Raw genomic sequence first — 47,165 nt, 5'->3', positions numbered from 1 at the left:
TATAACGGTCCTAAGGTAGCGAAATTCCTTGTCGGGTAAGTTCCGACCCGCACGAAAGGTGTAACGATTTGGGCACTGTCTCAACCAGAGACTCGGTGAAATTATAGTACCTGTGAAGATGCAGGTTACCCGCGACAGGACGGAAAGACCCCGTGGAGCTTTACTGTAGCCTGATATTGAATTTTGGTACAGTTTGTACAGGATAGGCGGGAGCCATTGAAACCGGAGCGCTAGCTTCGGTGGAGGCGCTGGTGGGATACCGCCCTGACTGTATTGAAATTCTAACCTACGGGTCTTATCGACCCGGGAGACAGTGTCAGGTGGGCAGTTTGACTGGGGCGGTCGCCTCCTAAAGTGTAACGGAGGCGCCCAAAGGTTCCCTCAGAATGGTTGGAAATCATTCGTAGAGTGCAAAGGCATAAGGGAGCTTGACTGCGAGACCTACAAGTCGAGCAGGGACGAAAGTCGGGCTTAGTGATCCGGTGGTTCCGCATGGAAGGGCCATCGCTCAACGGATAAAAGCTACCCCGGGGATAACAGGCTTATCTCCCCCAAGAGTCCACATCGACGGGGAGGTTTGGCACCTCGATGTCGGCTCATCGCATCCTGGGGCTGTAGTCGGTCCCAAGGGTTGGGCTGTTCGCCCATTAAAGCGGTACGCGAGCTGGGTTCAGAACGTCGTGAGACAGTTCGGTCCCTATCCGTCGTGGGCGTAGGAAATTTGAGAGGAGCTGTCCTTAGTACGAGAGGACCGGGATGGACGCACCGCTGGTGTACCAGTTGTTCTGCCAAGGGCATAGCTGGGTAGCTATGTGCGGAAGGGATAAGTGCTGAAAGCATCTAAGCATGAAGCCCCCTCAAGATGAGATTTCCCATAGCGTAAGCTAGTAAGATCCCTGAAAGATGATCAGGTTGATAGGTTCGAGGTGGAAGCATGGTGACATGTGGAGCTGACGAATACTAATAGATCGAGGACTTAACCATATAATATGAAGCAATGTTATCTAGTTTTGAAAGAATATAAAAAACTTGTTGACTTTCAAAAGTAAATGAGTTACAATAATTCTTGTCTTAAATGAATACAGTCTGGTAATGATGGCAGAGAGGTCACACCCGTTCCCATACCGAACACGGAAGTTAAGCTCTCTAGCGCCGATGGTAGTTGGGACCTTGTCCCTGTGAGAGTAGGACGTTGCCAGGCAAATGGAGGATTAGCTCAGCTGGGAGAGCACCTGCCTTACAAGCAGGGGGTCGGCGGTTCGATCCCGTCATCCTCCACCATTTAGCCGACTTAGCTCAATTGGTAGAGCAACTGACTTGTAATCAGTAGGTTGGGGGTTCAAGTCCTCTAGTCGGCACCAGAAATCATGGCGGTTGTGGCGAAGTGGTTAACGCACCGGATTGTGGCTCCGGCATTCGTGGGTTCGATTCCCATCAGTCGCCCCATTTTTCTTAAATAAATTAATATGCGGGTGTGGCGGAATTGGCAGACGCACCAGACTTAGGATCTGGCGCCTTTGGCGTGGGGGTTCGACTCCCTTCACCCGCACTTTTAATTAAATAACTCATACATGTCTTGCGGAAGTAGTTCAGTGGTAGAATACAACCTTGCCAAGGTTGGGGTCGCGGGTTCGAATCCCGTCTTCCGCTCCAATTTTCAATATGACATGCCGGGGTGGCGGAACAGGCAGACGCACAGGACTTAAAATCCTGCGGTGGGTGACCACCGTGCGGGTTCGACCCCCGCCCTCGGCACCATATGCGCCCGTAGCTCAATTGGATAGAGCGTTTGACTACGGATCAAGAGGTTAGGGGTTCGACTCCTCTCGGGCGCGCTTTTATTAACGGGAAGTGGCTCAGCTTGGTAGAGCACCTGGTTTGGGACCAGGGGGTCGCAGGTTCAAATCCTGTCTTCCCGATATTCATAAAAAACATGGGGCCTTAGCTCAGCTGGGAGAGCGCCTGCCTTGCACGCAGGAGGTCAGCGGTTCGATCCCGCTAGGCTCCACTTATATTAATATCATTTATGGCGGTGTAGCTCAGCTGGCTAGAGCGTACGGTTCATACCCGTGAGGTCGGGGGTTCGATCCCCTCCGCCGCTACCATAAAGGACCTTTAGCTCAGCTGGTTAGAGCAGACGGCTCATAACCGTCCGGTCGTAGGTTCGAGTCCTACAAGGTCCACCATTAGACGTATATATCTCGGAGGTATACCCAAGTTCGGCTGAAGGGATCGGTCTTGAAAACCGACAGGCGGCGAGAGTCGCGCGGGGGTTCGAATCCCTCTACCTCCTCCATTTTTTCTAAAGTAAATATTTTATCATCGCGGGGTGGAGCAGCACGGTAGCTCGTCGGGCTCATAACCCGAAGGTCGCAGGTTCAAATCCTGTCCCCGCAACCAAATGGTCCCGTGGTGTAGTGGTTAACATGCCTGCCTGTCACGCAGGAGATCGCCGGTTCGACCCCGGTCGGGACCGCCATTTTTACATAAAGGCTCGGTAGCTCAGTCGGTAGAGCAGAGGACTGAAAATCCTCGTGTCGGCGGTTCGATTCCGTCCCGAGCCACCATTTTGAAGTCGCAAGCCGACTTAGCTCAATTGGTAGAGCAACTGACTTGTAATCAGTAGGTTGGGGGTTCAAGTCCTCTAGTCGGCACCACTTTCAAAATGAGCCATTAGCTCAGTTGGTAGAGCATCTGACTTTTAATCAGAGGGTCGAAGGTTCGAGTCCTTCATGGCTCACCATTTACAATTTAATGCGGGTGTAGTTTAGTGGTAAAACAAGAGCCTTCCAAGCTCTGGTCGAGAGTTCGATTCTCTTCACCCGCTTTTCAATTATGGGCCTATAGCTCAGCTGGTTAGAGCGCACGCCTGATAAGCGTGAGGTCGATGGTTCGAGTCCATTTAGGCCCACCATAATTGTTCCGCAGTAGCTCAGTGGTAGAGCTATCGGCTGTTAACCGATCGGTCGTAGGTTCGAGTCCTACCTGCGGAGCCATATTTATAGAGAAGTACCCAAGTGGCTCAAGGGGCTCCCCTGCTAAGGGAGTAGATCGCGAACGCGGTGCGAGGGTTCGAATCCCTTCTTCTCTGCCAGAACTGGCCCGTTGGTCAAGTGGTTAAGACACCGCCCTTTCACGGCGGTAACACGGGTTCGAATCCCGTACGGGTCATACTAAAAGAGATAGCATAATCTGCTATCTCTTTTTTGTTGTGTAAAAGTGGACTTTGAATAGTCTGCTTTTTTATGCAATAGAAGAAATATGAAGTATTCGCTGTTGCAACTTCAACTTGAACTTTTACCCCAGCTGTATGGCTGTAGCCTCCTACACTTGGAGAAAACGATGAAAATACATCCGGGAGCTACTGTGGAAAATAAATAATATATAGAAGAAGCTGCCTCTCAATAGGGTGACCTACTGGAGACAGCTTTTTTATGTTGTCATTATTGTCGAGTTTTGTCGGTAAGTCGATATATTGCAAAAATCGCTGATATAATTTGAGTTACGATCGATAAATTTTAATAATCGCTGATATATTTGGAGTTACGGTCGATATATTCTAAAAATCGCCGATATAATTTCACTTACCGATGAAAACCACAAGAAAAACCCTTTCACAATCTAAAGAAAACGCCTCCATTGAAATGGATTCCACACCTATTCCAATAACTTTACACTCTATGTGAAAAAGTTCACAAATAGGTCATAATTTGTGAAGTAATTCACAATAATACGTGCTACAATATGAATGTAAAGAAGTTAAACAACATTAAATTAGTATTTTAATTAATTACTTAAACAATCATAAAAAAATATATGTGAACAATAGAGAGGGGAAATTACCATGAAAAAAGGTATCAATCGTGTAGTATTAGTAGGAACAGGAGCTGTAGGTTGTAGTTACGCTTACTCAATGATCAACCAAGGTGTAGCTGAAGAATTCGTATTAGTAGATGTTAATGAAGCAAAAGCAGAAGGGGAAGCAATGGACTTAAGCCATGCGGTACCATTCTCTCCATCACCAACAAAAGTTTGGAGCGGTAGCTATGCAGATTGTAAAGATGCAGATTTAGTTGTTATCACTGCTGGGTTACCACAAAAGCCAGGTGAAACTCGTTTAGACTTAGTTGAGAAAAATACAAAGATCTTTAAACAAATCGTTCGCGGCATTATGGATAGTGGATTCGATGGAATCTTCTTAATCGCAACTAACCCAGTTGATATTTTAACTTACGTAACTTGGAAAGAATCTGGTTTACCGAAAGAGCGCGTAATCGGTTCTGGTACTACTTTAGACTCTGCTCGTTTCCGTTACATGTTAGGTGACTACTTAGATGTAGATCCACGTAACGTTCATGCTTACATCGTTGGTGAACACGGTGACACTGAACTTCCAGTATGGAGCCACGCTACTATCGGTGTACAAAAACTAGAAACAATCTTAGCTAACAACGAACAGTACAAACAAGAAGACTTAGATAAAATCTTCGAAAATGTACGTGATGCAGCTTACCATATCATCGAGCGTAAAGGTGCAACTTACTACGGAATCGGTATGTCACTACTTCGTGTAACTAAAGCAATCTTAAACAACGAGAACAGCGTATTAACTGTATCTGCATACCTTGAAGGCCAATACGGTGAGAAAGATGCTTACGTAGGTGTTCCAGCTGTAATTAACCGCGAAGGTGTACGTGAAATCGTAGAGCTTGAGTTAAATGAAGAAGAAAAAGCGAAGTTCGCTCATTCTGTAAAAGTATTAAAAGAAACAATGGCACCAGTACTATAATAATTGCTAAATCATTCAGGGGCGGGACACTGCTTCCTACCTCTGAATTCATATAATTTAATATAAATTCCTTTTCCGGTTTCCCTTGTATATCCCCAATATACCCCTTTTGCTGGATAAGGGTCGTTTATAGAAAAAGAGCACTCTATTTTACGTAGAGTGCTCTTTATTATTCCGCTATTTGCCGGGCAGTAAAACCTCAATTGATTAAAGTTTCACTTTATTATTTTTTAGGCGTTAATCCTAATTTCTTTAAAATATCTGCCAGTGTACCGCTTTTGGATTTTTCTACAGGTGTTTGTGATTTAGATGCATCTGGACCTTTTTTCAAGAAGTTCTTTTCGACGAAGCGAATATCTTTTTCATCGACAATCCCATCTTTATTAAGGTCTCCGTCTTTTACAGTTAGTCCTTTTTTGCCATAGTTGCTAGCGATAATTTCAGCATCTCTAATATCGATTACTTTATCAGCATTTACATCGCCGGCAAGGTTTTCGTCAGGTCTTGCATAATAATATTGGCCAAGCAGCTTACCGTCTTTTTCAGTACCAAGTTTCGTTGTTAGGCGGCTTGTTAAATGTCCTGGCACCTCTACATATAAGTTATAGTCGCGTTTATTAACTGGAAGTCCATTTAGTTTGAAGTATCCGTATTTATCTAGTGAGCCTTCAAACTTATGACGATAAGAATCAGTCGCATATACTTTTACGCCAAGCTTTGTATAATCGAACTTTTCATCTAAATATCCACGTTCATTTAAGAATGCACCAGGCTTAATATTTCCTTCTACTAATGAGTTTAAGGACATTACTGAGAATGATTGATCTTGAAGGACACGAATTCTATTTGGCTCTGTTTCTCCTGGTTTCCAGTATACAAACACTGGTAACTCTAATTGAGCATTTGCTTCATAAAACTCATCGTTTTCTACTTTGAACGTTACATCAATGAACGGGAAATCACCATCTAATCCAGCGAAGTTTTTGTCATCGATAGCACCGCCAACTGTAACAGAGCCTGCTTCTAGCTTCGGTTCATTTACTTTTGCTGTTACCCCTTTTTCAGAAAGGAGTTTTTCAAAAGCAGGATTCAATTTCGCATTTGCAAATTTGAAGTTCTTTTCTAGGAATTTTACGTTAAATTCCCCAGCAACAAACTGTTTCACATGTTTGGCGTTTAGCGTTACAGTGAATTCATCACCTTTATATACTTCTTTTTTATTATAGCTAGCTTTCGCATATTGAGCTCCTTGCGGGATAAACCAATAGTTATTTACACCGCTTGGATAGTCAGCTCCTGCAGTTGCATAATCGAAAATATATACCCCTGTGTTCATTGGACCTTCCACTTTAAAGGATTCAGGAGTAATGCCAACTTTAAAGTCACCGTTTGCATTAATAGGTAAAAACTTATGCAAGTATGGAGAATAGTCATAATACATCACTCCGTTTGCTTCTTGCGTAATGTTTAATCCTTTTCCTTTTAAGTAGTCAACATTCGAATCATACACATTTCCTTTAATCCATAATGCCTTTTTACCGTCTTCTACTGTATAGTTTTCTTCATTTAATTCATAAATACCAGGTTTTAATCCAGTTAATTTTACTTCTGGCGGTGTATTATCAATTACGACATAATCACCTTTCACACGTGCTTTCCCAGCCTTATCATAACCAACAAATTCAATTGTGTAATCGCCTTCTGGTAAGTCGATTTTCTCATCACCAATTGGTTTTGCAGGATCATTTGTGAAAGGATATACTCTGCCGTTAAAGAATGAATCTAAGTAGTAATACACATCCGTTTTTAGTCCGCTTGTGTTTAATGTTCCAATGAAGCCAAGCGCTTTATTTGTTTTTGAATCCTTCACGATAAGGTCTAACGTCTCAAGGTCGCTATTTAATTGGAATGCTCCGTGTAAATACGATTCACGATATGGATTGAATTTAGATGTATCAGTTGAAATGGCTTTTCTTGATAAAAAAGCATTTTCAATACCAGGCTCTGATACACGAATAGAGAATGGTATTTGATACGTTTCTTCTTTATTTTTCGTATTTGTAATATGAATATATCCTTCATATCGGCCTTGCTTCACGCCAGCTGGAATATTAATTTTTGCTTCAACCTCATCTGATTTTCCAGCATCAACAGTAATTGTTTCTCGGGTAGAAACTTTTACACCATTTGCGGTAGCGTCGTTAATAGAAGGAGAAGCTGGTGTATAAGAAATTTCTGTTTTAAATTCTTTTTTTTCTTGTTTATTATGGTTTTCCACTTTTATATTTCGTTTTTGTTCAAGAGCTTCACCGTCTTTTTGATAGAACTTCCCGAATGCAATGGATCCGGTTTCTTCTGGTACTTCAATTACTTCATCATTTACAACTGTTTTTGTTGTATCTAGCACTTTAAAACTTGTTTCCGTATGAACGGAGTTGTATGCATCTACTCGTCCAGCTCCAACTTCATATACGGAATACTTTTCTTTTAAATCATCAGCTGTGTTCATAAGAGACGCCTTTACATCGAATGGAGAGTATTCTGGGTGTTCTTGTAAAATAAGAGCAGCAACGCCCGCGATATGAGGAGAAGCCATAGATGTTCCTTGCATACGCTCATAGGAAACGTCATAGTTTTCGCCCTCTTGTGGGTCATTAATATATTCAGGTACTGTTGAAAGTACAGCAACACCAGGCGCTGTAATATCTGGTTTAATATCATCATTTGATGTAACAGGACCGCGTGAGCTAAAGTCTGCAAGATGATCGCCTTCTGTTTGAATATAACTAAGTTCGTCAAAAGTAAAGGATGTATTACCTTGTTCGATTTGAGCTTTTAGTTTTTCACCGTCTTCTTTCGTTAGGCGGAATGCTGGAATGTATTTTGTGCTTTCGCCAACGTAGAAAGGAATTTCTCCGTCCACATTGTTATAAATAATAACGGCCTTTGCGCCAGCTTGTTTTGCGTTAGCAATTTTTTCATCAAATGACAGTGTGCCACGTGCAACGAGAGCGATTTTTCCTTTTACATCTTTTTTACTAAACTCGTCAGACGTACCAATTCCTACAGATTCAATAGATAGAGATTGTCCTTTGAAATCCTCTATTTTATCAGTGAAATTTTTGCCGAATAAAATTAAGTTAGGGAATTGTAATTGTCCAGCATGACCTGATAGTTTCGGTAAGGAAATAGAGCTATCACTGGCTCCAACCGTAATAGCAAATGGCGAAGCACCTGGTGATCCGAGTGTTGATGGATTCGGTCCAGAGTTACCAGCAGCAACGACTGTAACAACACCGGAAAGCATCGCGTTATTAACAGCGATAGATGTTGGATTAAGAGGATTGTTGCTATCATCACCTAACGATAAGTTAATAACGTTCATACCGTCAGAAATGGATTTATCAATTGCAGCGATAATACCTGAACTATCTCCACTTCCGTATGGTCCGAGTACACGATAGTTATACAGTTCAATGCCAGGTGCAACACCTTTTACTGCTGAATCAGATTGGTTCTTCTTTTGTGCAGAAACGATACCTGCTACGTGAGTGCCGTGGGCTGTGTAGAAGGAAGAACCACGGCTATCAAATTCAGGAGCACCAGATTGTTGCCATTCTGAATAAGTAGTTTCCATTGGATCTGCATCGTTATTAATAAAGTCCCAACCCTTTACTGAGTTTGGGTCTACTTTGCTAGAGTCCTCACCAGGTTTCGCGCGATAGCCTTTATATACGTCTTTTAAGTCAGGATGATTGTAATCAATACCTGTATCTAATACACCAACTTTAATTCCTTTTCCGGTAATGCCCTCACTATGTAACTTATCTACTCCAATTTGCGGGATGCTATCTGTTAGTTTTTGAGGCGCTTTTTGCTCAGCTTGTTTTGGTAAATTTAATTTCACTTCGTAATCTTTCCAAATACGTTTTACAACGCCAATTCGTAACAATTCTTCTACTGTATTTGCTGGTAATGTCATCGCAACACCATTTATCGCATGCTTATAAGAACGTTTAATTTGTACAGACTGGAAGTTTCCTGATTTTACTGATGGGCTGAATTGATAAAGACGTTTTAGTCCTTTTTCGAATTCTTCATGTTCTTGATCAATACGTGCTTTTATATTTTCAGGAGCAGACTGTAATCCTTTTTCTTTTTGTTTTAATTCATTAATTTTTACTGGCGCAGTTTGAAATTCTACAATGATATTTACTGGTTCAGAACTACTTGTATTAATATCTGGCGAAATCGTAAAGCCAGGATTGGCATCTAACGTTTGTAATGCCTGACGCTGTTCTTTAGAAAGTTTTGATAGTAAAGACTGGGCGTTTGAAGAGTCAATTTGGTTAATAGGATTTTCAGCAAGTACATTGAACGGAAGGGCAGTTGAAAGCAGAAAGCCAGCCGTTACAATTCCGGTAACAAAATGATTTTTCTTTTTCATGTATAAGCCTCCGATAATTTATATTTTAAAAATTATTTCTCCACGCCTGGTGTTTGCTCAGCATGGAATGTCCAGTTTAGCTGCAGGGAATCACCTTGAAATTTATTTTGATCTTGGTTGTTATCTTCAAATGAGAAGAGGACGTGTAAGTAATCTGTTTCACCAGATTTAATACCATCTATTAAGTTATGACGTTCTAGAGACGTAGCGACATCTTCAGGTTTCATAGTTTTTAATTGTGATAGTTTTGTTTCCCACAAAATCTCATGATCATCGTTTGGATTAGATGGCTGTCCATCATTTACTAGAAACTTGACGATAATGTGATCACCTAAATCTTCACCGTCATTATTTTGCTTTGCATCTGTAACTTCATATGATGTTTCAAGTGCTACTTTTGCGATATCCAATGTACCTTTATTTTCAAGCTTGAAGTTCCTTTCAATAAAATCACCTGGTTTTAAATCTTTCACATTAACGATTACACTTGGATTAATAGAAAGATCTAGTGTTCCAGCTTGAAATGAGTTACTTGATGTTTCTGAATCACTGAAATAGGCGAATACACCGCCGAATGTAAGGGATAAGCCAAGTGAAGCGGTGATAACTCCCATTCCTACTTTTTGCTTTAATGACATAAGAAAGCCTCCTAGTTAAATTTGTATAGCAACCGTTCGCAACAAGGATAAATGAGTAAACATAGTAGTCCGCTATGAATTGTGGTTACGAAAGATCGATGTTCTTTATTGAGAACAAGTATATGCTTATAAATTTCGCATTTCAATAAAATTGTGACAAAAAATATTGAGAAACATTTTTTTATGACAGATTATTTTGTTTTGATTTTAAGTGAAAAATAGCATGAAAAATAGGATAAACATAATAAAATAAAGGTTGAGAAAAAATAATTGGTAAAAATATAGAAGAATAATAAAGCGTTTTCAATGAATATTCGTCAAAATTCGATATTTTACACGGAAATGTGAAGGAAAACTAACATTTTTAAGAAAAAAACGAATGTTTTTTATAAATTAACAAGGATATTGCAGTTTTTCGCAGAAATAGTTAAAGTATAAAAAATTCTGTCATCTAAGTGAGGTGAGCATATTGAGTGTAATAAATTGTGAAGAAGTGAAACGAGATGAGTTTCATACAGAAAAGTACTATGAAAGTTATAATATCTTTGGCGCACATGTTGTGACGGAAGATGAGATTCAAGGAGTACGATTTACAGTGTGGGCTCCTCATGCGAAAGCAATGAGTGTTGTTGGAGATTTTAATGAGTGGGATTATGAGCAACATAAAATGCTACAAGTGACAGAAGAAGGCATTTGGTCCTTGTTTATACCGCATATTGAAGAAGGAGAAATATATAAATATGCGATTGAAACGTTGGCTGGTGACGTCATTTTAAAGGCAGATCCGTATGCTGTATATGCAGAAGTAAGGCCGAATACGGCATCTGTAGTTTTTGATATAAAGGGATATGAATGGAATGATAAAAACTGGACTCGTAAGAAAAAGAAAAAATCGATTTATAAAGAAGCGATGACAGTTTATGAATTGCATTTTGGTTCTTGGAAAAAGAAAGAAGATGGAACACTGTATTCTTACAGGGAAATGGTAGAAGAACTCATTCCATATGTGGTGGAACATCAATTTACACATATTGAAATTATGCCGCTTGTTGAGCATCCATATGATCGTTCTTGGGGATACCAAGGAACGGGATATTATGCAGCGACGAGTAGATTTGGTACGCCGCATGATTTAATGTATTTTGTCGACGAATGTCATAAATATGGAATCGGTGTCATTTTAGATTGGGTGCCGGGGCATTTTTGTAAAGATGCTCACGGTTTATATTTGTTTGATGGCACACCGACCTATGAATATAAAGATAAAGATGTACAAGAAAATCCAGTATGGGGAACTGTCAATTTTGATTTAGGAAAGAGAGAGGTACGTAATTTCTTAATTTCAAATGCGTTATTTTGGATGAGATATTTCCATATTGATGGTTTCAGAGTTGATGCAGTTGCGAACATGTTGTACTGGAATAAAGAAGGACAAGAGCAAAGTAATGAGCATGCTGTTTCATTTTTAAGAGAGTTAAATGAAGCAGTGTTTGCAGAGGATGAAGATTTTCTTATGACGGCAGAAGATTCAACTGCTTGGCCACTTGTAACAACTCCAACGTATGAAGGTGGGCTTGGATTCAATTACAAATGGAACATGGGCTGGATGAATGACGTGCTGAAATATATGGAGTGTGCGCCTGAATATAGGAAACACATTCATGAGAAAATGACGTTTTCTTTGCTATATGCGTACTCTGAAAACTTCATATTACCGCTTTCTCATGATGAAGTCGTTCATGGGAAAAAGTCGTTATTAAATAAAATGCCAGGTGATTACTGGGATAAGTTTGCTCAGCTTCGTTTATTATATGGATATTTCTTTACTCACCCAGGAAAGAAATTACTTTTCATGGGAGGGGAATTCGGACAGTTTGATGAGTGGAAAGACCTTGAAGATTTAGATTGGAATTTACATGATTTTGAAATGCATCGTTATATGCATGATTACTTTAAAGAGCTCATAGCATTGTATAAGCGCTCAAAACCACTTTGGCAGCTTGATCATTCGCCTGAAGGTTTTCAGTGGATTGATGCTAATAATAACGAGCAAAGTATTTTCTCGTTTATCCGCCAAGGGGATAAACAAGAGGATGCGTTAGTTATCGTATGTAATTTTACGAAAGCTACATATGAAAACTATAAAGTAGGTGTACCAGATTTCGAGTATTATAACGAGATTTTAAACAGTGATGCACAGCAATATGGCGGTTCGGGGCAAGTGAATAAGAAACGTCTTAAGACGATTCTAGAACCGTACCATAATCAAGCAGCACATGTAGAGATTACAATTCCACCATTTGGCGTATCCATATTACGACCAGTGAAGACGAGAAAGGGGAGCAAAAAACAAGATGGCTCAAAAACAAAAGTGCGTAGCAATGTTACTAGCAGGGGGAAAAGGTAGTCGATTAAGTGCATTAACAAAAAATTTAGCCAAGCCAGCTGTTCCATTTGGTGGTAAATATCGCATTATTGATTTTACGCTAAGTAACTGCGCGAATTCTGGTATTGAAACGGTTGGGATTTTAACGCAATATCAACCACTAGAACTTCATAATTATATCGGAATCGGCAATGCATGGGATTTAGACCGAGTAAGCGGTGGAGTCACAGTATTACCTCCTTATGCGGAGTCTTCAGGTGTGAAGTGGTACACAGGTACGGCAAGTGCCATTTATCAAAACTTAAACTATTTAAGTCAATATGAACCAGAGTATGTTCTTATTTTATCAGGCGACCATATTTATAAAATGGATTACAGTAAGATGCTAGATTACCATATTGAGAAAGAATCGGACGTATCCATTTCTGTTATTGAAGTACCTTGGGATGAAGCGAGTCGCTTTGGCATTATGAATACAAATGAAGAAATGGAGATTGTTGAGTTTGAAGAGAAACCACAATTTCCAAGAAGTAATCTTGCATCAATGGGAATCTATATTTTTAATTGGTCAATTTTGAAAGAGTATTTAGAGATGGATGCAAGAAACCCTGAATCTAGTAACGATTTCGGAAAAGACGTACTTCCGCTTTTATTGGATGAAGGGAAGAAGTTAATGGCGTATCCGTTTGAAGGATATTGGAAAGATGTTGGAACGGTGAAGAGCTTATGGGAAGCGAATATGGATTTGCTTCGCGATGAAACATCACTGAATTTAAACGATCGTAATTGGCGTATTTACTCTGTCAATCCAAACGAACCGCCTCAATATATTGCTGAAAAGGCGAAAGTAGAAGAATCGCTTATTAACGAAGGATGCGTCATTGAAGGGGACGTGAAGCATTCTGTGTTATTCCAAGGAGTGACGGTGGAAGAAGGAAGTATGGTGATTGATTCTGTCGTTATGCCAGGGGCTAAGATTGGTAAAAATGTTGTGATTGAAAGAGCGATTGTTGGATCAGAAATGGTTATCGAAGATGGAACAATCATTCGTCCAGAAAAGAATGTTGACGATGTAGTATTAATTGCTGAAGGGAAATAGAAAAGGGGGATGAAATGAATGGGAGAAAAAATGTTAGGAATTATTAATGCAACGGGAAGTTTTCCTTCCTTAAAGAAAGTAACAGGGCATCGTTCACTAGCGGCGTTACCGTTTGGGGGCCGTTATCGACTCATTGATTTCATGCTTTCAAATATGGTGAATTCTAGTATTCATAGTGTGGCAGTTTTTACAAGCCATAAAAATCGTTCGTTAATGGACCATGTTGGTTCAGGAAAACAGTGGGATTTAGATAGAAAACGAGACGGACTATTTTTATTCCCGCCAAACTGCCAATGTGACCAAGATGAATTTGGGTCTTTTGCACACTTTAGAAGACATATTGATTATTTTCTAAGAAGCAGAGAAGAGTACGTTGTTATTACGAATAGCCATCTCGTAACAGCATTAAATTTTCAAGCGGTGTTAGAGCGACATATACATACGGCAGCTGATATTACAGAAGTTTGCCATGAAGGGGTTTCGCTTCAAACATACGTGTTAAAGAAACAATTATTGTTAGACTTATTTGAGTCATATAAAGGTGTGGAACAATACAGTTTATTTGATGTAGTGAGAGAAAAGCGCGGGAAATCATTACACATTGCTACATATGAACATACTGGATATGTAGCAATTATTGACTCGATTGAAAGTTACTATAAACATAGCTTAGAAATTTTGCAACCTGCTATTTGGAAGCAATTATTTAAGAAAGAAGCACCGATCTTTACGAAAGTAAAAGATGAGCCACCAACTCGTTATTTAAAGGGTGCAGTCGTGAAAAATACAATGATTGCAAATGGCAGTATTATTGAAGGGGAAGTCGAAAACAGTGTTGTTTCCCGTTCGGTTAAAATTGGAAAAGGTTCAATTATTCGTAACAGTATTATTATGCAAAAGAGCCAAATTGGAGATAACTGTATAATAGACGGTGTTATTATTGATAAAGACGTGAAAATTGGCGACGGGGTCGTATTAAAAGGAAGCGCCGATGAGCCGTATGTTGTAGAAAAAGGAAGCGTACAAAACAGTACGATTAATAGTTATTCCTAAAGAATCAGTGGGGGCTTTTTCCTCCACTGATTAAAGTTTTAATTTAAATGAAAACTCGAAGGGAGGAAGCTGCAAGAGGAGTAATAAAAACTTTTCGCGCAGTGGGACAACAAGTGAATATTTTATTTGCAGTATCAGAATGTGTACCGTTTGTGAAATCGGGAGGATTAGCTGATGTAGCGGGTGCGCTCCCAAAAGAGCTAAAAAAATTAGGAGTGGACGTTCGTATTATACTTCCGAATTATAGTCTCATTCCGCAAAAGTTAAGAGATGGATGTACGTTACATAAAGTAATTAACGTCCCTCTTGGGTGGAGAAATCAATATTGTGGAATTTTAAAAGGTGAGCAAGACGGAATTACGTATTACTTAATAGATAATGAATATTATTTTAAGAGAGATTCTCTGTATGGGCATTACGATGACGGAGAGCGTTTTTCTTATTTCTCAAAAGCAGTGTTAGAGTGTATTCCGCACCTTGATTTTGAAGTGGATGTTCTTCATAGCCATGATTGGCATACGGCTATGGTTAATTTCTTACTTCGTGAAAAGTATCAAGATAACCCGTTATATGAGCGTATTAAAACGGTATATACGATTCATAACTTGCAGTTCCAAGGTGTATTTCCTCCTGAAGTGATGTACGACTTGTTAGAGCTTGGTGATGAATATTTTCATAGTGAGCAGCTAGAGTTTTATGGAAACGTAAACTTTATGAAAGGCGGTATTATCGCTTCGGATCAAATTACAGCGGTGAGCCCGACGTATAAAGAAGAAATTCAATATGAATTTTTCGGTGAGAAGTTAGATGGATTACTGCGAAAATATAATGATAAGCTTAGCGGCATTGTAAATGGTATTGATACGAGCGTATATAATCCAGAAACGGATTCGTATATTAAGGCTCAGTATGATGCAGAGTCATTATATGAAAAGAGTGAAAATAAACGCGCCTTGCAGCGTTATTTTGGTTTGCCAGAAAAAGAGGATACACCAATTATTTCAATGGTAACGAGATTAACGAAACAAAAAGGTCTTGATTTAGTACGTACTGTATTCCGCGAAATAATGGAAGAAGATGTACAATGTATTATTTTAGGTTCAGGTGATTCGGAATATGAGCAATTCTTTGAGTGGATGGCATATGAGTATCCGGAGAAGGTAAAAGTTTATATCGGATTTAATGAAGAATTAGCTCACCAAGTGTATGCGGGAAGCGATTTGTTTTTAATGCCATCGCTGTTTGAACCGTGTGGACTTGGACAACTTATCGCATTAGCATACGGTACAATTCCAATTGTAAGAGAAACAGGTGGGTTAAACGACACGGTACATTCTTATGATGAAGAAACAGGCGAAGGAAATGGTTTCAGTTTCACGAATTTTAATGCACATGACATGCTGCATACGATTCATCGTGCAATTGAATTCTATCACGATAAACCAGTGTGGGAGCAGCTTGTAAAACAAGCGATGAATGAAGATTATGGCTGGGAGCAATCGGCTCTTGCTTATAAGGAATTGTATAAAAGTCTCATGGAATAACATGTAGGTGGTGAAAAAATGTTTACTCATGTTGAAAGTTTTAAATCAACTTTTCTAGAAAAGTTAGAGACGATGTATGGTAAAAGTTTTAAAGATTCTACAACTCGTGATCAATATAATACGCTCGGCCATATGGTACGTGAGTATATGAATAGTCAATGGATTGCAACGAACGAGAGTTATCGATCCGGAGAGCAAAAGCAAATGTATTACTTGTCTATTGAGTTTTTGCTTGGACGTTTGCTTGGAAGTAACATCTTGAATTTAGGTATTCGAGATATATGCGAACAGGGGTTATCTGAACTAGGAATTTCGTTACAAGAGTTAGAAGAAGTGGAAGCAGATGCAGGCCTTGGTAATGGTGGGCTTGGACGCTTAGCAGCCTGTTTTCTCGATTCACTCGCATCTTTAAACTTACCAGGACACGGCTGTGGAATTCGTTATAAACATGGTTTGTTTGATCAGAAAATTGTTGATGGTTATCAAGTTGAATTTCCAGAACAGTGGCTTCTTCATGAAAACGTATGGGAAGTAAGAAGGTATGATCAAGCTGTAGAAGTAAGTTATTTCGGCAGTGTTGAACCGCTAGAAATTGACGGGCGTTTAGAGTTTAGGCATACAAATGCAGAAGTCATTATGGCCGTGCCATATGATGTGCCGGTAGTTGGCTATGAGACGAGTACTGTAAATACACTTAGACTTTGGAATGCTGAACCAGTTCCTTTCCCGCAAAACTGCAAAGATATTTTGAAATATAAGCGTGAAACAGAGGCTGTATCGGAGTTTTTATATCCAGATGATACGCATGATGAGGGAAAAATACTTCGTTTAAAACAACAGTATTTCCTCGTATCAGCAAGTTTGCAAAATATCGTTCGAATGCATAGAGAAAGATATGGTGACCTTCGTCAACTACATGAAAAAATTGCGATCCACATTAACGATACACATCCGGTTTTAGCAATTCCGGAACTGATGCGTATTTTACTAGACGAAGAAAAGTTAGCATGGGAAGAAGCTTGGCACATAACGACGCAGACAATTTCTTATACGAATCATACGACGTTATCAGAAGCGCTCGAAAAGTGGCCAATTCACATTTTTAAACCGCTATTACCGAGAATTTATATGATTATTGAAGAGATTAATGAACGTTTCTGTCATGAACTGTGGGAACAGTATCCGTATGAGTGGGATCGTATTGAAGCAATGGCGATTATTGCACATGACCTTGTGAAAATGGCTCATTTAGCGATTGTCGGTAGCCATAGCGTAAACGGTGTAGCAAAAATTCATACGGAAATATTAAAGCAGCGGGAAATGCGATTGTTTTATGAATTTTATCCAGATAAGTTTAATAATAAGACGAATGGAATTGCTCATAGGCGCTGGCTTATGAAAGCAAATCCACAGTTAACAAATCTCATTTCAGAGGCGATTGGAACGGAGTGGAAGAAAGAACCGATTAAGCTTCAAGAGCTACAATTAGTTCAATATGATGCGAGTTTCCAAGAGAAATTTGCAGAGGTAAAACAAGAGCGTAAAGAGATTTTAGCGGAGCGTATTCATAATACAATGGGGATTACCATTGATCCAAATTCTATTTTTGATGTGCAAGTGAAAAGATTACATGCTTATAAACGACAATTATTAAATGTTCTTCATATTTTATATTTGTATAACCGTTTGAAAGAGGATGCTAGTTTTACATTTTATCCGCGTACTTTTATTTTTGGAGCGAAAGCATCACCTGGCTATTATTACGCGAAAAAAATTATTAAATTAATAAATGAACTCGCAAGAAAAGTAAATAATGACCCGTATGTCAGTCAATATATGAAAGTTATCTTTCTAGAAAACTATCGAGTTTCTTTAGCGGAAGATATATTCCCAGCGGCGGATGTAAGTGAACAAATTTCAACGGCGAGTAAAGAAGCATCGGGAACAGGTAATATGAAATTTATGATGAATGGTGCGATTACACTCGGAACGCTAGACGGTGCTAACGTTGAAATAAAAGACCGGGTCGGTGATGATAACTGTTTTATTTTCGGTTTAACGGCCGAAGAGGTTCTTCATTACTATCAAAATGGTGGCTATCGTGCAAGTGATTATTATCACCACAATAGACACATTAAAAAAGTAGTTGATCAATTAACAAATGGTTTCTTTGCACAATCGGGAGCTGAATTTGAAGCGATTTACGATTCTCTCGTGATTCAAAACGATGAATATTTCGTTCTGCGAGATTTTGGTCCATATGCTGAAAGACAAGAGGCTGTCGGTAGAGCTTATGAGAACCGAACGAAGTGGCTAGAAATGTCGATTTTAAATATTGCACAGTCTGGTCATTTTGCGAGCGATCGAACAATTTTGCAGTACAGTAATGAAATTTGGGGTATTGGTAATGCAGTTAAACAGTTTTAAAGAGGTTGCTATATTGGGAGATATATTATCGATTTACCAACCGAAATGGATATTAATAAATAAAACGGGCTTAATAAAATTAAGCTCGTTTTATTTATTTTGCTTAAGAAAGAAATGGAACAGTGGTATATATGATACCTGCCCCATCATACTCTCCTGTCGCAAAGTATGAAAATGTAAAGAAACCTGTAACCGTAAAAATTACAATAAGAAAAAGTGCGAAGATAAATTTTAACATGTAAGGTCCCCTCATCCAAAAATAACTTCATACATTATTATAGTATACGAATATTTTATTTCCAATTGTTTACTGGTTAAAAATGAGAAGTCAGACATGTTTTGTATGTTGTAATGGAATGATTATTTGTAATGGATTTTGTGTTTTTTGTAAATGTCATGTTGTGATGGACGTGTGCATACTCCCAATCATGATCATTAAAATTTATGTTTCGGGGAGGGAGAAGTGGGACGACATCGAACAAGTTGACGAAACGAAAGCTACTAGCTACTTGTAGTTTATAATAATTTCGAAAAGCGATATCTCCTACTTTTGGAGAAGCGAATGTATAAAGTCCATACTGTGCGAAGGCAGTATTTATACGTGCATCTAATATGTGTAATGTGGCAAGCGCGCCACCTAGACTATGCCCAGTAGCTAGCAGTTTTTTATGTGCTGGCAATGATACGAGCATATCCATAATAGAATCACGACAAGACTCATAAATAGAGAGAAAACCGTTATGGACATTTCCGCCATTTAAAGCATAAGGATAAGGTTTTTGATTGACGAGAGAATCAATAATCCAATCGGGGTCTGTTTGAGTGCCTCTGAAGGCAACAATAATTGTATCCTCAGATTCTAATATAAATCCGAACCATTCTGTTGTTTGAATGGCCTTTCCTTGAAACCCTTGTACATATTGAAAACCATCTGGTATCTCGAAAATGCCATTTTGTTTATATTGTTCATACGTTAACTCACAACAAGAAGCTAACAGTATGGCAGTGTCTTTATCAAAGGATAAAGGAGTACGCATTAAGGTAGCCCTCCTTAAGAAAAGGTATAGTTTAATATATGCGGTGAGGAACTTGATTCATTCTTTTGGAGGTGGGGAATAGCTTGTATCGCTTATCTAAATCGGTGGAGGAAATTATAAGGTCAAAATAAAACAGTGCCTGATAAGGGCACTGTTTACTCTTTTTCATCTCAAGGAATCGACTTTTTTAGTTATTCTTAATGAACTGACGCATGCGTTAGTTGCATAAGTAAGAGGTTTGAAAAAATAGCCTGTATATATTTGAACGATGAATAACTTACCTATTTTCTTGTGTTTGTTTACACTATATACAGAAAAATTTGAAAAACAAAACGTATTATTTATCTGTTTGTTTTTGCTTCTTTTTCAAATATTCCGTACGCAATTTTTCAAGTTGCTGCTTTTTATCAAATTTGGCAGGTTTCTGTTTTTCATGGAACTTTGCCACAGCTACCTGACTTTTGGAATCCAATTGATATTTTCCCACTTTGTTCACCTACTTTTCTTGTCTCTAAAGAGAATCTATTCAACAAATATAATATACCTTATTTTCCTGAAGTAAACCTTATTACTTTATTTTAACTGCTTTTTCTCGTTTGTAGACGTAAATTAAAACACCCTTTCACTACATTACTGCAAGCAAGGGTGTTTTAATTTTATTATTTTATTAGTTGATGGCCATGCCTACATAAGGGCACAGTTTACTCTTTCCCATCTAATAAACGACCAAGTCCACCTATACACTACCTTCGCCAGTACTTTGCGCTGCTGGGCTTGTAAGGCGTGCTGCTAAGCGGCTAAGTGTTAAGGACTGAATCCAAACTGTTCCAGGACCTTCTAATGTTGCGAAGAATAAACCCTCGCCGCCAAATAGAGCTGTTTTTACTTTACCAACGAACTCGACATCATAGTTAATGTCTTTTGTCATAGCAACGAGACAACCTGTATCAATGCGAAGTTTCTCACCAGGTTTTAATTCACGTTTATATACAGTTCCACCTGCGTGCATGAAAGCAAGGCCATCACCTTCAAGTTTCTGCATGATGAAACCTTCACCACCGAAGAAACCAGTTCCTATTTTTTTCGTAAATTCAATTCCGATGGAAACACCTTTTGCGGCACAAAGAAAGGCATCTTTTTGACAAACTACTTTTCCTTGATACTCTGTTAAATCTACAGGAATAATTTTACCAGGATAAGGAGCAGCAAATGAGACGTGGCGCTTGCCGTGACCTGTATTTGTAAATACAGTCATAAACATACTTTCGCCTGTAACGAGACGTTTACCAGCGCCCATTAATTTTCCGAATAAACCTCCAGATGGGCCAGAACCATCACCGAAGATTGTTTCCATTTCTATGTAATCTTCCATCATCATCATTGCGCCAGCTTCTGCGATCACGCTCTCTTCTGGATCTAACTCAATTTCAACAAACTGCATATCATCGCCATATAACTTATACTCGATTTCGTGTGCTCTCATTTTTTTCACCTCGTATGTAATAGATACTTATATTGTACAGAATTTAATAGGATTAGAATACTTTAGTTTTGTTAATTTTCAAATAAAGTGGAACCAGCCAAAACTGATTATCAGCTCCCGCCAATCAAGCTGTCCACAAATGGCGGGATAATATATGAATATGGAAATTCAACATTATATTAAAATTATAAAAAAATGGTGGAATGAAAGTGTTCTCATTTGACGTTTTGGATATAGCGTGATATAGTGAAATCACTATTGAGCTACATAATGTGGTACGGAAATAAAGCACGTTGAATTAAAGGCTGTAAGCTTGTTATACATTCATGTCCTTTATATCCACCTTTTCATGTGGATTCATAGTTTCATTTTTATTTAGGAGGTACATGACATGCAAACAGGTAAAGTTAAATGGTTCAACAGCGAAAAAGGTTTCGGTTTCATCGAAGTTGAAGGTGGAGACGATGTATTCGTTCACTTCTCAGCTATCCAAGGTGACGGATTCAAAACTTTAGAAGAAGGTCAAGAAGTTTCTTTCGAAATCGTTGAAGGTAACCGTGGACCACAAGCTGCTAACGTTACAAAAAACTAATTAGCTAGCGATAAAAAGCATTCCGATTTTCGGAATGCTTTTTTTTATTCTTTGGAACTAGATTCATTTGAAGATAATTCACCTTTGAAGGTACGTTCTTCAAAATCATCAAGCATTTGTTCATATTCTTCATGCTCTTCTGTAGCGAAAACTTGTGGGTTTTTCCCGTACATATCCGTACCGATAAAGTTTTCAAAATCCTCCACGTAGCCTACGTTTTCTTCACTATTTACATACATGCCATTATAGTTTTTTGAATCTTGTCTTTCTAAATCAGACGGCGTTTCAGATGTTCCGTAATTTGCGACATCTTGCCACGCATCTTCCGCATCGTACTCAACAGAATTGTCCTCATCATGCTTGTGGAAAGAAGGAGACAACACTTCTTCTTCAACTGGTCGTGTATTCATATTTAACTTATTTGTCGCGTGCTGGATGCATGTTGTAGCGGTTGGCATTGCTTCCAATCTTTCAAATGGAATCTCTTCGCCAGACACTTCGCAAATGCCGTACGTACCCGCTTCTATTTTTTGCAAGGCATGTTTCGTGTCCTCAAGCTGTTTATGCCAAAGTTCAATAAGCCCGAAGTCTTTTTCCCGTTCATATAGCTCTGTAGCCATATCACCTGGATGGTTGTCATAGCTAGACAGTTCTCCTACTGAGTCACGTTCAGAAGCACGATCTGTATTTTCATGAGTTTGTATCGTTTGCTCTAGTTCTTGTTTTTGTTTTTCTAAAATGGATTTAAATTGACCTACTTGTTGTGGAGTTAACATAGTCGTCCACCTTCCTACAATTCAGTTTCTTTACATAGTATGAGCGTTGAGAGTAGGAATTATGAGATGAATTTTAGATATGAAAAAGGAGCCGCATAAGCAGCTCCTTTTATAGAAAGTATCCAAGTAATAATCCGATTCCCATTAGGAAACCGAATATTGTATTTGTTTTTGCTGTTGCAATCATCGCAGGTACCATTTCCATTGGAATGCTTTTGCCGATAAAGCCTTTCGTCGCTTTAAATGCTTTCGGCGCACTTAAAAATACGATAAGCATCCATGGTGATACGATGCCCACGATAATTAAAGCAATTGTCCAAATGTAGGAAACGATGAACATCGAAGCAAGTACACCAACCGCTCGCTCGCGCCCAACGAGAATTGCTAACGTTTTACGACCGTTTTCTTTATCGCCATCCAAGTCGCGAATATTATTAGCTAGTAAAATGGCGCCAATTAAAATGGAGCTTGGAATAGATAGTAAAATGACTTCTGATGTTACAGTTCCAGTTTGAATAAAGAATGAAATCCCAATAATAATGACACCCATAAATAATCCGGCTGTCAACTCTCCAAATGGTGTATATGCAATTGGAAGTGGGCCACCTGTATAAAGGTAAGCAACGGCCATACAAACAAGACCGATTGCAGCAAGCCACCAGCTAGAATTCATACAAATATAAACACCTAATAGTATTGCGATGCCGAAAAATCCAAATGCTAAGTTAAGCACTGTTTTTGGCTGAATGCCATCGCGAACGATAGCGCCGCCGATACCAACTGAACCTTCGTGATCGAGTCCTCTTTTATAATCAAAGTATTCATTAAACATGTTTGTTGCTGCTTGAATGAGAAGACAAGCAAGAAGCATCATAAGGAAAAGAGGAAGATGTATTTGATTTATACCTCCGACCTGCATCGAATATGCTGTTCCGATGAAAACAGGTACGAAAGCGGCTGTTAATGTATGGGGACGTAGTAAACTCCACCAGATGCGCCAGCCTGTTTGCTTACTTGGCTTTGGCGCCGTAGGAGAGGAATTCGTTTTGACGTTCATTTCCATGTTGAATCCTCCTTTGGTCACATATTGTACACAACTAAGTGTAGAAAAAGCATCATTTAGTGTCAACGTTTATTTTCTAGGAAGAGAAGGTGAATTTCTCAGAAATGCTAAACGTTGACAGGCCTTTCGTTTGAGGTGTATCTTAAAATCAAGCGTAATTATGACTATTTTTCGCCCATAGGGGGGAGACAATTGTGATTCAAACGAAACAAAAAGGCTTGCAAGAAGTTCTTATTGCAGCTATCAAGCGTGCAACTAACGAAAAAACATTGGTTAGTTTTGTAAAACAAATAGACTGGGTGGATCCGCTTCTGTTCTATGCAGCAGGAAAAAGGATTTCATTCGAAAATAGATGTTATTTTGCAGACCCGGCTCAGCATGTAATATTTGCAGGAATTGGCTCTGTTTTCACTATAGCAAATTCTTCTCATAAGCGCTTTCAAACCGCTCGTGACGAGTGGGAGAAAGTAAAAGAGAATGCATTTGTCCAAAGAGATGAATATGAATTTGGAACGGGTCCGCTTTTATTTGGTGGTTTTTCATTTGATCCAGAAAAAGAGAAAACGGACCTATGGAAAGAATTTAAAGATACGACATTTTCACTACCAGCATTTTTATTAACTGTAAAAAATGAAAAAGCATGGTTAACGATGAATACATTTGTTGCAGCAACAGATTGTGCAGAAAATCTTTATAACGAAATGATTTCTTTAGAAGAGAAAATTTTGAGAGAGAGTAAATGTGCGCTAAACGGATCGAAATTGACTGTTATTTCTAAAGTAGAAGTGGATCCGAAAGGCTGGATGAAAGCAATTGAAAAAGTACAAGATGAGATGAAGCAGGGTAACGTGCAGAAGGTTGTATTGGCGAGGGAACTAAAAGTAGAGATGAATCATTCGATTGATTCTGCTCTTGTTTTAGAAGCACTTCGCATTGGTCAACCGGATTGTTACGTATTTTCTTTTGATTATAAAGGAGCATGCTTCTTAGGAGCGACGCCTGAGAGATTAATTCGCAAAGAAGATGAGAAATTTACATCGATGTGTCTTGCGGGTTCAATCGGTCATGGTCATTCTATAGAAGAAAGTAAGCGAAATAGTAATGCGCTTCTTCATGATGAAAAGAATTTAGCTGAACATGGGTATGTTGTTAACATGATCCGCTCGGTACTAAATGAACATTGCGAATACGTTAATATTCCGGAAAGCCCAGGTTTATTAACAACGAAAAACTTAATTCACTTATATACGCCTGTAGAAGCAAAAGGCGATGCGAGTCTTTTAACAATGGTAGAAGAATTACATCCAACACCAGCTCTTGGCGGGACACCTCGTTTGGAAGCGATGAAACTGATCCGTGATGTTGAATTGTTAGACAGAGGGTTGTATGGTGCACCGATTGGCTGGATAGATGATGAAGGAAATGGTGAATTTGCGGTTGCGCTGCGCTGCGGATTATTAAACGGCGAGAAAGCATCCTTATTTGCCGGTTGTGGTATTGTAATTGATTCAATCCCGCAGCTTGAATATGAAGAAACAAGTTTGAAGTTTAGACCGATGCTTGGTGCTTTGGAGGAATTAATGAAATGAACAATCATATAGAAGCATTATCATATTATTTAGGCGCGTTCGTGGATGAACTGACGCGTCTAGATGTATGTGATGTTGTCATTAGTCCAGGCTCACGGTCAACGCCGATTGCTTTACTAATGGAACAACACGAAGGAATGAACACATATTTACATGTGGATGAAAGATCAGCAGGATTTTTCGCGCTCGGTATTGCGAAAGCAAAAAAACGCCCAGTAGCATTATTATGTACGTCAGGAACAGCAGCAGCGAACTATTATCCAGCTGTATGTGAAGCTTTTCATTCAAGGGTCCCACTTATCGTCTTAACAGCGGATAGACCGCATGAATTAAGAGATGTGGGTGCACCACAAGCAATGAATCAATTTAATTTATACGGTACTTTTGTGAAACAATTTACAGAGATGGCACTGCCAGAAGCAAGTGAAGCGATGTATCATTACGCTCGTATGACGACGCAGCGTATAGTAGCAAATGCTTGTTTAGCACCGCAGGGTCCTGTTCATCTTAATTTTCCAGTTCGCGAGCCACTTATCCCTGATTTCTCACTAGAAAGCTTATGGGATAAAGGACGTAGTGAATATACAGGAGTAGTTCAGCAAGGAAACGCGGTGATGCCGAGTGAATATGTAGATTCTCTTGTAGGGCGCCTTTCACATATGGAAAAGGGGCTTATTATTTGTGGAGATGATAGTCATGCAGAAATCGCAATGTTTGCAACGCAACTAGCTGAAAAAACTGGCTATCCTATATTAGCAGACCCACTTTCTAATATTCGTAGCGGACACCACGATAAAACGATGGTAATTGACTGTTATGATACATTTTTACGAAATGAAAAGTTAAAAGAAACATGGAAACCGGACGTTTTAATTCGCTTTGGTGGTATGCCTGTTTCTAAATCATTAACGCAGTTCATAAAAAAACAAACAAAAGCAGTTCATATCGTTGTCGATGAATCAGGACAATGGAGAGATCCAGCTCTTGTTGCGACAGAAGTTGTGCAAGCAAGTGACATTGAATTCTGCAAGGCATTAATAGAAAAAATGCCAGTTATGAAAAAGAATGATTGGTCCCTAATGTGGCAACATATAAACGAAAAAACGAAGGAAACGCTTCGTGAAATGGAAACATATGAAACTGCATTTGAAGGAAAGGTTATTACAGATATTGTGCGCGTATTACCAGAAGACGCAACGTTATTTGCGAGCAATAGTATGCCAATTCGTGATACAGACTCATTCTTCTTCACATCGGATAAAAACATCCATGTGATGGCAAACCGTGGTGTAAATGGTATTGATGGAATCATTTCGACAGCTCTAGGAGCAAGCATTATTTGCGATCCACTTGTATTAGTAATTGGTGATTTATCATTTTATCACGATTTAAACGGGCTGTTAGCAGCGAAATTACATGAATTAAACATAACAATTGTCGTTGTAAATAATGATGGTGGGGGTATTTTCTCATTCTTACCACAGTATGAGAAAAAGGAACATTTTGAATCATTATTTGGAACACCAATTGGACTTGATTATGAGCATGTTGTCAAAATGTACGGCGGTTCATTTAGCCGTGTAAATGGTTGGGAGCAATTCCGAGAAGAAGTTCGAAAAGGAACGACGACAGAAGGTTTACACGTTGTGGAAATTTGTACGAACCGTGATGAAAACTTAACATTGCACCGTACGTTATGGGCAAAAACACAGGACGTAATTACTACATCTTTACAAGGTGAATCAAAATGAAAGTAACGCTGCAAGGTGTATCGTATGAATATGAAGTAGTCGGAAGCGGGGAACCACTTCTACTTCTTCATGGTTTTACGGGAAGCATGGAAACGTGGCGTTCTTTTATCTCTTCATGGAGTGAGCAGTTTCAAGTTATTGTAGTTGATCTTGTTGGGCACGGAAAGACGGAGAGTCCTGAAGATGTTGCGCATTATGATATCCGAAATGTGGCATTGCAAATGAAAGAACTACTAGATTACCTTCATATTGAAAAAGTACATATACTTGGCTACTCAATGGGAGGAAGACTGGCGATTACGATGGCATGTCTATATCCAGATTATGTACACTCTCTTTTATTAGAAAATTGTACAGCTGGGCTCGAAGACGAAGCGGATAGAAAAGAACGTCGTGAAAAAGATGATCGACTTGCCGATAAAATTGAGCGAGAAGGCATAGAAAGTTTTGTATCGATGTGGGAAGATATTCCGCTTTTTGCAACGCAAAAACGTTTAGCAAAAAACGTACAAGAAGCGGTGCGAAAAGAACGACTTGCTAACAATCCGAAAGGACTTGCAAATAGCTTGCGCGGCATGGGAACGGGGGCTCAGCCTTCATGGTGGGATGAGCTGAAAAACTTAAAAATACCTGTTCTTTTAATGAACGGAGAGTATGATGAAAAGTTCTTTCGTATATTAAAAAATATTGAAAAATGCATCTCTGACGCGAAATTTGTCAAAATTGATGGTGCTGGCCATGCAATTCATGTGGAACAACCGGAAAAGTTTGATACAATAGTAAAGGGATTTCTAAAAACTATGCAGTGATGCTTTTTTCAGTTAAGAATGAAGTTACACTTATAGAGGAGATCAGAAATATACAAGGAGGTAGTTGTAATGGCTATTGAATGGGTAAAAGAAGGCAATTACGAAGATATTATTTATTCAACATACAATGGTATCGCAAAGATTTCGATTAACCGCCCTGAAGTACATAACGCATTCCGTCCTAAAACGGTAATGGAGTTAATCGACGCTTTTGCACAAGCTCGTGATGATGCAAATGTTGGCGTTATCATTTTAACAGGTGAAGGTGGACGTGCATTCTGTTCTGGCGGCGACCAAAAAGTTCGCGGTCATGGTGGATATGTAGGTGACGACCAAATCCCTCGTTTAAACGTATTAGACTTACAACGTCTAATTCGCGCAATTCCTAAACCAGTTATCGCAATGGTAGCAGGTTATGCAATCGGTGGTGGACACGTACTTCATATCGTATGTGACTTAACAATCGCTGCAGACAACGCTGTATTCGGACAAACAGGTCCTAAAGTAGGAAGCTTTGACGGTGGATACGGAGCTGGTTACTTAGCTCGTATGGTAGGCCACAAGAAAGCTCGCGAAATTTGGTACCTATGCCGTCAATATAGTGCTCAAGAAGCGCTTGATATGGGCTTAGTAAACACTGTAGTACCATTAGAAGAGCTTGAAGCAGAAACAGTACAATGGGCACAAGAAATTTTAGCAAACAGCCCAATGGCACTTCGTTTCCTAAAAGCTGCATTCAACGCAGACACAGACGGTCTAGCTGGTATTCAACAACTAGCTGGAGATGCAACGTTATTGTACTACACAACTGACGAAGCAAAAGAAGGCCGCGACGCATTCAAAGAAAAACGCAGTCCGGACTTCGGTCAATTCCCTCGTTTCCCGTGATCAAACCAAAAGCGGAAGCGGCTTGCTTAGAACAAGAGGGCGTTGGAACTCCTGACGTAGAGGCGCTTTTTGCCTCGTAGGAAGGCGTGAAACGACCGACTGTTCTAGCCGCTGTAGCTGGACGTGACCAAAAGCGGAAGCGGCTCGCCAATAAAGTGAGACGCAACGAAAAGGTCAAACCGGAAACAAAACAACTAAGAGACTTGATATCATATCAAGTCTCTTTCTTTCATGAAAGGAGAATGAATGATGGAGACGATGCCAAATTGGTTAATGCAACGTGCATTTTTAACACCAGATCGCACTGCAATTGAAATAGAGGAAGAGAAAGTTACTTTTATGGAGCTGCATGAAAAAGTAGTATCTGTTTGTGAACACCTCACGCATGTTGGAGTGGAGCGAGGGCAAAAGGTGGCTGTTCTGATGAAAAATGGTATGGAGATGATTACAGTTATTCACGCCCTATCGTACGTAGGGGCAGTAGCTGTGCTTTTAAATACGCGTCTTTCAAGAGAAGAGCTACTTTGGCAAATGGATGATGCTGAAGTTGTTTGTTTAGTAACGGATCAAGATTTTGATGCTAAAGATGTTCCTGTTTATTCATTCGCCGAAGTGATGAATGGACCAAAAGAGGAAGCCTCTATACAAGAAGAGTTTTCTTTAGAAGAAGCGATGACAATCATTTATACGTCTGGGACGACAGGAAAACCGAAAGGCGTTATTTTAACGTACGGTAATCATTGGGCAAGTGCGGTTGGCTCTTCGCTTAACTTAGGGCTTCGTGATGATGATTGCTGGTTAGCTTGTATGCCGATGTTCCATGTTGGCGGGCTATCTCTTTTAATGAAAAACATTATGTACGGCATGCGCATTTTACTCGTTCCGAAATATGATGCTGATTTTATTCATAAAGCACTTCAAACGAGAGGTGTTACGATTATTTCTGTTGTATCCAAAATGTTAACAGATTTATTAGAGAGACTTGGAGAAGGGACATACCCAGCTTCTTTACGATGCATGTTACTTGGCGGAGGACCAGCGCCGAAACCGTTATTAGAAACATGTGTAGAAAAAGGAATCCCTGTGTATCAAACGTACGGTATGACAGAAACGTCTTCGCAAATTTGCACGTTATCAGCAGATTACATGTTAACGAAAGTAGGATCAGCTGGAAAACCACTATTTCAGTGCCAACTTCGTATTGAAAAAGATGGCGTAGTAGTGCCACCATTTGCGGAAGGTGAGATTGTAGTAAAAGGGCCGAACGTAACAGGCGGTTACTTTAATCGTGAAGATGCGACGCGAGAGACTATTCAAAACGGATGGCTTCATACTGGCGACCTCGGTTATTTAGACGAAGAAGGGTTTTTATACGTATTAGATCGCCGCAGTGATTTAATTATTTCTGGCGGAGAGAACATATATCCAGCTCAAATTGAAGAAGTGTTGCTTTCTCATCCGGCAGTAGCGGAAGCTGGTGTTGTCGGCATGGCTGACGATAAATGGGGACAAGTACCAGCTGCTTTTGTTGTGAAAAGCGGGGCGGTAACAGAAGAAGAAATTCTTCATTTTTGCGAGGAGAAATTAGCGAAATATAAAGTGCCGAAGAAAGCATGTTTCTTAGAGGAATTACCACGTAACGCTTCGAAAAAATTGTTAAGACGAGAGTTAAGACAATTAGTGGAGGAGATGTAGGTGGAAATAAAAAAAGCGACACTGTATATAACGGAAATGCCACTCGTAATCCCGTTTGCTGCAAGCTACGGGACTTACGAAAAGCGTGAGAGTATCGTTATTGAATTAGAGGATACGGACGGGTACATTGGATTTGGGGAAGTCGTTGCATTCTCTGAACCGTGGTATACGGAAGAAACGGTGAAGACGGCGCTGCATATACTGCAAGACTTTTTAATACCTGATTTATTAAAGGCTGAAATTTCTCATCCGAATGAGGTACCGGGTCTATTTCAACATATAAAAAGAAACCGAATGGCAAAAGCCGGAATAGAGGGGGCTGTTTGGGATTTATATGCGAAGCGTCAAAAGAAGTCGTTAGCGACATTGCTTGGCGGAACGAAGTCTGAAATTGAAGTCGGCGTTGTAATTGGCCTTAATACGATTCCAGTTATGTTAAAACAAATCGAGAAGTACGCGGAAGAAGGATACGAGCGTTTTAAAGTAAAAATAAAACCGGGGCATGATTATGAGTTATTGAAAGAAATTCGTAAAGAGTTTCCGCATATCCCGTTAATGGCTGATGCAAATTCAGCATATACATTAGGGGATACGGAGAGGCTGAAACGACTAGATGAATTCCAATTAATGATGATTGAACAACCGTTAGCGGATTACGATTTTCTTGATCACGCGGAATTGCAAAAGAAAATTGAAACGCCGATTTGTTTAGATGAAAGTATTCATAGTTTAGAAGATGCACGCGTTGCGATTACGCTTGGCAGCTGCCAAATTGTGAACATTAAACCAGGGCGAGTGGGCGGATTAACAGAATCGGTTCAGATCCATAATTATTGTATGGAGCATAACGTACCCGTTTGGTGCGGTGGTATGGTAGAAATGGGGATTTCACGAGCGCAAAATGTTGCTCTTGCGTCATTGCCTAACTTTACGATTCCAGGAGATATATCTGCTTCTAGTAGACATTGGGAGCAGGATATTATTTGGCCGGAAGTGACGCTTGAGGGCGGGAAAGTGATGGTGCCGCAAAGCGTTGATGCTGAGTATGAAGTAGATCGCGGAAGATTGGAAGAAATTACGAAGCAGCGGATTGTGTTTGAGCGGTAAATGGAAGTTTCATTAGGATGCCCGCAAATAGCGAGAGGATTTTGTCGTTCATTGTCGGTAAGTCGATATATTTCAATAATTGCTGATATAATTTGAGTTACGGTCGATATAATTGGAAAATCGCTGATATAATTCAAGTTGTGTTCGATATAATTAGAAAATCGCTGATATAATTTTATTTACCAAGGTTACTCTAACGAGTAGCCTTTTGTATTGTACAAATTGGATAGACTAGTTTACAATCGAGCGTATAAAAATGGAATGAAAAAGGGGGAGTAAAATGAAGCGCATTTCAATTTTAATAGCGGATGACGAGGCAGAAATTGCTGATTTAATTGAGATACATTTAGAAAAAGAAGGGTACCATGTTGTGAAGGCAGCGGATGGGGAAGAGGCGGTTCATATTATTGAAACGCAGCCAATCGACTTGGTAATTTTAGATATTATGATGCCGAAAATGGATGGGTATGAGGTGACGCGTCAAATTCGCACGAAACATCATATGCCGATTATTTTTTTAAGCGCGAAAACTTCGGACTTTGATAAGGTGACAGGTCTTGTACTAGGCGCGGATGATTATATGACGAAGCCTTTCACACCGATTGAATTAGTTGCACGTGTAAATGCACAACTGCGTAGGTTTTTTACGTTAAATCAACCGAAAGTAGCGGAGAGTAAATCTGCTTTAGAAATAGGCGGAGTCGTAATTAATCCCGAGCGTAGGACGGTTGATGTATATGGTGAGCAAATTGAATTAACGCCGAAAGAGTTTGATATTTTATATTTATTAGCGAGTCATCCGAAGAAAGTGTACAATGTGGAAAATATTTTTCAGCACGTATGGGCAGACGATTATTATGAAGGTGGAAATACAGTAATGGTACATATTCGTACGTTGCGTAAGAAACTTGGAGAAGATAAAAGAAAGGATAAATTAATAAAAACAGTGTGGGGAGTAGGTTATACTTTTAATGGCTAATATGATGAAAAGTTTTCGATTTAAAATGATTGCCTTATTTGCGTTAAGTATGGTGCTTGCAGCAACTGTAACTTATATAATTTATAAAGGATTGCAGCTGTATTATAAAACGATGGTTCGCTACGAAGAGCCTTTAGCACAATTTAGGTCAATGGTAAGGGAATTTGGAGACATTAATTTCTTTTTAATTTTCTTTATTCCGTTATCTATTATCTTTTTCTTCTTTTTGACAAAACCGTATTTAAAATACTTTGATGAAATTTCTAATGGGATTCATCATCTTGCGAACGGTAACTTTACGAATAAAGTTCAAGTTTCATCAAATGATGAGTTTGGAAATATCGCGCGTGAAATAAATGTTGCAAGTGAAAAGTTAAAAGAAGCTGTTGAAAGAGGAGATTTTGCTGAAAGTAGTAAAAGTCAGCTCGTTGTGAATTTAGCTCATGATTTAAGAACACCATTAACATCCGTGTTAGGATATTTAGATTTAATTCTTAAAGATGAAAATTTAACAAAAGAACAAATTAAACATTTCTCCACAATTGCATATACGAAATCGCAAAGACTGGAAAGCTTAATTGATGAGCTATTTGAAATTACACGTATGAATTATGGCATGCTAAAGCTGGATAAAAAGCCGATTGATATAAGTGAGTTGCTTATACAGTTAGAGGAGGAATTGTATCCGTTATTAGAAAAACATCATTTAGAAGCTAGATTGAATGTGGCTCCTCATTTACCGATGCACGGTGATGGAAAATTGTTAGCTAGAGTATTTGAAAACTTGTTAACAAATGCCGTTCGTTACGGCTATGATGGACAATTTGTTGATATGAATGGGTATGTTGATAATGGAGAAGTTGTCGTACAAATTATGAATTACGGAGATAGCATCCCGGAAGAAGATTTACCGTATCTTTTTGATATGTTCTATACAGGTGATAAAGCAAGAACTGAGAACCGTGGCGGGACAGGCCTTGGACTATTTATTGCGAAAAATATTGTCGAGCAACATAACGGTACGATTTCTGCTGAGAGCAATGTAGTTAGAACGATATTTGAAGTACGATTGCCAAAAGACGAGAATGTAACAATTTAATAAAAATTTAAACTTTACCCCACTTTTTATTTTAATAGTTTTTTCTATTCTATACGTAAGTTACGTTAAGGAGGAACTAGAAATGAAAAAGTGGGTATTTATTTCTTTTTTTATAGTATGCACAGTATGTGTAGGCGTTTATATATCACCGTTATTTCAAAAGGAAATCGACGTTAAAATTGTCGGGAAAGATGAGCTAGTAAAGGCGGCAAACACCGATGGGAAAGAGATTACGAAGGAACAAATTTATAAGGGCGATTTATTATTAGTTAACAGGGATTACCCAGTAAAAAAAGATAGTATTAGGTCTGATATTATAAATGTAAATCATAATAGTGAATTAGTGAGAGGCTATGTAATATTTGATAGAAATCTTCGTTTATCAAAGGATGTTGTGAAAAAGTTTTTGAACGTTGTCGATGCGGCTGGAAAAGAAAGTGTTAACCATTTTTTGATTAGTAGTGGCTATAGAGATTTCCAAGAGCAAAAACAGCTATATGAAAAAATGGGATCTGATTATGCACTTCCAGCAGGATACAGTGAACATAACTTAGGATTATCACTGGACATTGGGTCTACTCAAAAGAAAATGGAGAAAGCGCCTGAAGGAAAATGGATTGAAGAGAACGTATGGAAGCATGGCTTTGTATTACGTTATCCGAAAAATAAAAGTAACATTACAGGCATTCAATATGAGCCATGGCATATACGTTATGTAGGCTTACCTCATAGCGCAATTATGCAAAAAAAGAATTTCACACTAGAGGAATATTTAGAGTTTTTAAAAGAGGAAAAAGAGATTTCAACTGAAGTAGAAGGTAAGAAATATACTGTTTCTTATTATAAAGTTTCTGAGAATATGAAAGTGAACGTTCCAGCAAACAAGCAGTATGAAATTTCCGGGAACAATATGGATGGGGTTATTGTGACGGTTCAGGAATAGAGAAAGAGGTTGTTCCGTTTGGAGCAACCTCTTCGTATATATAAGAAAGGGATTGATGTTTTTTGTCGGTAAATCGATATTCTTTGTCGAATCGTTGATATATTGTGAGTTACGGTAGATATAATTGAAAAATCGTTGATATATTGTAAGTTATGATAGATATATTCAAAAAATCGTTGATATAATTTCCTATACTATTAGCATTTTGGAGGAGCATCTTTTTATTTGCTTTTAAACATTATAACGTTATATTTACTTCTCCCTTTTTTTGTGTTACGCTAAACGTGTGAAAGAGATATAAAATGAAACTTTAATGTAAGCGTATTCTTATGGCTTCTTATAGAAAAGGGTGGAAATACAATGACAGAACGATTCGTACTACGTAATGTGAAACGTGTGAACGGGGAAGAGATTGACATTGTAATTGAAAATAATAAAATCGCACAGGTGACGAAAGCTGGTGCTGGCGAGGGTGGAAAGGTTCTTGATTACTCTGGTACTTACGTATCGAGTGGTTGGATTGATTTACACGTTCATGCTTTTCCAGAGTTTGATCCGTATGGCGATGAGGTGGATGAAATTGGCGTTAAGCAAGGGGTAACGACAATTGTTGATGCGGGTAGCTGCGGAGCTGATCGTATTGCAGATTTAGTAAAAAGTAGAGAGCAGGCAAAAACGAATTTATTTGCCTTTTTAAATATTTCTCGCATCGGTTTGAAACGAATTGATGAACTATCCAATATGGAATGGATCGATAAAGAGAAAGTAATAGAAGCAGTAGAAAAGTATAAAGATGTAATCGTTGGGTTAAAGGCGAGAATGAGTAAAAGTGTCGTTTGTGATAGCGGAATTGAACCGCTTCATGTTGCACGCTCTTTATCCCGTGAAACATCATTACCAATTATGGTACATATCGGTTCAGCGCCTCCTCGCATTGAGGAAGTTGTACCTCTTTTAGAAAAAGATGATGTCATTACACATTACTTAAACGGGAAAGAAAATAATTTATTTGATGAAGAAGGCAAACCGCTACCTGTATTACTAGATGCAGTGAATCGTGGTGTTCATTTAGATGTTGGTCACGGTAATGCTAGTTTTTCTTTTAAAGTAGCAGAGGCGGCGAAGCATCACGGTATTGCTTTTAATACAATTAGTACAGATATTTACCGGAAGAATCGCGTGCATGGTCCAGTGTATAGTATGGCTCACGTTCTTTCGAAATTCCTTTACTTAGGTTATCCGCTAGAAGAAGTAATTGATGCGGTTACGAAAAATGCAGCAGAGTGGCTTAAAAAACCAGAGCTTGGCCGTATTCAAGAAGGCGATATTGCAAACTTAACTTTATTTACGGTGAAAGATGAGAAGGTTACGTTAATTGATTCAGAAGGGGATCAGCGCATTGCTGAAAGAAGGATTGATACGAAAGGGGTTGTAATTAATGGGTCATTCATTGAATGCTAAGTACGGATTAAAAAGAGTAATTAATGCGAGCGGTAGAATGAGTATTTTAGGTGTATCTGCTCCTACAGATACAGTAATGGATGCGATGAAACATGGGGGACAAAATTATGTGGAAATTGCTGATTTAGTAGATAAAGCGGGAGACCATATTGCGAGAATTCTAGATTCAGAGGCAGCGGTCGTTGTGAACTCAGCATCGAGTGGAATTGCGCTTTCTATCGCTGGTATCGTTACAGAAGGAAATCGCCGTAAAAGTGAAAGACTTCATCAAGAAGTAATCGCGAAAAACGAAGTGATTATGTTAAAAGGTCATAACGTTCAATACGGTGCTCCTGTTGAAACGATGATTTACTTAGGCGGCGGTAAACTTGTAGAAGTTGGCTATGCAAATGAAGGGAAAGCAGAGCATATTGAAGATGCAATTGGTGAAAATACAGCAGCGATTCTGTATGTGAAATCACATCATGCAGTGCAAAAAAATATGATTTCTGTTGAAGAAGCATGGGAAGTTGCGCAGCGAAATAAAGTACCGCTTATCGTGGATGCAGCAGCTGAAGAAGACATTCAAAAATATGTGAAGTATTCAGATCTTGCTATTTATAGCGGTTCAAAGGCAATTGAAGGACCTACTTCTGGTATTGTGGGCGGTAAAAGAAAGTATATTGAATGGCTGAAAGTGCAATTACATTGCATTGGAAGAAGCATGAAAGTTGGGAAAGAAACAACTTTTGGTTTACTTCAAGCACTTGATGAGTACGGAGTAAAAGAAGATAAGAGCGAGCAAGAAAAAGAATTGCTACAAATACTTATGCCGCTAAAAGAATTAAATGGTGTAAATGTAACGATCGTTCAAGATGAAGCTGGAAGAGCAATCTTTCGAGCTCGTATTCATATTAACGAGAAAGAATTAAATAAATCAGCAAAAGATGTTGTGACTGCATTACGCGAAGGGGAAATTGCCATTTATACACGTGATTACGGAGTAAGACAAGGATTCTTTGATATTGATCCACGTCCACTTCAAGGTGATGACATATATGTGATTGAAGAAAAATTGAGAGAAATTGTAGGGGGAAACTAAAATGACAAACATTCAAAAACGTTTTTATAAAGACCGCGTAGCATTAAATGTATTGGCAAACAATATCCAAAATGCGAAAGATATTTTTGAAGCAGCAGAAGGATATGTAGTAGTAGGTGTTTTATCAAAAGATTATGCAACTGTAGAAGAAGCTGTTACAGCGATGAAAGCATACGGAAAAGAAATTGATGACGCTGTATCAATCGGACTAGGTGCAGGAGATAATCGCCAAGCGGCAGTTGTCGCTGAAATTGCGAAGCATTATCCTGGCAGTCATATTAACCAAGTGTTCCCTTCAGTTGGAGCGACACGTGCAAATCTTGGCGAAAAAGATAGCTGGATTAATAGTTTAGTATCGCCAACAGGAAAAGTAGGTTACGTAAATATTTCTACTGGCCCAATTAGTGCGGCTGGAGAAGAAAAAGCAATCGTTCCAATTAAAACAGCGATCGCACTTGTACGTGATATGGGCGGAAATTCATTGAAGTACTTCCCAATGAAAGGGCTAGCTCACGAAGAAGAATATCGCGCAGTTGCGAAAGCTTGTGCGGAAGAAGGATTCGCATTAGAGCCAACAGGCGGAATTGATAAAGAAAACTTCGAAACAATTGTACGTATTGCGCTTGAAGCAAATGTAGAGCAAGTTATCCCGCACGTGTACTCTTCTATTATTGATAAAGAAACTGGTAACACGAAAGTAGAAGATGTGCGTGAATTATTAGCAGTCGTGAAGAAGCTAGTTGATCAATATGCGTAAGAAAATTGCAGCGTTCGGCGAAGTAATGATGCGCCTGCAAGTACCTGGATATGAATTGTTGTCGCAAGCTAACACGTTAAATTACTCATTTTCAGGTACAGGTGTGAACGTTGCAGCGGCACTTTCTCACTTAGGGCATGAAGGGCTTCTTATTTCAACTTTACCGGAAAATTCGGTTGGAGATGCAGCTGTATCTTACATTCAAAAGTTAGGGATTCAAACTTCTCTTGTTTCAAGAGGCGGTAAATATGTAGGTATGTATTTTTTAGAAAATGGATTCGGTGCACGTGCAAGCCGCGTTACGTATTCGAATCGACTAGAAAGTAGCTTCAATACGGCGTCTGAAGAGATGTACCAATTTGAAGAAATTGCTAAGGAAATTGATATCGTTCATTTTTGCGGTATTACACTTGCGATGAATGATACGGTGCGCCATCATATGAAGTCTTTAGCGAGAGCAGTTAAAGAAAACGGAGGAACCGTCTTTTTTGATTGTAATTATCGTCCATCACTTTGGGGAGAAGACGGATATGAACAGGCAAAACCGCATTATGAAGAAATGCTGGGACTTGCTGATATCGTTATGATGAACGAAAAAGATGCAATGTTTGTTTTAGGAATAAAAACCGAAGAAACGGAGCGAGAGGCGCAACTTGTTGATCTTATTCCAAAGGTAGCTGAAACGTATCATATCGCTACAATCGCTGGTACTCATCGCTCTATTAACAGTGATAATACACATTCGCTTCGCGGGTTTATATGTAAAGATGGAACGTTCACTTTTGCAAAAACACTTACGTTTTCTGTATATGATAGAATAGGTGCTGGAGATGCTTATACGAGCGGAATTATTCATGGCGAGATAAAGGAGTTCGCACCAGAGAAAGCTGTTTCATTTGCGTCAGCAGCTGGAATGCTAGCACATACAATCGTCGGTGATACGCCAATGTCATCAGAGAAGGATATACTTCGGGCAATGACGGCATCAGTAGGTGATGTAGAAAGGTAGTGGGTGTAACGGTGAACGTAACGAGAAAAAAAGGACCATTATATTTGCAAATAAAAAATATTATTCGTGATCGAATATTGCATGGTGTATATGCGATTCATACGAATATTCCTTCCGAACCGCAGTTAGAAGAAGAGTTCAAAGTGAGTAAAATTACAGTGCGAAATGCGATTAAAGAACTCGCTCAAGAAGGATATTTGGAAAAGAAAAGCGGTAAAGGAACGAAAGTCATCCGCAATACTTCTGCGACAAAACTGTCAAAGGGTAAGAAATTTACTGAAGTGTTAGTGGAAGAAGGATATAAAGTACAGAAGAAATTGCTAAAAGCAGAAATTGTGCAGAATGAAGAAGGAACAGTGCCATTTCGATTATTCGGTAAGGAGAGTTTTCGTATTGAACGTTTATATACGTTAAATGATGCACCGTACATTCATTATACGCACTATTTCTCAGCAGGAATGGCAAGTTCAGATTTATCGGATTTTGACTTGCAATCGCTTTATGATTTAGTTGAAGACCGAGGTATTCATTTAGAAAACTTCAGAGATGAATTCGCTGTTGGACTCGCGCCTATTTTCGTTGCAGAAGCGCTAGGTGAAAAAGAGGGGACAGCGCTATTAAAACGCATGCGTTATTCTTACGATGAAGTTGGCGAAATAATTGAATATAGCGAAGGCTACTACAATACAGAAATGCAGCATTATGTAGTGAATTATGACGTATAAAAAAGAGGGGATTTTCCCTCTTTTTTTATAAAGTAAGGAGAATGGGAGATGGATATATACTTATTAATCGTCACGTTACTTGCAATTGCGATTGTTATTTTAGGGGTATCATGGTGGAAATGGCATGCATTTATTAGTTTAACAGTTGCGAGTTTGTTTTTAGCTATTATGTCTGGAGTGAACTTAACGAAAATAGTGGCTGCCTATGAAACTGGTGTTGGTAGTGTACTAGGTCATTTAGTTGGTATTTTGGCACTTGGAACTATACTCGGGAAAATGATGTCTGATTCAGGAGCAGGCATGCAAGTTGCAGATTTCTTTATTCGATTTTTCGGCGTAAAAAAATTACCTTGGGCTATGTTATTTGCAGGTTTTGTTATAGGGATTCCCGTCTTTTTTGAAGTAGGGATTGTTATTTTATTACCACTTGTAATTTCAATTCGAAAAACAACGAAGCAAAACATATTATTAATTGCTTTACCTGTTATTGCGGGATTATCTATCGTACATGGGCTAGTACCTCCGCATCCAGGTGCCATGACTGCAATCGGTATTTATAACGCGAACTTAGGAAAGGTACTTTTATATTCATTAATTATCGCGTTACCGACGGCTATTATAGCAGGCCCAATATTTGCAAAGTGGGTACATAAGAGGGTTATACCTGAAAATGAACCGGAGCTTGTTCGAGTTACGACAGTATCAACTGATTTGCCAAGTCGTAAAGTTTCATTCTTTATTATTTTATTACCAGTTGTATTGATGATTTTATCAGTAGTTGCACCATATATTTCATTACCGAAAAAATTAACTGAATTTTTCGTGTTTATAGGAAGTCCAGTAATCGCCTTACTTATTTCATGTTTCGCAGCATTTTATTTACTTGGTATCAAACAAGGTATTAATAAAAAGATGATTAAAAAATTAACAGATGAAAGTTTATTGCCTGTCGGTTCTATTATTTTAATAATTGGTGCAGGCGGTGGATTTAAACAAATATTAATTGAAAGCGGCGTTGGAACAGCTATTGCACAAATGGCAGAACATATTTCGTTATCACCAATCGTATTAGCTTTCATGGTAGCTGGTTTAATTCGAATTGCAACAGGTTCAGCTACAGTAGCATTAACGACAGCAGCAGGGATTGTTTCACCAGTTATTCAGCACATGTCTGGTGTGAATTTAGAGCTTCTCGTTATTGCAACCGGTGCAGGTTCATTAATGTTTTCTCACGTAAATGATGCAGGGTTCTGGCTTGTAAAAGAGTATTTAGGTTTGACGGTGAAGGAAACGTTTAAAACGTGGACGGTACTCGAGACATTGTTATCATTTATTGCATTCGGTTTTGCCCTTTTGTTGAATATGTTTCTTTAGGAGAGGAGGTCAGATTTAAACGAATAAACCCTACAGAGAAATTACATTTCCTCTGTAGGGTTTATTCGTTTTTTGTGCTTTCTATTACTTAATGGAACGGACATACTGATCTTCTCCATCGTCTTTGACAAAGACTCCTAGCTCATTCAAATCTTTGCGTAAATGCTTCTTTTTTTTCGAGTTTCCTTCTCGAAGGGCATTTCGTCTTTCATACAAAATAGTATTTATGCTTTTATTAAATCGCTCATCCTCTAATTTCCATAAGCTATACTCATGTTTATAAGGATCTTGTTCCACCCAGGAGAAGCCGTGCATTAAGAAAGTATCTTTAATTTTGCTTGGGTTAATGTCAGATGTTTCACGTAACCATTCTCGGTCTTCTTGATCAATGATAACCACTTGACGCTTATCTACAAAAACGGCTTTTACATTTGATCTGGTGATTTGTTTCTTTTGATCGTCCTTATTCACGTGAATGCTTTCCGAAGTAATGTTCATTTTTAAAGCTTCACTATAAATAATTAAAGAAAATAAAATTCCTGCAATAACACCAATTAGCATGAGGATAATAGGAAGCCAGAAGGGGTTAATAGAATGTAAAAGTTCTATAATTTTTGAATCAGAAAAGAGAGGAATCTTTTTTATAATCTCTATTAATTTAGGGGAAAAATATCCAATAACGCCTAAAAGGATGGGACTTGCTATAGCAAGTAATTTTTCTAAAAAACCTAATCCAATGACAGATGCCTTTTTCATGTGTAGTTCATCCTTTCTTATATATTTTTTTTAACCGGGCATGTTTTAAACAGTGAGTTTCTTCACCATTTTTATGAGCTCATCTGAGTAATTTTCTATGGATATAGATGAATTTGCCTTCAGCATTCTTTCTTCGATTGCTCCTAAAATAAATGAAGCTAATGTGTCGGTTTGGAAAGAATCGGAAAACACGCCATTTTGTTGACCAGTCTTCAAAATATCTAATAACATCGTTCTAAGAGCATCCTCCTCTTCGTCGTCTTCGATTCTGTAATAAGGAATGTTCTCTTCATTTCTTGCATTAAAGACAATCTCAATTAAGGCAATATTATTTTTGTAATGAGTTTCTTGATAAGCCAAATGTGCTTCAATAAAAGCCTCTAGTTTATTTATTTCAGATTGAGCTAATAGCACTCGATTACTAATAAATTCATGTTGCTTGGCAACTAAAAATTGTAATGTGCGATTCATAAGGTAAAGCTTATCATTAAAATGATAAGAAATAAGTCCGGTACTAATCTTAGCCTTTTTTGCCACCTTCGTTAAGCTTAAGTTGTTATATCCAACCTCTTCTAATGTATCAATACATGCAAGAATAATTTGTTCACGCCTAGCCTCTGCAATAAAAGAATCAGTCACGCTATTCAACTCCTGATTTATATAATTTGAATGTATAATCAAAAAATTAATTGATCGTTCAATTAAATATTAGTAAGAAATTATTAGTATGTCAAATGTTTTATACCTACATCTTGATAAGGCTCATTTTCTGAAACAAGCCCGTTTTTAGGTAAGCCAAGCTTCCTATTCGCCCTGAAAACATAATATAAATGGAATCCCCTCATTTAGAGCAAGGTGAACTTGTTATGAATGATACTAAAGGAGGAATAGGGTAATGAGCGAAAAGTGTGAACACAGACATGATGATTGTAACCGCAGACATGGTTGCGGAGGCGGTTTTGCGCTTCTAATCGTATTGTTTATTTTATTAATTATCATCGGTGCTAGCTGCTTCGGCGGAGGTTGTGGCTATGGTGGTTATGGCGGTTATGCTGGCGGCTACGGCGGATATTGCTGCTAATTATTAAAAACTATTGAAAATGGCCTTGTGCAATACGCACAAGGCCATTTTATTCATATTTTTATATGCTGTGATAATTTATTAATGTACAGAGAACGGATTAAGAAGAAGAAAATGATCTCGATAATCCCGAAAAAGGTGAGTACGATACATGTCTCTTTTAGTAATGAGAAAGAGAACATGCTTTGTAAAAACTTAACTGCAAATAACGTGTGAATACCAGCAACGATGTAAGGGACGAAAAATAAAATTCCTAATTGAATCGTTGCAGAACGAAACATTTCTGTTTCTGTTAAACCAAGCTTTGTAATCGTAATATACTTTTGTCTCTCAGTTGTTAAGTCATTATACATACGGAAATATAAAACACTAGCTGCTCCGATAAAGAAAATAAAGCCGAGAAATGCCCAAATAAAGAAAGTAGCAATTGAATTTCCTTTGCTGTATTTTAGGTCATCGGCCGCTGTATAAATATTAAATGGGGGTTGAAAATCAGTTTCCGCATTTTTGTGTGCCTCATAGAAGTTATCTGTATCATTTCTAATATGTTTTAATATATTTTTCGTAGGAGCAATCGCATTTTCCCAGTTTTCAACGAAGTAATTATACACTATGGTTGTTTCAATATGAGGAATCATATTATTGAATACATCATCTTGTACAACCATTAAATAAGGGAATGCGAAGGCTGGTTCAATTGATTTATTAATAAATCCTTTAATATGAAATTCTTTTTTATTAGATCCAATTGTAATTGTATTTTGTTTTGCGAATGGATTTGATACAAGATTTAAGAGCTCTGGTGAGTAACGAGAAATAATATAAACTTGTGTAGAATCAAGATGTATTTCTGGTCTCCTTAATTGTTTCGCAAGCGTGTTATAATCACTCATTTTCATAAGAGCAATGTCTTCTTTTAAAGCGGTATCTTTTAACAATGTAGACTTATGTTTGTTGTATTGAAAATTAGCATTTGTAAGCTCCGTTTCAATTTTAGCAATATGTTTTTGTTCAAGTGCATTTTCCCCTGTAGACGTATATGTGAAGGGGAAAGGACGGCGTTCTAATATCATTGCTTTCGTATTATTATTAGTAGCAAATAATCCGATAATAATCGTAAATGCAAGTGCAGATAGCATAGAAACGATAAAGAGTACATTAATATTACTACGAGTACGGTTAGCTAAATCTGAAATCCATAACATATTTATTTGCTTCATATAAAACTTTCTCCGCTTTTTCAAAATAAAGATAAAGAGAAGAAACGTTTGTGAAAAGAATAAATATGTTCCCACCACTACGAGCGGCAAAATAGATAAAATAATAAGGAGGGCAGAGCCGTTTTGTAAATTTTTTTCTGTTATATAACTTTGCGGATAACCAGCAATATAATAGCATAGTCCTAAACAAATTAAGGCAAATAGTGAAATGAGTATAGACGGTCTTTTTTCGTTTTTTTCCTTTTTATTATTTTTAATTAATCGAGTTGTTTTACGAGTACGAATGAACATCGGTGTAAACGTAGATACGATAAGAAATAAAATAATAAAAGTTATTGTTGTAACGATAATTGCTTCTGTAGGCCAATATAAATAGAGGCCTTTTGCGTTTGTTAATTTAGAAGTAACGAGTAAGAAAAAGTTAGAAAAAACAAGACCGCCTTGAATACCAGCAAAAATAGCAAGCATTCCAATGATCATATTTTCAGTAAACAAAAGACGTTTTAATTGTTTTTGAGATATACCGAGAACAGTTAAAACGCCAAATTGCTGTTTCCGTACATTTAAAAACGTCCCAATAGAATATAAGAGAAAGAAGAACGAGAACAAAACGATAACAAACTGTGCCATGCCGGTTAAGTTCATGAGCGGATCTTGTTCTTGTAATTTATTCATAATTTGTAAGCGCGGATGATACGCGTATACAGTAAATGAAAAGAAAACCATGATAGAAAACGCACTACTTACAAAGTAGGCGAAATATGCTTTTGAATTACGTGAGACATTTTTAAATGCGAATTGCCAAAACGTCATCCACGTCTTCCTCCTAATAAGGCTAGAACATCTAATATTTCTTGATAAAACTTCTCGCGATATAATCCGCGGTGCAGTTCATTGTAAAGCTCTCCATCTTTAATGAAAATAACACGGTTACAATAACTTGCTGCAAACGGATCGTGCGTAACCATTAAAATCGTTGCATCTTCTTCTTTGTTTAATTTCGTAAATAACTCCATTACATCAATAGCGGCTTTTGAATCCAGGTTCCCTGTCGGTTCATCGGCTAGTAAGAGAGAAGGGTGATGAATAACAGCACGTGCTACTGCAGTACGCTGTGCTTGTCCCCCGGAAACTTCAAAAATACGCTTGTCCAAAATATGATCAATTCCAAGCTTTTTTGAAATGTTATCAAGCTTTTCATCCATTTCTTTTAATGGAACATTATCTAATGTTAAAGGTAGTACGATATTTTCACCGATTGTTAGTGTATCTAGTAGGTTAAAGTTTTGGAAAACAAATCCTAACTCTTGGCGGCGGAAAATAGCTAACTTCTCTCTACGAAATGTGTGCGGTTTTTTTCCGTTAATCACGACATCACCAGAAGTCGGAGAATCGATTGTAGAGATAACGTTTAAAAATGTAGATTTCCCGCTACCAGATGGTCCCATAATGGCAACGAATTCACCTTTATCCACGTGTAAATTTATATTTTTTAAAGCAGTATGAGGGACTTTTCCCTCATATACTTTTGAGACGTTTTTTATGTGTAATACTTCTTCCATAGTAATCACCTTTCTACTTTTTAAAACTTAATGTGTTGTGATAATTTTTGCATATAAAAGGAACGAATTAAAAGGAAAAATAAAATTTCAACTGTTCCAAAAATCATAAGTACGACTGTAATTTCAGCGAAGAACGAGAGATGTAATATTTCTTGTAACATCTTTGTCGCAAACATCGTATGGATTGATGCCATAATGTAAGGCACGAAGAAAAGAATCGCAAGCTGAATTGTCGCTGAACGTTTCATTTCAGTCTCAGTTAAGCCAATTTTCGTAATCGTTATATATTTTTCTTGCTCATTTGTTAAATCTGTATACATTCGGAAGTAAAGAACACTACCAGCACCGATAAAGAAAATAACACCTAAGAAAGTACCAATTAAGAAGAATGAAGCGACATTTAGTTTTGTTTTGTATAGAGAATCGCTCGCTTCACTTGCATGGAAAGGCGGGTGCTCTGCTTGAATTGCTGCATTATCGTTATCGATTTTTGTGATAAACGATGAACCGATATTATGTGCTTTTTCCCAATCCGTAACTTTGAAGTTATATACACTCATTTGTTTGGAAACGGTGGATAAGGCTTCTACATTTTCATCAGATAGTATGAGTAATTTGTATATTAAGCTATTTGGGAATGGGCTATAACTTTTATATTCTTTCACTTGTAGTTGTAAATTGTTTTGAGTAAGTGTAAGAGTATTTTTCTGTTCTTTATTATGAAGCGTTCCAATAACTTGATCATCTAAGTCTTTCATAAGAATATAAGATTCATTCTTATTTACTGTGAGCGTTTCCCAATTTAAAGCCTTAGCAAGTACATTATAGTCACTTTGTTTAATTGCGTAATAGAGCTGTGTGTTATCTTCAGCTGAAGATACTTCATATATATCCGTTTTAAATTTCGTATAAGTAAAATGCTCTTCATTAAATTTCTGCTCTAACCAGTTTAAATGTTCATCAGCTAACGTATTTTCAGTATGCGATAAATACGTAAACGGGAAAGGGTTTTGTCTAATCGCATCAAACTTTGTAAACTTCCCGAATCCATATAAGAATGTAATCATTGTAAAAGCGAGCGTCGATAGCATCGCTACAATAAAGAGCATATTAATATTCGTCCGAATACGTGATGCTAGATCAGAAATCCAAAGCATATTAATTCGTTTCATATAAAACGTTCTTCGCGTTTTTAAAATACGAATAAGTAAAAAACTAATTTGTGAAAAGAAAAAGTATGTTCCAGCTGCAATAAGGGATGGGATGACAAATATACTAGAGACGGCATATAAAAGCCCAATGATGTCACCTAGCGACATAAAATACAACGGATTTGCGGCTAACGCATATCCACATATTAAACACGTCGCACCAAATAGGGAGATGAGCACGGATGCTTTTCTTTCTTTTTGTTGTGTTCCTTCTTTCAAAAGACGTACGGCTTTTCTCGTACGAATGAGCATCGGTGTAAAAGATGATACGAGAATGAAGAGCCCAAGAAAGATGATGATAGTTAAAACGATAGCACTTGTAGGCCCATATAAATATAAACCAGGTACGTGTGTAATTTTGGCGGTAACTAACAAAAAGAACTGTGAAAAGACAACTCCAAGTTGAATGCCAAAAAATATAGAAAGAACACCAATTAACATATTTTCTATAAATATGAGTCGTTTTAATTGTTTTTGAGATATGCCAAGTACTGTTAAAATCCCGAACTGTTTTTTTCGTACTTTTAAAAACGTCCCGATTGAATACAGTAAAAAGAAAAATGAAAAGAACACAATGACAACCTCTGAAATTGTCATTAATATGTTCAGATAATAATTAACGTCTGTCATATGCAATTTCGGATGAAATAAATAAACTGCAAATGAGAAAAAGATTGCAATGGAGAACGCACTGCTTACAAAATAGGCGAAATAAGCTCTGGCGTTCCGCGTCA

35 protein-coding genes, 22 tRNA genes, 2 rRNA genes and 1 pseudogene (2 of these 60 running past the window's edge) are annotated in these 47,165 nt (G+C 38.2%); 47 read left to right on the top strand and 13 right to left on the bottom strand.

The annotated features are described in order from the left end of the window. The 25 genes from NST90_RS23240 to NST90_RS23120 form a co-directional block, all read left to right on the top strand. Nucleotides 1-984, top strand: a 23S ribosomal RNA gene (locus tag NST90_RS23240) (it extends 1,937 nt beyond the left edge of the window). A 101-nt stretch (nt 985-1,085) separates the two neighbouring features. Next, nucleotides 1,086-1,201, top strand: a 5S ribosomal RNA gene (rrf, locus tag NST90_RS23235). A 4-nt stretch (nt 1,202-1,205) separates the two neighbouring features. Beyond that, nucleotides 1,206-1,281, top strand: a tRNA-Val gene (locus NST90_RS23230). 4 nt (nt 1,282-1,285) lie between these two features. Continuing rightward, nucleotides 1,286-1,361: transfer RNA gene (locus NST90_RS23225), tRNA-Thr, on the top strand. 9 nt (nt 1,362-1,370) lie between these two features. Beyond that, nucleotides 1,371-1,446, top strand: a tRNA-His gene (locus tag NST90_RS23220). 22 nt (nt 1,447-1,468) lie between these two features. Then, nucleotides 1,469-1,549, top strand: a tRNA-Leu gene (locus NST90_RS23215). Between the two features lie 29 nt (nt 1,550-1,578). Further along, nucleotides 1,579-1,653 (top strand) — tRNA-Gly (locus tag NST90_RS23210). Between the two features lie 16 nt (nt 1,654-1,669). Beyond that, nucleotides 1,670-1,758 (top strand) — tRNA-Leu (locus NST90_RS23205). A gap of 3 nt (nt 1,759-1,761) precedes the next feature. Further along, nucleotides 1,762-1,835 (top strand) — tRNA-Arg (locus tag NST90_RS23200). 10 nt (nt 1,836-1,845) lie between these two features. Further along, nucleotides 1,846-1,919 (top strand) — tRNA-Pro (locus NST90_RS23195). Between the two features lie 16 nt (nt 1,920-1,935). Further along, nucleotides 1,936-2,008 (top strand) — tRNA-Ala (locus tag NST90_RS23190). Nucleotides 2,009-2,028: 20 nt separating this feature from the next. Then, nucleotides 2,029-2,105 (top strand) — tRNA-Met (locus NST90_RS23185). A 4-nt stretch (nt 2,106-2,109) separates the two neighbouring features. Beyond that, nucleotides 2,110-2,186 (top strand) — tRNA-Ile (locus NST90_RS23180). A gap of 17 nt (nt 2,187-2,203) precedes the next feature. Beyond that, a tRNA-Ser gene (locus tag NST90_RS23175) sits at nt 2,204-2,296 on the top strand. A gap of 27 nt (nt 2,297-2,323) precedes the next feature. Further along, nucleotides 2,324-2,400 (top strand) — tRNA-Met (locus tag NST90_RS23170). Between the two features lie 3 nt (nt 2,401-2,403). Then, a tRNA-Asp gene (locus NST90_RS23165) sits at nt 2,404-2,479 on the top strand. 12 nt (nt 2,480-2,491) lie between these two features. Further along, nucleotides 2,492-2,567: transfer RNA gene (locus NST90_RS23160), tRNA-Phe, on the top strand. A 14-nt stretch (nt 2,568-2,581) separates the two neighbouring features. Further along, nucleotides 2,582-2,657, top strand: a tRNA-Thr gene (locus NST90_RS23155). Nucleotides 2,658-2,667: 10 nt separating this feature from the next. Beyond that, a tRNA-Lys gene (locus tag NST90_RS23150) sits at nt 2,668-2,743 on the top strand. Between the two features lie 13 nt (nt 2,744-2,756). Beyond that, nucleotides 2,757-2,827, top strand: a tRNA-Gly gene (locus NST90_RS23145). 10 nt (nt 2,828-2,837) lie between these two features. Further along, nucleotides 2,838-2,914: transfer RNA gene (locus NST90_RS23140), tRNA-Ile, on the top strand. A gap of 7 nt (nt 2,915-2,921) precedes the next feature. Further along, nucleotides 2,922-2,996 (top strand) — tRNA-Asn (locus tag NST90_RS23135). A gap of 7 nt (nt 2,997-3,003) precedes the next feature. Beyond that, nucleotides 3,004-3,094: transfer RNA gene (locus tag NST90_RS23130), tRNA-Ser, on the top strand. Nucleotides 3,095-3,099: 5 nt separating this feature from the next. Further along, a tRNA-Glu gene (locus tag NST90_RS23125) sits at nt 3,100-3,171 on the top strand. 673 nt (nt 3,172-3,844) lie between these two features. Continuing rightward, nucleotides 3,845-4,789, top strand: a complete 945-nt coding sequence (locus NST90_RS23120; protein ID WP_000715339.1) for an L-lactate dehydrogenase — start codon at nt 3,845-3,847, stop codon at nt 4,787-4,789. 223 nt (nt 4,790-5,012) lie between these two features. Here the strand turns inward: NST90_RS23120 and NST90_RS23115 are convergent, their stop codons facing one another. Both NST90_RS23115 and NST90_RS23110 read right to left on the bottom strand, forming a co-directional pair. Then, nucleotides 5,013-9,236, bottom strand: coding sequence for a S8 family serine peptidase (locus tag NST90_RS23115; protein WP_283748108.1), 4,224 nt, complete (start codon nt 9,234-9,236; stop codon nt 5,013-5,015). A gap of 32 nt (nt 9,237-9,268) precedes the next feature. Beyond that, a complete protein-coding gene (locus NST90_RS23110) occupies nt 9,269-9,874 on the bottom strand; it encodes a CalY family protein (protein WP_000053930.1) in 606 nt (201 codons plus the stop codon). A 469-nt stretch (nt 9,875-10,343) separates the two neighbouring features. On the opposite strand from NST90_RS23110, the gene glgB reads away from it, so the two are divergent. The 5 genes from glgB to glgP all read left to right on the top strand — a co-directional run bounded on the left by glgB (nt 10,344) and on the right by glgP (nt 18,383). Then, complete coding sequence (gene glgB / locus NST90_RS23105; RefSeq protein WP_000111405.1) at nt 10,344-12,281, top strand: 1,4-alpha-glucan branching protein GlgB; 1,938 nt, start codon at nt 10,344-10,346, stop codon at nt 12,279-12,281. Beyond that, nucleotides 12,229-13,359 carry a glucose-1-phosphate adenylyltransferase gene (gene glgC / locus NST90_RS23100; protein ID WP_000057619.1) on the top strand — a complete coding sequence of 377 codons (1,131 nt, stop codon included), beginning with the start codon at nt 12,229-12,231 and terminating at the stop codon, nt 13,357-13,359. The genes glgB and glgC overlap by 53 nt, the downstream gene beginning before the upstream one ends. An 18-nt stretch (nt 13,360-13,377) precedes the next feature. Then, nucleotides 13,378-14,412, top strand: coding sequence for a glucose-1-phosphate adenylyltransferase subunit GlgD (glgD, locus tag NST90_RS23095; RefSeq protein ID WP_000504168.1), 1,035 nt, complete (start codon nt 13,378-13,380; stop codon nt 14,410-14,412). Nucleotides 14,413-14,525: 113 nt separating this feature from the next. Then, nucleotides 14,526-15,956 (top strand): glycogen synthase GlgA, encoded by a 1,431-nt coding sequence (glgA, locus tag NST90_RS23090; protein WP_283748107.1) that lies wholly within the window; start codon nt 14,526-14,528, stop codon nt 15,954-15,956. A gap of 18 nt (nt 15,957-15,974) precedes the next feature. Beyond that, complete coding sequence (gene glgP / locus NST90_RS23085) at nt 15,975-18,383, top strand: glycogen phosphorylase (RefSeq protein WP_046393055.1); 2,409 nt, start codon at nt 15,975-15,977, stop codon at nt 18,381-18,383. 103 nt (nt 18,384-18,486) lie between these two features. Here glgP and NST90_RS23080 read toward each other — a convergent pair whose 3' ends face one another. From NST90_RS23080 to NST90_RS23065, 4 genes and pseudogenes are all read right to left on the bottom strand, one after another. After that, nucleotides 18,487-18,621 (bottom strand): hypothetical protein, encoded by a 135-nt coding sequence (locus NST90_RS23080; protein WP_000911075.1) that lies wholly within the window; start codon nt 18,619-18,621, stop codon nt 18,487-18,489. Between the two features lie 76 nt (nt 18,622-18,697). Further along, complete coding sequence (locus tag NST90_RS23075) at nt 18,698-19,420, bottom strand: lipase family protein (RefSeq protein WP_001260111.1); 723 nt, start codon at nt 19,418-19,420, stop codon at nt 18,698-18,700. 337 nt (nt 19,421-19,757) lie between these two features. After that, nucleotides 19,758-19,907, bottom strand: coding sequence for a hypothetical protein (locus NST90_RS23070; RefSeq protein WP_000521639.1), 150 nt, complete (start codon nt 19,905-19,907; stop codon nt 19,758-19,760). 214 nt (nt 19,908-20,121) lie between these two features. Next, nucleotides 20,122-20,903, bottom strand: a pseudogene (locus tag NST90_RS23065) (TIGR00266 family protein). 391 nt (nt 20,904-21,294) lie between these two features. Between NST90_RS23065 and cspD the strand changes: the two are divergent. Beyond that, nucleotides 21,295-21,495: a cold-shock protein CspD gene (gene cspD / locus NST90_RS23060; protein ID WP_001193054.1), complete on the top strand. Its 201-nt coding sequence runs from the start codon at nt 21,295-21,297 to the stop codon at nt 21,493-21,495. Between the two features lie 44 nt (nt 21,496-21,539). Here cspD and NST90_RS23055 read toward each other — a convergent pair whose 3' ends face one another. Both NST90_RS23055 and NST90_RS23050 read right to left on the bottom strand, forming a co-directional pair. After that, nucleotides 21,540-22,271, bottom strand: coding sequence for a yteA family sporulation protein (locus NST90_RS23055; RefSeq protein ID WP_000957396.1), 732 nt, complete (start codon nt 22,269-22,271; stop codon nt 21,540-21,542). Between the two features lie 109 nt (nt 22,272-22,380). Beyond that, nucleotides 22,381-23,334 carry a 1,4-dihydroxy-2-naphthoate polyprenyltransferase gene (locus NST90_RS23050; RefSeq protein WP_000425770.1) on the bottom strand — a complete coding sequence of 318 codons (954 nt, stop codon included), beginning with the start codon at nt 23,332-23,334 and terminating at the stop codon, nt 22,381-22,383. Between the two features lie 194 nt (nt 23,335-23,528). Between NST90_RS23050 and NST90_RS23045 the strand changes: the two genes are divergently transcribed. From NST90_RS23045 to gntP, 15 genes are all read left to right on the top strand, one after another. Then, nucleotides 23,529-24,923 carry an isochorismate synthase gene (locus NST90_RS23045; protein ID WP_283748106.1) on the top strand — a complete coding sequence of 465 codons (1,395 nt, stop codon included), beginning with the start codon at nt 23,529-23,531 and terminating at the stop codon, nt 24,921-24,923. Then, nucleotides 24,920-26,674, top strand: coding sequence for a 2-succinyl-5-enolpyruvyl-6-hydroxy-3-cyclohexene-1-carboxylic-acid synthase (gene menD / locus NST90_RS23040; protein ID WP_001059192.1), 1,755 nt, complete (start codon nt 24,920-24,922; stop codon nt 26,672-26,674). The genes NST90_RS23045 and menD overlap by 4 nt, the downstream gene beginning before the upstream one ends. Further along, entirely contained in the window at nt 26,671-27,483 is an 813-nt protein-coding gene (gene menH / locus NST90_RS23035; RefSeq protein ID WP_000869213.1) for a 2-succinyl-6-hydroxy-2,4-cyclohexadiene-1-carboxylate synthase, read from the top strand. The genes menD and menH overlap by 4 nt, the downstream gene beginning before the upstream one ends. A 69-nt stretch (nt 27,484-27,552) precedes the next feature. Next, the gene (gene menB / locus NST90_RS23030) at nt 27,553-28,371 is read left to right on the top strand and encodes a 1,4-dihydroxy-2-naphthoyl-CoA synthase (protein ID WP_000963885.1); all 819 of its coding nucleotides are present in this window, start codon (nt 27,553-27,555) and stop codon (nt 28,369-28,371) included. 249 nt (nt 28,372-28,620) lie between these two features. Then, nucleotides 28,621-30,066: an o-succinylbenzoate--CoA ligase gene (locus tag NST90_RS23025; protein WP_000449568.1), complete on the top strand. Its 1,446-nt coding sequence runs from the start codon at nt 28,621-28,623 to the stop codon at nt 30,064-30,066. Next, a complete protein-coding gene (gene menC / locus NST90_RS23020) occupies nt 30,067-31,173 on the top strand; it encodes an o-succinylbenzoate synthase (RefSeq protein ID WP_025709982.1) in 1,107 nt (368 codons plus the stop codon). Between the two features lie 280 nt (nt 31,174-31,453). After that, nucleotides 31,454-32,152: a response regulator transcription factor gene (locus NST90_RS23015; protein WP_000822509.1), complete on the top strand. Its 699-nt coding sequence runs from the start codon at nt 31,454-31,456 to the stop codon at nt 32,150-32,152. Further along, on the top strand, nt 32,145-33,251 hold the full coding sequence (locus NST90_RS23010) for a HAMP domain-containing sensor histidine kinase (RefSeq protein ID WP_025709983.1): 1,107 nt from the start codon (nt 32,145-32,147) through the stop codon (nt 33,249-33,251). The genes NST90_RS23015 and NST90_RS23010 overlap by 8 nt, the downstream gene beginning before the upstream one ends. 82 nt (nt 33,252-33,333) lie before the next feature. Further along, nucleotides 33,334-34,194, top strand: coding sequence for a D-Ala-D-Ala carboxypeptidase VanY (locus NST90_RS23005; protein ID WP_000759406.1), 861 nt, complete (start codon nt 33,334-33,336; stop codon nt 34,192-34,194). A 360-nt stretch (nt 34,195-34,554) separates the two neighbouring features. Then, nucleotides 34,555-35,655: an amidohydrolase/deacetylase family metallohydrolase gene (locus NST90_RS23000; RefSeq protein WP_025709984.1), complete on the top strand. Its 1,101-nt coding sequence runs from the start codon at nt 34,555-34,557 to the stop codon at nt 35,653-35,655. Continuing rightward, nucleotides 35,633-36,736: a DgaE family pyridoxal phosphate-dependent ammonia lyase gene (locus NST90_RS22995; RefSeq protein ID WP_006915668.1), complete on the top strand. Its 1,104-nt coding sequence runs from the start codon at nt 35,633-35,635 to the stop codon at nt 36,734-36,736. Before NST90_RS23000 ends, NST90_RS22995 begins: the two co-directional genes overlap by 23 nt. Nucleotide 36,737: 1 nt before the next feature. Then, entirely contained in the window at nt 36,738-37,493 is a 756-nt protein-coding gene (locus NST90_RS22990; protein WP_000181896.1) for a KDGP aldolase family protein, read from the top strand. Next, nucleotides 37,486-38,502 (top strand): sugar kinase, encoded by a 1,017-nt coding sequence (locus tag NST90_RS22985; protein WP_046393052.1) that lies wholly within the window; start codon nt 37,486-37,488, stop codon nt 38,500-38,502. Before NST90_RS22990 ends, NST90_RS22985 begins: the two co-directional genes overlap by 8 nt. After that, nucleotides 38,502-39,227 (top strand): GntR family transcriptional regulator, encoded by a 726-nt coding sequence (locus tag NST90_RS22980; RefSeq protein ID WP_000539276.1) that lies wholly within the window; start codon nt 38,502-38,504, stop codon nt 39,225-39,227. The genes NST90_RS22985 and NST90_RS22980 overlap by 1 nt, the downstream gene beginning before the upstream one ends. A 48-nt stretch (nt 39,228-39,275) precedes the next feature. Then, nucleotides 39,276-40,601 carry a gluconate permease GntP gene (gene gntP / locus NST90_RS22975; RefSeq protein WP_046393051.1) on the top strand — a complete coding sequence of 442 codons (1,326 nt, stop codon included), beginning with the start codon at nt 39,276-39,278 and terminating at the stop codon, nt 40,599-40,601. Between the two features lie 84 nt (nt 40,602-40,685). Here the strand turns inward: gntP and NST90_RS22970 are convergent, their stop codons facing one another. Both NST90_RS22970 and NST90_RS22965 read right to left on the bottom strand, forming a co-directional pair. After that, on the bottom strand, nt 40,686-41,357 hold the full coding sequence (locus NST90_RS22970) for a hypothetical protein (RefSeq protein WP_044307052.1): 672 nt from the start codon (nt 41,355-41,357) through the stop codon (nt 40,686-40,688). A 45-nt stretch (nt 41,358-41,402) separates the two neighbouring features. After that, nucleotides 41,403-41,996, bottom strand: a complete 594-nt coding sequence (locus NST90_RS22965) for a TetR/AcrR family transcriptional regulator (RefSeq protein WP_044307053.1) — start codon at nt 41,994-41,996, stop codon at nt 41,403-41,405. 256 nt (nt 41,997-42,252) lie between these two features. Between NST90_RS22965 and NST90_RS22960 the strand changes: the two genes are divergently transcribed. Continuing rightward, nucleotides 42,253-42,438 (top strand): YjcZ family sporulation protein, encoded by a 186-nt coding sequence (locus NST90_RS22960; protein WP_001290389.1) that lies wholly within the window; start codon nt 42,253-42,255, stop codon nt 42,436-42,438. A gap of 53 nt (nt 42,439-42,491) precedes the next feature. Here the strand turns inward: NST90_RS22960 and NST90_RS22955 are convergent, their stop codons facing one another. The 3 genes in view from NST90_RS22955 to NST90_RS22945 are tightly spaced (at most 20 nt apart) and all read right to left on the bottom strand, a layout consistent with a single transcriptional unit that may run on beyond the window. After that, nucleotides 42,492-44,471 carry an ABC transporter permease gene (locus NST90_RS22955; RefSeq protein ID WP_000144923.1) on the bottom strand — a complete coding sequence of 660 codons (1,980 nt, stop codon included), beginning with the start codon at nt 44,469-44,471 and terminating at the stop codon, nt 42,492-42,494. After that, a complete protein-coding gene (locus tag NST90_RS22950; RefSeq protein WP_000393250.1) occupies nt 44,468-45,220 on the bottom strand; it encodes an ABC transporter ATP-binding protein in 753 nt (250 codons plus the stop codon). The genes NST90_RS22955 and NST90_RS22950 overlap by 4 nt, the downstream gene beginning before the upstream one ends. Nucleotides 45,221-45,240: 20 nt before the next feature. Continuing rightward, nucleotides 45,241-47,165 carry the 3' portion of an ABC transporter permease gene (locus NST90_RS22945; RefSeq protein ID WP_044307054.1) on the bottom strand. Its footprint extends 31 nt past the window's final position, so only the last 1,925 of its 1,956 coding nucleotides appear in the window; the start codon falls outside the window, past its right edge; its stop codon occupies nt 45,241-45,243.

Source organism: Bacillus sp. FSL E2-8900, assembly GCF_037966225.1.
Lineage (GTDB): Bacteria > Bacillota > Bacilli > Bacillales > Bacillaceae_G > Bacillus_A > Bacillus_A cereus.
Note: the sequence above shows the minus strand (reverse complement) of the source record. Positions and strands in the feature narration are given on the sequence as shown.

Excerpts from the sequence above, each read along its gene's own strand:
- NST90_RS23010 (WP_025709983.1), top strand. The coding sequence starts at position 32,145 with ATGGCTAATATGATGAAAAGTTTTCGATTTAAAATGATTGCCTTATTT.
- NST90_RS23050 (WP_000425770.1), bottom strand. The coding sequence starts at position 23,334 with ATGGAAATGAACGTCAAAACGAATTCCTCTCCTACGGCGCCAAAGCCA.
- NST90_RS23005 (WP_000759406.1), top strand. The coding sequence starts at position 33,334 with ATGAAAAAGTGGGTATTTATTTCTTTTTTTATAGTATGCACAGTATGT.
- NST90_RS23110 (WP_000053930.1), bottom strand. The coding sequence starts at position 9,874 with ATGTCATTAAAGCAAAAAGTAGGAATGGGAGTTATCACCGCTTCACTT.
- glgP (WP_046393055.1), top strand. The coding sequence starts at position 15,975 with ATGTTTACTCATGTTGAAAGTTTTAAATCAACTTTTCTAGAAAAGTTA.
- NST90_RS23080 (WP_000911075.1), bottom strand. The coding sequence starts at position 18,621 with ATGTTAAAATTTATCTTCGCACTTTTTCTTATTGTAATTTTTACGGTT.
- NST90_RS23075 (WP_001260111.1), bottom strand. The coding sequence starts at position 19,420 with ATGCGTACTCCTTTATCCTTTGATAAAGACACTGCCATACTGTTAGCT.
- NST90_RS23115 (WP_283748108.1), bottom strand. The coding sequence starts at position 9,236 with ATGAAAAAGAAAAATCATTTTGTTACCGGAATTGTAACGGCTGGCTTT.
- menH (WP_000869213.1), top strand. The coding sequence starts at position 26,671 with ATGAAAGTAACGCTGCAAGGTGTATCGTATGAATATGAAGTAGTCGGA.
- NST90_RS22955 (WP_000144923.1), bottom strand. The coding sequence starts at position 44,471 with ATGACGTTTTGGCAATTCGCATTTAAAAATGTCTCACGTAATTCAAAA.
- NST90_RS22985 (WP_046393052.1), top strand. The coding sequence starts at position 37,486 with ATGCGTAAGAAAATTGCAGCGTTCGGCGAAGTAATGATGCGCCTGCAA.
- glgC (WP_000057619.1), top strand. The coding sequence starts at position 12,229 with ATGGCTCAAAAACAAAAGTGCGTAGCAATGTTACTAGCAGGGGGAAAA.
- NST90_RS23120 (WP_000715339.1), top strand. The coding sequence starts at position 3,845 with ATGAAAAAAGGTATCAATCGTGTAGTATTAGTAGGAACAGGAGCTGTA.
- NST90_RS22990 (WP_000181896.1), top strand. The coding sequence starts at position 36,738 with ATGACAAACATTCAAAAACGTTTTTATAAAGACCGCGTAGCATTAAAT.
- menB (WP_000963885.1), top strand. The coding sequence starts at position 27,553 with ATGGCTATTGAATGGGTAAAAGAAGGCAATTACGAAGATATTATTTAT.
- NST90_RS23055 (WP_000957396.1), bottom strand. The coding sequence starts at position 22,271 with ATGTTAACTCCACAACAAGTAGGTCAATTTAAATCCATTTTAGAAAAA.
- NST90_RS23015 (WP_000822509.1), top strand. The coding sequence starts at position 31,454 with ATGAAGCGCATTTCAATTTTAATAGCGGATGACGAGGCAGAAATTGCT.
- NST90_RS22950 (WP_000393250.1), bottom strand. The coding sequence starts at position 45,220 with ATGGAAGAAGTATTACACATAAAAAACGTCTCAAAAGTATATGAGGGA.
- gntP (WP_046393051.1), top strand. The coding sequence starts at position 39,276 with ATGGATATATACTTATTAATCGTCACGTTACTTGCAATTGCGATTGTT.
- NST90_RS23000 (WP_025709984.1), top strand. The coding sequence starts at position 34,555 with ATGACAGAACGATTCGTACTACGTAATGTGAAACGTGTGAACGGGGAA.
- NST90_RS22995 (WP_006915668.1), top strand. The coding sequence starts at position 35,633 with ATGGGTCATTCATTGAATGCTAAGTACGGATTAAAAAGAGTAATTAAT.
- NST90_RS22970 (WP_044307052.1), bottom strand. The coding sequence starts at position 41,357 with ATGAAAAAGGCATCTGTCATTGGATTAGGTTTTTTAGAAAAATTACTT.
- menD (WP_001059192.1), top strand. The coding sequence starts at position 24,920 with ATGAACAATCATATAGAAGCATTATCATATTATTTAGGCGCGTTCGTG.
- glgD (WP_000504168.1), top strand. The coding sequence starts at position 13,378 with ATGGGAGAAAAAATGTTAGGAATTATTAATGCAACGGGAAGTTTTCCT.
- NST90_RS23025 (WP_000449568.1), top strand. The coding sequence starts at position 28,621 with ATGGAGACGATGCCAAATTGGTTAATGCAACGTGCATTTTTAACACCA.
- cspD (WP_001193054.1), top strand. The coding sequence starts at position 21,295 with ATGCAAACAGGTAAAGTTAAATGGTTCAACAGCGAAAAAGGTTTCGGT.
- NST90_RS22960 (WP_001290389.1), top strand. The coding sequence starts at position 42,253 with ATGAGCGAAAAGTGTGAACACAGACATGATGATTGTAACCGCAGACAT.